Raw genomic sequence first — 57,392 nt, forward strand, 5'->3', positions numbered from 1 at the left:
ATCCGGGGGGTGCCCCCGCAGGACTGCGCACGACAAGAGGCCACCGGAAACGCAGCGAGGTCGATGTGCGCAGTCCGAGGAGGTACCCCCCGGAGCGCACCCGACCACCCCACCGACAGAAGGCGCCCACCCGCACCCGCACCACCCGCACCCCGAAAAACCGGAGCCCCGATGACCGATCAGAGCGAACGGACCCAGGCCGCCCCGCCAAAAGCAGACCCCCGCCCCCCCGGCGGAGCCCCCCGCGCCTGGCCCAAAACATTCGCCGACCGGCTCACCGACCCCCGCCCCAACCTCCGCACCCTCCTCCACGCCCTCCGCGAATGCATCATCCGCCCCCCCGCCCACACCCTCCGCCAAATCCCCCTCCTCCCCGTCCACCCCGGCCCCCTCCCCGCCCCCCGCCCCGGCACCATCGCCCTCACCTGGGCCGGCCACGCCAGCTGGATCCTCCGCCTCGGCGGCCTGACCGTCCTCACCGACCCCGTCTGGTCCCGCCGCATCCCCGCCACCCCGGCCCGCATCACCCCCGTCGGCGTCCCCTGGCAGGACCTGCCCCCCATCGACGCCGTCGTCATCAGCCACAACCACTACGACCACCTCGACGCCCCGACCCTGCGCCGCCTCCCCCGCGACACCACCCTCCTCGTCCCCGCCGGCCTCGCCCCCTGGTGCCGCCGCCGCGGCTTCACCCGCGTGACGGAACTGGACTGGTGGGAGGCCACCGAAATCAGCGGCGTCCGCTTCGACTTCGTGCCCGCCCACCACTGGAGCCGGCGCTCCCTCACCGACACCTGCCGCTCCCTGTGGGGCGGCTGGGTCCTCACCGAACCCGGCGGCCTGAAGCTCTACTTCGCCGGCGACACCGGCTACGGCGAGTGCTTCACGCAGATCGGCCGCGCCCACCCGGGCATCGACCTCGCCCTCCTGCCGATCGGGGCGTACGCGCCCCGCCGCCTGCTGCGCTCCGTGCACATCGACCCGGAGGAGGCGGTGCGGGCCTTCCTCGACCTCGGCGCCGCCGCGATGGCGCCCATGCACTGGGCGACGTTCCTGCTCTCGGGCGAGCCCCCGCTGGAGCCCCTGACCCGGCTGCGCGCCGCCTGGGCCGCCGCGGGCCTGCCCCGCGAAGCGCTCTGGACGCTCCCGATCGGCGCCTCCCGCCGCCTGAGCCCGAGCACGCCCTGAGCCCGAGCACGCCCTGAGCCGGCGCACCGCCCGAGCCCGCGCACCGCCCGAGCCCGAGCACCGCCCGGTTTACGGCTTGCGCAGCCGCCGCGCCAGCGCCGGCACCCCGGCGATCGCGAAGGTCAGCCCCACGGCCAGCACCACGCCCTGCCACGGCTCGGGGAAGATCGCCCCGCCCAGTATCCCGATGAGCTGATACGTCGCCGCCCACGCCAGGCACGCCGGCACGTCACCGCGTACGAACCGCCGCAGCGGCATCTCCGCGAGCAGGCACGCGACCATCACCGGGATACGCCCGGCCGGGATGAGCCGGGAGAGCACCAGCACCGCGGCCCCGTGCTCGTCGAGCCGCCGCTGCGCGGTGGCCAGCGTGCGCTCGTCGGCCCGCTCCTGGAGCCGGTGCAGCCAGCGCGAGCCGCCGCGCGACCGTACGCCGCGCAGCCCCAGCACGTACAGGCCCACGTCGCCGAGCAGCGCCGCGAACGCGGCCACGCAGAAGACGCCGAGCAGCGCGAAGGGGTCGGTCTGGTGGAGGGCGACGACCGCGGCGCTGGAGACGATCGCACCGGTCGGCACGACCGGCACCAGCGAGCCCAGCGCCACGAGCAGGAACAGCGACGGGTAGCCCACCGCCTGCTGCGTGCTCTCCGACGGCGGCGGGTTGGCCGCCGCCGAGGTGAGGAAGGCGATCACCGCGCGCCCTCCTGGCGGGCGGCGGCGTCCGGCAGCCGTACGGACTCCCCGTGCGCGAGCCGGTGCACCGCGACGCCCGGCGCGGTGCGCGCGGCCAGCCGTACGAAGTCCTCGCCGGGGGAGTGGAACTCGTGCGGGCGCACCGCGTCCATGCCGACCGGCCAGAACGTGCCGTAGTGCACGGGCACGGCCGCCCGCGGCGCGAGCCGGGCCAGCGCCTGCGCGGCCCGCCCGGCGTCCAGGTGGCCGTGGCCGAGGAACGGCCCCCACCCGCCGACCGGCAGCAGCGCCACGTCGCACGCCCCGACCTCCTCGGCCATGGCGTCGAACAGCCCGGTGTCCCCGGCGAAGTACGTACGTGCCGCGCCCTCGACGACGTAGCCGAGCGCCGGCGCCCGCTGCGGCCCGAACGGCACCCGCCGCCCGTCGTGCGCGGCCGGCACCGCCCGTACGGTCAGCGGCCCGACGTCCACGGTGTCGCCGGCGGCGACCTCGGTCAGCCGCAGCCGGTCGCGCACCCGGCGAAGGGCCGGCACCGCGGCCCGGGCGCCGCGCGGCAGCAGCACGAGCGTGCCGGGGGCGAGCCGGGCCAGCGAGCCGACGTGCAGGTGGTCGGCGTGCAGATGCGAGACCAGCACCACGTCGGCCGCGGCGGCCTGCGGCGGCGGTACGGCACCGCGGCGGCGCCGCAGATGCGCGAGCCGCCCGGCGAACACCGGATCGGTCAGCACCCGCACCCCGGAGTCCCGCACGGTCACCGTCGCGTGCCCCCACCACGTGATCTCCACCCCACGCGCCCTTCCGCTCACCCGCGCGACCCGCGGCACCCACCGCCCGCACGGCCCGCCCGCACCGCCCACCAGCGCGGCAACCCGTCGCCGTACCCGAGGGTATGCCCTCCGCCGCAGGTCCGGGGGGCCGGGTGTGGCAGGGTGGAGGCGTGCCTCAGCCGGGAGCCAGACGGAGACGGGCCGCGGGGCACCCGGCCCTGCTGGCCGTCGGGCGCGTGCTCGCGGTGTGGGCGGTGGCCACCGCGACGCTCGCCGTCCTGGCCGCGCTGCTGCCCGACTTCCGCATCGAGGCCCCCAACGGCGACAGCCCCACCCAGATCGCGGTGACCGCGGCGATCGGCGCCGGCGCCTTCGGCGTGCTGAGCGCGCTGGTGTGGCCGCTGCTGGTCAGGGCGCTGCTGCTGGTGCCCGCGCTGGTGCTGGGCGCGCTGGTGTTCTTCCTCAACGGCTCCCTGCTGCTGGTCGCGCTGCGCTTCACCCCGGACGGCCGCGGCGAGGTCACGCCCGCGACCGCCGTCGTGATCGCCGCGGTGATGTCCGCGGCGTCCTCGGCGACCAGCACCGCGCTCGCCGTCCGCGACGACGCCGCCTACGGGCGGCGGCTGGCCCGGCTGGCCGGCCGGCGCCGCCGCAGAGCCGGCGACCCGCCGCCGCCCACCACGGCCGGCACCGTCTTCCTGCAACTCGACGGTGTCGGCCACGACGTGCTGCGCTCGGCCCTGGCCGGCCGGCCGCCCGCGATGCCCACGCTCGCCCGCTGGCTCGGCGACGGCACCCACCGGCTGGTGGCCTGGCGCACCGACTGGAGCAGCCAGACCGGCGCGAGCCAGCTGGCGATCCTGCACGGCAGCAATCACGACGTCCCCGCCTTCCGCTGGTACGAGAAGGAGACCGGGCACGTCGTCGTGTGCAACCGCCCCTCCAGCGCCGCCGAGCTGGAGCGCCGGGCCGTCGCCCGCACCGGCTGCCCGGGGCTGCTGGCCGGCGGCGGCGCCAGCCGCGGCAATCTGTTCACCGGCGGCGCCGACCAGTCCGCGCTGGTGATGTCGGTCGCCGCGCAGCGCGGCAAGTTCAGCCGGTCCCGCTCCGGCTACTTCGCCTACTTCTCCGACCCGGCCAACGCGGTACGCACCGCGTGGTCGTTCGTCGCCGAGGTCGGCCGGGAGATCGGCCAGTCCACCGCCTCCCGGCTGCGCCGCGACCGGCCCCGTATCAAGCGCGGCGGCCTCTACCCGGTGCTGCGGGCCTTCGCCACCGTCGTGGAGCGGGACGTCGCGGTCGCCGCGGTCGTCGGGGACATGCTCGCCGGGCGCAGCGCCGTCTACGCGGACCTGGTCGCGTACGACGAGGTCGCCCACCACTCGGGCCCGCACAGCGGTGACGCCTACCAGGTCCTGACCCGGCTGGACCGCTCGGTCCGGCTCATCGCCGACGCCGCCCGCTACGCGCCCCGCCCGTACCGCATCGTGCTGCTGTCCGACCACGGGCAGAGCGGCGGCGCGACGTTCGAGGACGCGTACGGCAGCTCCCTGCGCGCGCTCGTACGCGAGGGCTGCGGGCTGCCGCCGGGCGGCCGGGAGCGGCGGCGGCGCACCGGAGCCGAGGCGCGGGCCGCCGCCCGCAGTGCGCTGCGCCGCCCCGAACGCGGGCGGCGCGCGGCGGAGGAGGAGGCGTGCGAGGGGCCCGCCTCCGACCCGGTCGTGCTGGCCTCGGGCAATCTGGGGCTCGTCTCCTTCCCCGGCATCGAAGGGCGGGCGACGCTGGAGGAGATACGCCGCCGCACCCCGCGGCTGCTGCCGGCCCTCAGCGCGCACCCGGGCATCGGCTTCGTGCTGGTCCGCAGCGCCGAGCGCGGCCCGCTGGTGCTCGGCAGGGACGGCGGCGAGCACGAGCTGTCCACCGGCCGCGTCACCGCCCCCGACCCGCTGGCCCCCTTCGGCCCCGGCGCCGCCGCCGCGGTGCTGCGCACGGACGGCTTCCCGCACACCGCCGACCTGATGGTCAACTCCGCGGTGGACCCGGCGACCGGCGCCGTCCACGCCTTCGAGGAGCAGGCCGGCTCGCACGGCGGCCTGGGCGGCCCGCAGTCCCACCCCTTCCTGCTCGCCCCCGCCGAGCTGCCGCTTCCGCCCGCCCCGCTGGTCGGCGCGGAGGCGATCCACGCGGTCTTCCACACCTGGCTCGCACCCGAGCCCGGCATGCCGCCCGCGGCGGAGGACCGGCGGCGCCCGCACCTGCCGTCCCCGCGCACCCCGGACGCCACCGCCCGCTCCTGAGCCCGCCTGCGTACCGCCGGTGGATCCGCATGCCCCGTGATCGTCAACTCGGGGTTGACGATGTCCGATCGTCAACCTATCGTTGACGCATGGACAAGCACCCGGTACGACTCGACGACCTCATCGACTTCGTCAAGGAGCAGCACCCCGGCAGCGACCCGCTCCAGCACCTCGAACACGCCGTCTCCGTCGCCGCGCACCTGGACGACGTCGCCGACCACCTCATCGGGCACTTCGTCGACCAGGCCCGCCGGGCCGGCGCGTCGTGGACGGAGATCGGGCGGCACATGGGGGTCACCAAGCAGGCCGCGCAGAAGCGCTTCGTGCCCAAGGGCCCGGAGGACTTCGACCTCGTGGAGGCGAGCTTCGAGCGCTTCACCCCGCGCGCCCGCACCGCCGTCTCCGCCGCGCAGGAGGAGGCCAGGGCCGGCCGGCACGGCACGATCGAGCCCGAGCACCTGGCGCTCGGACTGCTCGCCCAGCCCGACACCCTGGCCATGCACGCCCTGGCCGCGCTGGGCACGACACCCGCGGCGGTACGGCAGGCCGTCACGACGCCCGGCGCCGAGCCGGAACCGCTCGCCGGGAACCTCCCGGTCAGCGCCGCCGCGAAGAAGACCCTGCAACTCGTGCTGCGCGAGGCCCTGCGGCTGGGCCACAACTACATCGGCACCGAGCACATCCTGCTCGGCGTCCTCAGCGACGACCAGGACCCGGCAGCCCGCGCCCTCACCGGCCTCGGCGTCACCCACCGGGGAGTGGAGGAATGGGTCCTGGAGACGCTCTCCCGGATCTCATGGAAGGCGGAGCCGGCGAAGCCCGACCCGGCCGGCCCGGCGGACGGCGGCGACCCCGCCAAGGGAGCCGAGCCGCCCGCGGCCGGCTGAACGGCCGTACGCTCAGCCGGTCTTGCGCAGCGCCAGCAGCCGGTAGACCGGGTCGCCGCGCGGGACGTCGCCATCGGGCAGCTCCGCCAGCCGGCCGGCCAGCACCGCCCGCTGGTCCTCGTCCAGCTCCAGCGCCGAGGCGAAGTAGCCGCGCGTCACGTCCCCGGCGGTGACCGCCGGCGACTTGCCCTGGCCGTGGCCGGTGAAACGCGCCTCGCCGGCCCGGCTCAGCCCGTGCTCGCTGGCCACCGCCAGCACCCGCGTCGCCGCGTCGTACGCCCGGTGCCGCACCCGGTACGGGGCGAGCAACTGGTCGACGTCGCTGCCCACGTCATGCCCCGCGTCCTTGTCGACGGTGGTCACGAAGACCCCGCCGGGCCGCAGCACCCGCGCGCACTCCGCGACCACCGTCGGCGCGTCCGGCAGCAGATGCAGCAGCCATACCGCGGCCACCGCGTCCAGCGACTCGTCGGCGAACGGCAGCCGGTGGCAGTTGCCCAGCACCACCGTGCCGGCGCCGACCCGCTCGGCCGCCTTCCGGGCCATCCCGGCCGACGCGTCCACCCCGAACACCCGCAAGCCCGGGCGGTCCAGCCGCTCGGTCACCAGGCCCGTACCGCACCCCACGTCCAGCAGGGTGCGGGCCCGCCCGGGCACGAGCGCGAGCACGGCCCGCGCCGCCGCACACGCCCGCGGCACCCCGCCGCGCGTCGCGTCGTAGCGCGCCGCCTCCACGTCGTAGTCCAGCATGCGGTCGATGCTAGACGGCATCGGTGAACGGCAGCCTGCCCGGGGCCTTGCCGCCTTGTTACGTACGGGGTGCGTGCGACTCAGCCGAAGGTGTCCGGGTCCGGGCCCAGCCGCGTGCCGTCGTCCAGCGCGGCGAGCTCCGCCAGGTCCTGCGCGGCCAGCTCAAAACCGAGGACGTCGGCGTTCTCCCGGATCCGGGACGGCGTCACGGACTTGGGGATGACGACGTTGCCGAGCTGGAGGTGCCAGCGCAGCACCACCTGCGCCGGGGTCCTGCCGTGCCGGGCGGCGATCTTCCCGATCACGGGCTCGTCCAGCAGGCCCTTGCCCTGGCCGAGCGGTGACCACGCCTCGGTGGCGATGCCCAACTCGGCGTGCACCGCGCGCAGTCCGGCCTGCGCCAGCCACGGGTGCAGCTCCACCTGGTTGACCGCCGGCACCACCTCGGAGCCGGCCACCAGGCGCCGCAGGTGCGCCGGCTGGAAGTTGGACACCCCGATCGCCCGGGCCCGGCCCTCGGCCGCGATCCGCTCCAGGGCGCGCCAGGTCTCCGTATACGCGTCCCGCCGCGGCTGCGGCCAGTGGATCAGGTAGAGGTCGACGAAGTCCAGGCCCAGCTTGGACAGCGACAGGTCGAAGGCGCGCAGCGCCGCGTCGTACCCCTGGTCGGTGTTCCACAGCTTGGTGGTGACGAACAGCTCCTCGCGCGGCAGCCCGGAGGCGGCCAGGGCCCGGCCCGTGCCCTCCTCGTTCGCGTAGACCGCGGCGGTGTCGATGCTGCGGTAGCCGGCTTCCAGGGCGGTGGCGACGGCGGCGGTCGCCTCGTCGTCCGGCACCTGCCAGACGCCGAAGCCGAGCTGCGGCATCAGGACGCCGTTGTTGAGGGTGATGGCGGGGACCTTGCTCACGAGCGGTCGGGCCTTCCTTGTGACGGAGGGTTGTGCGGGACCTGCACTTGGACGTGCGCGTTCCGCTTGCGCGGCGCACGGCGAGTGACAACCCGGCCCCCGATCGGCGCATTCCCGCGCCCGGCGGGAACCCCAGCCGATAGCCTCACCCGCAACGGGGGGCGGGCGCGGGCCCGGGCAGTGAGGGGAGCGGGAGCGATGGCGGGCCACGACGCGCCGACCACGCCGGGCGGCGGCGGCACACCGGTCAGCGGCACACCGGTCAGCGGCGGCACGGGACGACGGCGCGACCGGCGGCCCAGGGACCTGCAAGCCCAGCCCTTCCCCGCCGTGCCGCCCGGAGCGGCCTCCGACCCGGCGGCGCAGCGCGAGACGCTGGCCCTGCTGCGGCAGTGGGCCGAGCGCGACGCCGAGGCCGCCATCGACTGGTACCTGCACGACAAGCGCCTCAAGCGCATCGGCTCCCGGCTGCTCCAGGGCCTCGCGATCGCCTTCGCCGTCGCCGGCACCGCCGTCCCGCTCGGCACCGCCGCCTCCGGCGGCTCGGGGCAGGGCTGGGGGTACGTGCTGCTCGCCGTCGCCGCCGGCTGCAAGGGCTTTGACCACTTCTTCGGCCTGTCCGCCGCCTGGATGCGGGACATCTCCGTCGCCCACGCCCTGCGCACCGAGCTCAACGCGGTACGCCTGGAGTGGGCCGCCGACGTGCTGCGCGCAGGACCCGGCTCGGACGACCCGCGGCTGCCGCTGGACCGGCAGGAGCTGGAGCGGCAACTCGCCCTGATCGCCCGCCTCGCCGGGGCGGTACGCGGCCACATCGAGGGCGAGACCGCCGACTGGCAGGCCGACTTCACCTCCACCCTCAGCCAGCTGCACGGCCAGGGCGCCCTGCCCGGGGTGGAACGCTGAACGTGCGGGGCGGACGGACGGCCCGACCGGGGGCCGGCAGCGGCGGGAAGGGGGCGGCGGCCCGATGAGCAGGATCCTCACCGTGGTGACCGCGCGCGGCGCCGAGCACGACGTCGAGCTGACCGCACCGGAGTCCCTGACGATGTGGGACCTGGCCGTCGCGTGCGACCGCGAGTGGCACGGCCTGTGGCGCGAGCCGCCGTTCGCCGCGTACGACCAGCACGACGGCATCCACGCCCCCCGGCTCAGCGCCGGCGGCGACTGGCTCCCGCCCGACCTGACGCTCGCCGAGTCGCCGTTACGGGACGGGGTACGCCTCGGCCTGGCCGTCACGGTGCCCCCGCCGGAGGAGCCGAGCCCGCTGACGTACCCGAAGAGCGACGGCACCCGGCACGTCGAGGTGTGCGTCGTCGCCGGCGAGGCGGCCGGCAGCAAGGCGGTGCTGCGCTGGGAGCCGGGCCGCTTCGTCGAGCTGTTCACCGAACGGCTCGCCCCCGGCGACGCGGTGCGCGTCGAGATGGCGGACTCCGGCGACCTGAAAGTCCGCAGGATCACCGGGACGCCCTCGGTGCCCGGCGTGCGCAACGGGACCCGGGCGTTCCTGTGGGGCGAGGGAGCACTGCTCACGGTGGGCCGCAGCGTGCTGCGGTGGACCGTCCACGAGGTCCCCGAGCCCGAGGTGCTGCCGCCGGGCGAGCACGGCACGCTGCTGCTCGACCCGCGGACCCGCCCGCAGTCCCGGCCGCTCGCCGAGGGCGTCCCGGCCGACTTCCCGTCCTCGGCAAGCACGCGTGACCGCTGGTGGCACGGCGAGATCACCCGCCGCGTCCACCGGATGGAGCGCACCGAGCAGCAACAGGCGCGGCTCGCGCTGCGGGCGCTGGAGAATGTGCCGCTGCTGTGGCCGCAGCCGGAGGGCGGCATCCGGCCGCTGGCCGGCCTCGCGGCCACCGCCGTGGACCAGGCGGCCGACACCTACCCCGGGCCCGGCACCGCCGCCCGGCTGGCCGCCTGGCAGCGCGGCCGGCTGTGGCAGCGCCGCCCCGCCGACGCGGACTTCCTCGCCCTGCGCTGCGGCCTGCGCACCGCGATGCCCCCGGGCAGCGAGCGGCCCGGCTTCCCGCAGAACGAGGGGGCCGTCGCACTGGGCGACTTCGCCGCCCCGGCGGTCGCCGTGCTGCCGCGGACCGGCGTGACCGGCGTCGTCGGCACCGGCGACCTGCCGCGCCGCCTCGCCGGCTGGTTCGCGCTCCAGGCCGCGCTCCACCACAGCCCCGAGCACGTCACCCTGCGCGTCGTCACCGACCCGGAAGGCGCCGGGCAGTGGCGGTGGGTGCGGTGGCTGCCGCACTCCTCCGCCGCGCTCGACGAGGGCAAGGCCGCCCGCGTGCACGCCGACCCGACGTCCATCGCCCGGCAGATCGACCGGCTGCTCCAATTGGTGGGCGACCGGCAGAGCGCGGCCGAGGCGGCGTCGCGCCGCATCCGGGAGGCGGAAGCCGGGCAGGCGCTGCAGCCCTCCCCGCCCCTGTTCGACTTCGACGGCCGCAGATACCGGCAGGCGCTGCTGGACAGCACGGAGAGGGCCGGCGCCGTCCCGTCCGAGAACCTCGCCGCCGCCCCCGACGCGGTGACCCTCGATCCGAGGCGGGAGGCGCTGACGTTCCTCGACCTCATCGAATCGGAGCCCACCACCGCCCACCGCCACCACGGCCCCGCCGTCCTGCTGGTCCTGGACGGGATTCGGCGGCTGCGGGTGCTGCCCGGTATCGGCCGGCTGCTCAAGGAAGGCCCCGCAGCCGGCGTCCACGTCCTCTGCCTGGCCGCGGAGACGCGGCAACTCCCCCCGGAATGCCGCCACATCATCGACCTCGGCGACGGCAGCGCCCCCACGATCACCGCGGGCGACGCGGCACCGTACCCGTTCGTACCCGACCTGCCGCCGGCCGGCTGGTGCGAGGGGCCGGCCCGGGCGCTGGCCCCGCTGCGGGACGCCGACGCCGTACGGCACGCCCGGGACCTCGCGGCGCTGCCGCTGCCCGAACTGCTCGGCCTGGAGGAGCCCGGCGACCCGGCGCCGATCGTCGCGCGCTGGTCGGCGGTGCCGCGCTCGACGGCCGCGGTGGTGGGGCAGGCCGCCGCGTCGCCGTTCGAGCTGGACCTGCGGCTGCACGGCCCGCACGCCCTGGTCGCGGGCGGCCGGGACTCGGGTCTTGCCGACTTCCTGCGGACGTGGACGGTCTCGCTCGGGGTGGCCAACCGGCCCGACGAGCTGAGCTTCGTGCTCTTCGACTACCAGGGCGGCGCCGCCTTCGGGCCCGCCGCCGACCTGCCGCACGTCACCCGGCTGGTCACCGACCTGGACGCCCGCGAGGCCGACCGGGTGCTGGACCGGCTCTCGGCGGCGCTGCGGGTCCGCGAGGCACAGCTCACCGCGAGCGGGACCAAGGACATCGACGACTACCAGGAGCTGCGCGCCCGCCGCAGCCTGCCGCCGCTGCCCCGGCTCGTGCTGGTCGTCGCGGAGCTGGCGACCCTCGCCCGCGACCTGCCGCAGTTCGTGCCGGGGCTGGTCCGCATCGCCCGGCGCGGGCGCTCGCTCGGCGTGCACCTGCTGCTGGCGACCCAGCGGCCCTCCGGCGTCCTCGCCCCCGAGATCCGGGCCGACACCCACCTGCGTATCGCCCTGCGGCTCGGCTCCGCCGCCGAGAGCGCCGACGTCATCGACGCCCCCGACGCCGCCGCGATCGCCCGCACCACCCCCGGCCGGGCCTTCGTCCGCACTGGCGCGCAGGAGCTGACGGAGTTCCAGGCCGCCGCCCCGTACGCGTACGACGACCCGCGGGCCGCCGGCCGGCCGGTCACGATCCGCGAACTCGACGGCGACCGCGACCCGGGGCCCGCGGACGCCGGCCCGATGCGCAGCCACCTCGGCCCGCTGGTCCAGGCGGTCGCCGCAGCCGCCGAAACCCTCGGCGTGCACGCCGTCCCCGGGCCGCTGCCGGAACCGCTCCCGAGCGTCCTCACCCTCTCCGAGGCATCCGCCCTGCCCGCCCCCGCCGCGCCGCCGCACGACCTCGCACCGGTCGCGTACGGCGTGGAGGAGCTGGCCGACGAGATCGGCCGGCAGCCCGCGCTGTTCGACCTCGCGGGCGAAGGGGCGCTCGCCGCGACCGGCGGGCCGCGCAGCGGCAAGTCGCAGTTCCTGCGCACCCTGGCGGCGGCGCTCGCCGTCCGGCACGGCACCGCGGACGTCCACCTGTTCGGCATCGACTGCGGCAACGGCGCCCTCCAGGCGCTCGGCGGGCTGCCGCACTGCGGCACCGTCGTCACCCGCGGCCGGGCCGACCACCTGGCCCGGCTGGTCAGCCGGCTCACCGCCGCCCTCTACACCCGCCAGCAGCTGCTCGCCGAGGGCGGCTTCAGCGACGTCGCCGCCCAGCGGCAGGCCGCGCCCGCCGCCCGCCGGCTGCCGTACCTGGTGCTGCTGCTGGACCGCTGGGAGGCGCTGCGCGAGCTCGCCGAGCACGGCGGCGGCGAGCGGCTGCCCGACGACCTGCGGCGGCTGATGCGCGACGGCGGCCCGGCCGGCATCCGGGTGGTGCTCACCGCCGACGCGGCCGGCGGCCTGGACCCCGACACGGCCGCCCTGGCCACCGAGCACCTGGTGCTGGACCGCCGGGACCCCGCCGACTACCGCGCCCTCGGCGTCGATCCGCCGCAGGGCCACCTCGCACCGGGCCGGGCGCTGCGCGCGTTCAGCTCCGTCGAGCTGCAGATCGCCCTGGTCGACGGCGACCTCACCTCGCGCGGGCAGAGCGACGCGCTGGACCGGCTCGCCGCCGGGCTGCGCGAGCGCGACGCGCACGTACCGGATGCGCGCAGGCCGTTCACCATCGACGACGCGCCGCGCGCCGCCGAGCAGTTCCACGTCGGGCCCGGCAAGGGCCGCCCGGTCGGCCGCGAGGACGTCCTGGCATGGCTGCGCGACCGGCAGTCCACCGGCGCCTGCGCCGCGCTGCTCGGACCGCGCCGGGCCGGCAAGACCTGGGTGCTGGAGGAGCTGTCGCGGCGGCTGGCCGCCGACGGCGGCCGGCATGACGTCCACCGGCTGACGGTGCCGCCGCCCAGCGCCCCGGTCGACAGCCCCGACGCCCTCGCCGGCCTCCTCGACCGCGGTGTGCGCGACACCGCCGGGCCCGCCGAGGCGCTGCTGGACAAGGCGGCCGGCGCCCACGCGGGGCGGCTGGTCTTCCTGCTGGACGAGGTGGGGCGGCTCGCCGGGTACGACCCGGTCGCCGTGTCCTGGCTGCGCGACCTCGGGCAGGCCGGCGCGTGGCTGCTCTACACCGGCACCGAGAAGGACTGGCGCACCGTCGTGCGGCGCGCCCTGACCGCGCCGGGCTCCAGCTTCGGCAACGACGTCAACGCCCGGCTGCTCGGGCCGCTGGACGAGGAGGCCGCGCTGGACTTCCTGTCCGGCACCGCCGCCAACCTGGGCGTCGCCCTGGACCGCGGCACCGTGGCCGCCGCGATCGTGCGCCACGTCGGCAGCTGGCCCTTCTACCTCCAGGTGGCCGGCGACGCCGTCGTACGGGCCGTGCAGGGCAACGACCTTGGCCCGCTGACCGGTACGGACGCGCTGCACGCGCTCATCGAGCGGCGGCTGCTCGACGAGTGGTCGCAGCACTTCGCGTCCCGCTGGGCCGAGATCGGCCCGGCCGGGCGGGCCGCGCTGCTGGCCGAGCCCGGGCAGATGCCGGGCGCCGCGACCCCGGCGCAGCGCCAGGACCTGCGGGACGTCGGGCTGCTGCGGCCCGGCGAGGTGTGGCTGGACGACCGGCCGCTGCTGGCGTGGATCGCCAGGAACGAGATCTCTTTGCGTGACGGGGAGTTACCTGCATGAGCGTCTTCCGGCCGAGCCAGTCCTACCGCGCCGACCTCGACGTCAGACTCGGCGGCGGGCGGCTGCCCAGCTGGATCCGGCCCGCCGCCGAGGGCGCCGCGCCCAACAGCGCGGCCTGGCTGGTCGTCATGCCGCGCCGGGCCGGCAAGACCTGGCTCGCGCACGGCATCGCCGGCGCCCGCCCCGCCGGCCGTACCGTCCAGGTCGACCTGCGCTCGTCGGCGTCGGTGCGCAAGACCAAGCTCGGCTGCCTGACCGGCGGCAAGACCGCCCCGCCGGTCGCGGCCGGCCAGCTCGTCATCGTCGACGAGCCCGCGCTCGCCCGGCCCGGCGGCCCCGGCGTCGACCCGGCCGTGCTCGCCGCCGGCCTGCACCGCGTCGAGGACACCGGCGCCACCGCCCTGGTGCTCGCCACCCCCGCCGAGAGCAAGCTGCTCGTCCCGCACCTCGGCCCCGACGTACGCAAGGACGTCCTGCGCCCGCCCGTCCTGGACGCCGCCGAGTGCGCGCGGATGGCGGCCCGGGCCCCGCAGTGGGCGCCGGAGCTGGTACGGCGGATCGCCGCGGCCGAGCCGGGCTGGCTGCACACCCCCTTCCTGCTGGAACTCGCCCTGCACGCCGCCGAGGAGCACCCCGACCTGCGGGCCGACCTCGACGCGGTGCTGAGCGCGGCGGCGGAGGAGGCCGAGGACCGGCACGAATACATCGCCCAGTGGTTCGGCAACGGCCTCGCCGAGCAGCACCGCGCCGCCCTGCGCGCCGCCCGCTGGCACACCGCGGGCCTGCCCGTCGCCCTCGACCCGGCCGACGCCGCGCTGTACGTGTACGGGGCCGCGCCGGCCGCCGCACAAGCCCCCGCCGCCCAGGCCCCCGTTCCAGCCCCCGCCGCCGCCCGCGCCTCGCTCGCCGACGACCCCGTGCTCGGCCGCCACCTGCCCGAGGTGCTGCGGGTCCACCACATCTCCGACCTGCACCACGGCGGGCGGCTGTCGGCCACCGTCGATACCAAGGACCGCACCGCCGCCGGGCACACCATCGCCGCGCTCGCCGGCGCCGGCACCGCGCTGGACAGCTACCTCGACCACGTACGCCAGCTCGCCGCGCAGGGCCGCGCCCCGCACCTGGTCGTCGTCACCGGCGACCTCGTCGACCGCCCCTCGGCCGCGCACGGCGAGCAGGCCCGTACATGGCTCGCGGCGCTGGCCGGCCTGCTCGCCCCGCACCGCGACCTGCGTACCGGCGACCCGCGCGTGCTGCTGGTCGGCGGCAACCACGACGTGTCCTGGGACCTCGCCCTCGACCCGTCCCCGCAGGCCCGGCACCAGTGGTTCGCCGACACCTTCGCCGGCCTGCCGCACCCCGACCTGCACCTCGCCGACCCGCGCGAGCGCCGGCTGCACATCACGTACCCCGGCGTGGGCCTGCGCTTCGCGCTGCTCGGCAGCGCCGAGTCCGGCGGCGAGGCCGCCCACGACGCCGACCGCGAGCGGCTGGCCGCCTTCCTGGCGCGGTACGTGGCCGCGGGCGAGCAGGAGAGCGCCGACGTGGGCGCGGTCGTCCGGGACTTCGAGCGGCACGACCCGGGCGTCATCGCCCGCGGCGTCCTCGACCGGCTCGCGCCCGAACCCGGCTACGTCACCGTCGCCGCGCTGCACCACCCGCTCTCGCCGGTCCCGGCGGTCGAGGTCGCGCCCTACTCCGGCGTCGTCAACGCCGGGCAGGCCAAACGCGCGCTGACCACGGCCCGTGCGTCCCTGGTCCTGCACGGCCACACCCATCTGGCCTTCGCCGCCGCCGAGCGGCTGCTGGACGCCGGCCCGCCGTGGACGCTGCGCATCGCCGGCGCCCCGGCGCTCGCCAGCCGCGACACCGAGGAGCGCAACGGCTACAACGAACTCCTCGTCGCCCGCGAGGGCGGCGCCCACACCCTGGCCTTCCGCACCGTCCGCCTCGACGGCGGGCAGTGGGCCCCCGGTCCCGTCCACGCCTTCCGGCCCGGCGCCCCGCAGGAGCACCCGCTCGCCGAGCTGTGCGCGGACGTGCCGGGTCAGGCCCGGTAGAGCGCCTCGATCTCCCGTGCGTACGCCGCCTCGATCGCCCGCCGCTTCAGCTTCAGCGACGGCGTCAGCAGCCCGCGCTCCTCGGTGAACTGCGCGGCCAGTATCCGGAAGGTGCGGATCGACTCCGCCTGCGAGACCAGCGTGTTCGCGGCGACCACCGCCCGCCGTATCTCCGTCTCCAGGTCCGGGTCGTGCACCAGCTCCGTCGTGGGCAGCCGCGGCTTGCCGCGCATCGCCAGCCAGTGGACGACGGCCTCCTGGTCCAGCGTCACCAGCGCCGCCACGAACGGCCGGTCGTTGCCGACGACCACGCACTGCCCCACCAGCGGATGCGCCCGCACCCGGTCCTCCAGCGCGACCGGCGACACGCTCTTGCCGCCGCTGGTCACCAGGATCTCCTTCTTGCGGCCGGTGATGGTCAGATAGCCGTCCTCGTCCAGCGCCCCGATGTCACCGGTGGCCAGCCAGCCGTCGCGCAGTGCCTCCTCCGTCGCCTTGGCGTTGTTGAGGTAGCCCGTGAAGACCTGCCCGCCGCGCAGCCAGATCTCGCCGTCCTCGGCGATCGTCACCGACGTGCCCGGCACCGGCAGCCCCACCGTGCCGAACCGTGTCTGCTCCGGCGGGTTCGCGGTCGCCGCCGCGGTGGTCTCCGTCAGGCCGTAGCCCTCGTAGATCGTCACGCCCGCGCCGGAGAAGAACAGCCCGAGCCGCCGCTCCATCGCCGAGCCGCCCGATATCGCGTGCCGGACCCGGCCGCCCAGCGCCCCGCGCACCTTGCTGTAGACGAGCTTCTCGTACAGCTGGTGCTGCATCCGCAAGGACGCGCTCGGCCCGGGCCCGGTCCCGAAGGCCCGCGCCTCGGTCGCCTCGGCGTGCCGCACCGCGACCTCGACGGCCTTGTCGAACGGCGCGAGCCGGCCGCCCGCCTCCGCCGTGCGCCGGGCGGCCTGGAAGACCTTCTCGAAGACGTACGGCACCGCCAGCACGAACGTCGGCCGGAAACCGGCGAGCGAGGGGATCAGGTCGGCGGCGGTCATGCTGGGCTGGTGGCCGAGCCGGATCCGGTGCCGTACGCACGCCACCTCCACCATCCGGCCGAAGACGTGCGCGAGCGGCAGGAACAGCAGCGTGGAGGGCTCCTCGCCCGGCTTGCTGGAGAACACCGGCTCCCAGCGGGCGACGACGTTGTCGGTCTCGGCCATGAAGTTGGCGTGGGTCAGCACGCAGCCCTTGGGGCGGCCGGTGGTGCCGGAGGTGTAGATGACGGTCGCGACCGCGCCGGGCGTCACCGCCAGCCGGTGCCGCTCCACGACGTCGTCGCCGAGGTGCGCGCCGGCCTGCGCGAGCTCGTCCACGCATCCCGCGTCGAGCTGCCACAGCCGGTGCAGCCGCGGCAGTTCGTCGACGGCCGCGCCGATCGTCATCGCGTGGTCCTCGTGCTCCACGACCGCGGCGACCGCCTCCGAGTCGTGCAGCATCCACCGCACCTGCTCCGACGACGAGGTGGGATACACCGGCACCGGCTGGGCGCCCACCGCCCACAGGGCGAAGTCGAAGACCGTCCACTCGTAGCGGGTGCGGGACATGATCGCGACCCGGTCGCCGAACCGGATGCCCTGCGCCAGCAGGCCCTTGGCGACCGCGAGCACCTGGTCGCGGAACTCCTCGGTGGTCACGTCGTGCCACTCGCCCCGCGCGTCGGCCCGCGAGAGCACCACCTCGCCGGGGTGCTCCGCCGCGTTGCGGAAGACCGCGTCCGCCAGACCGCCGGCCTGAGGCGCTGTGGCCAGTGGGGGGACGGTGAACTGACGCAACGGGTGCTCTCCTAGTGCCGCTCGGTGCGGCCGTAAGTTACCTGATCCACAGGTTCCGCGGGAGAGGCTGAAAAGGTGCGGTGAATCGGACGTCTGTGCTGGTCGAACGGCGGTTTCCGGCCGTGACAAGGCCATCGGCGCGAATTCCGTTCCGGCGGGGCGGGCGGGGCGGGCGCGGATCTCCACCAAATCTGCCCGCGCCGGTCACGGCCGCTCCACCCCCGACGGGCTCTGACCAGGCACCGAGGGGCCGCCAGGCAGGTCACGGGCCGGTCGGCTCATGGCACGGTCGGCGGCTCAGGGGCCGGTCAGGGCGAGTGGGCGGTGGAGCAGGCCGCCGCCGGCGAGGATCGCCTCGGCCAGCGCGTCCGCCGCCGCCTCCTCCACCGGGCCGCCCGGCCGGCCCTGCCGCAGCACGAAGTCCACGCTGCCCAGGTCCGGCAGCCCGTACGCGCGCGCCAGCACACGTACCAGACCGGCCGGAATCAGCCCCTGCGGATGCGCCATCACCCCCAGGCCCGCCCGGGCCGCCGCCACCAGGCCGCCCAGCGACGCGCTGGTGCCCGCCGGCCGCCACGCCCTGCCGTGCCGCTCCAGCACCTCCGCCGCCCGGGCCCGGCCCGCCCCCGGCGCCGGGTGGCCGATCAGCGGCACCGGGCGCCGCGGGTCCAGGCGCAGCCGGTCGGCGCCGACCCACACCAGCTTGTCCCGCCACACCAGCCGCCCCGGCCCGTCCGCGCCGGACCGCTCGGCCAGGCACAGGTCGAGCCCGCCCGCGTCCAGCCGCTGGTGCAGCGCCCCGGACAGCTCCACCGCCAGCTCCAGGTCCACCTCGGGGTGGTCGTGGCGGAAGGCCGCCAGGATCTCCGGCAGCCGGGTCGGCACGACCTCCTCGGCGACCCCGACCCGCAGCCGCCCGCGCAGCCGGGTGCCGGCGAAATACGCCGCCGCCCGCTCGTTGGCCTCCAGGATCGGCCGGGCCAGCCGCAGCATCGCCTCGCCGTCCTCGGTCAGCTCCACCGCGTGGGTGTCCCGCAGGAACAGCCGGCAGCCCGCGGCCTCCTCCAGCCGCCGTACGTGCTGGCTGACCGTGGACTGCCGCAGGCCCAGCCGGTGCGCGGCCCGCGTGAAGCTCAGCGTCTGGGCCACGGCGAGGAAGGTCCGCAACTGGGCCGGCTCGAACATGGCCCGCACGTTATCGCGGTACGTGATGGCGGTCCCGGCGGTAACCGGCCAACCTGATCGATGTCACGTTCCGGGCGGCGCCGTCCGTCGCACCGTCATGACAGACGACAACCGCTCCCCGCGGCCCCGCCCCGCGACCGGTACGACCGTGCTGCTCGCCGGCGCCACCGGCGTCTTCGGCCGGCACGCCGCCCGCGCCCTCACCGCCGCAGGACACCGGGTGCTCGCCCTCGGCCGCGGCGCCGGCAACGACGTACGCGCCGACCTCGACGACCGCGACGCGCTGCTGCGGGCCGTCGACGGCCGGCACGCCGACGTCGTCGTGCACGCCGCCACCGCGCTGCGCAAGCCGCCCGCCCGGCACGCCGACATGGCCGCCACCAACACCCTGCGCACCCGCGGCACCCGCCACCTGCTCGACGCCGCCCGCGAGGTCGGCGCCCGCCGCTTCATCGCCGAGTCGATGGTCTTCGGATACGGCTACGGCGACTTCGGCGACCGCCCCCGCACCGAGGCCGGCACCCCCTTCGGCCCGCCCGGCACCAGCGCCGCCCTGGAACGCACCCTGGCCGGCCTGCGCACCAAGGAGGAGCTGACGCTGACCGCCGACGGCATCGAGGGCATCGCCCTGCGCTTCGGCCTCTTCTACGGCCCCGGCGGCACCGAGGCGCTGCTGGAACTGCTGCGCCGGCGCGCCCTGCCCGTCACCCCCGACCGCGGCCTGGTGCTGCCGTGGGTGGAACTCGGCGACGCCGCCGCGGCCCTCGCGCTGGCCGTCGACCACGGCGTGCCGGGGCAGGCGTACAACATCGCCGACCAGGACCCGCTCGGCTTCGGCGCGCACGTCCGGCTGACCGCCGAGGTGTTCGGGCTGCCGCGGCCCCTGACGCTGCCGCGCTGGGCGATGCGCCCGCTCGGCTACGTCCACGCCGTGCTGGGCACGAACCTGCGGGTCGACACCGCGCTCGCCGCCGAGGAACTGGGCTGGCGCCCCGCCTTCCGCTCCGCCCGGGAGGGGCTTGCCGCGATGGCCCGGCAGGCCGCCCCAGGTCAGAGCCGCAGCGCGGCCACCACCAGCACGGCCGCCGCCCAGGAGGAGAACAGGCAGTAGGCGAACAGCTCCCGGCCCCGGTCGCCGTGCCGGAGCTGGCGCAGCAGCACCCAGCAGAAGAAGACCGTCTCGGCGGCCCCGCCCACGACACCGTAGGCGGGCCGCCCTGTCCCGGCGATCACCGCGGCGGTCGCGGCGCCGTGCATCACCCCGACCGCCGGCACCACCCACTGGTTGCGGCCCTCCCGCAGCCCCAGCCGGGTCAGGCCGTCCAGCCGCTCCACCCCCGGCCCGAAGCGGGTCAGCGCGGCGAGCGCCGACGGCACCACCTCCAGGAGCAGCAGGACGGTCAGGGTGACGGCGAGCACGAACACCGCGGGGCTCCTCGGGCAGGTCGGGGGAGTGGCCGCGCTCAGTCTGCCGGGACGGACGCCAGTGCGATACGGTCCTCGCCCGCGTAGACGTTCATGGAGTCGCCGCGCAGGAAACCGACGAGCGTCAGCCCGCTCTCCCTGGCCAGGTCCACCGCGAGCGACGACGGCGCCGACACCGCGGCCAGCACCGGGATACCGGCCATCACCGCCTTCTGCGCCAGCTCGAACGACGCCCGGCCCGACACCATCAGGACCTGGTCCGCCAGCGGCAGCCGGCCCTCCCGCAGCGCCCGCCCCACCAGCTTGTCCACGGCGTTGTGCCGCCCCACGTCCTCGCGTACGTCCAGCAGCGTGCCGTCCGCGTCGAACAGCGCCGCCGCGTGCAGCCCGCCGGTGCGGTCGAAGACCGCCTGCCGCTCCCGCAGCCGCTCCGGCAGCGCCGCGAGCGCCCCGGGCGTCAGCCGCGGCCCGCCCGCCGGGTCCACCGGCAGCCGGGTCGCCGTCCGCACCGCGTCCAGGCTCGCCTTGCCGCACAGCCCGCACGACGAGGTCGTGTAGACATTGCGCTCCAGCGTGATGTCGGGCACCGGCACGCCGGGCGCGAGCGTCACGTCCACCACGTTGTAGGTGTTCGAGCCGTCCGCGGTGGCGCCCGCGCAGTAGACGACGTTGGCCACCTCGCCGGCCGCCGCGAGCACGCCCTCGCTCACCAGGAAGCCGGTGGCCAGCGCGAAGTCGTCACCCGGTGTGCGCATGGTGATCGCCAGCGGGCGGCCGTTGAGCCGGATCTCCAGCGGCTCCTCGGCGACGAGCGTGTCGGCCCGGTGCGCGACCGCCGCCCCGCGGATCCGCAGCACCCGCCGCCGCTCGGTGACCCGTCCCATCCCCGACCTCTCTCCCTCCGCGTCCCGCACCAGGTGAGCGTGCCATAGGGTGATCCCCGGACCGCGCAGCCGTGCACCACGGACCTACCAGGATGGCAGACCTGAGATGAGCGACCAGCCGACCGCCGAGCACCACCTGGGCGACGACGAGCGGGCCCTGGCACGGCTGCGGGAGCTGCGCGGCAGCATCGACAACCTCGACGCGGCCCTGGTCCACCTGCTCGCCGAGCGCTTCAAGTGCACCCAGCAGGTCGGCGAGCTCAAGGCCGCCCACGACCTCCCCCCGGCCGACCCGGCCCGCGAGGCCGCCCAGATCGCCCGCCTGCGCCGCCTGGCCGAGGACGCCCGGCTCGACCCCGCCTTCGCGGAGAAGTTCCTCAACTTCATCATCGACGAGGTCGTCCGCCACCACCGCGCCATCGCCGCCCGCCCCCAGCAGGGCACCCCGAATCGCAGGTGAGAACCACTCCCGATCCTTGGTATCGTTGACCCCGTCACCCCGACCCGACCGGTCGCGGCGACACACCCCGTCCGGGTGGCGGAATGGCAGACGCGCTAGCTTGAGGTGCTAGTGCCCTTTATCGGGCGTGGGGGTTCAAGTCCCCCCTCGGACACCACCGGAAAACCCCTGCCCAGCAGGGGTTTTTCTGCGCTCCGGCAACCCGGGTCGGGCGGGGGCCGGGGGGGATCAGCGCAGGTCGGTGATTTCGGGGGCGTAGACCGTGCCGAGCGGTTCGGGGCCGACGTACTGCTGGCAGTTGCACTGCTGCGTCTCGTACTGGAGCGGCTTGCGGTCGGCGTCCCACAGCGACGGCGTCTCGACCACCGCGTGGCACTTGCCGTCGTCCTTGCCGTGCATCGCCAGGTGGTGGGTGCAGCCGCAGATCGGCTCGGGCGGGCGGTTGGCCGCGGTCAGCGCGCTCTGCTTGCGCTCCTCGGCCTTGATGAGCTCCAGCTTGTGCTTGTGGCGCCGGTTGGTGAAGTCCTTGACCCGCTCACCGACCACGCCGCTGCCGAACAGCACGACCGGAATGAGCCACCACAGACCATCCATACGCCAGACCCCCGTCCCTTTCGTGCCGTCGAGCCAGCATAGCCTCGCCGCCGCCCCGCCCATCAGCCCCGTTCCGGCGCCGTCCGGCCCGGCTGCGGACAAACGATTTGGCGTGAGCGAGCCGAACCCGTAAAGTGAAGTTCACCGACGCGGGGTGGAGCAGCTCGGTAGCTCGCTGGGCTCATAACCCAGAGGTCGCAGGTTCAAATCCTGTCCCCGCTACAAAGAGGAAGGCCCGGTGCCGGCAGGCGCCGGGCCTTCCTGCTGTTCGCCGGGTGTTCTACGCGCCGGGTCCGCGGTGGTGCCGGGCGCCGGTGCGGTGCGGGCCCGCGGGGGCGCCCTCGCGGGGGAGCGGGCGGTAGGGCGGGATCGTACAGCCCGATGGACGGCAGGCGCCGAGGCCCGCTCAGGCCTGCTCAGGCTGGGCGCTACGGGTCCTCGTGGAGCACCCGGTCGAGCACCGCCGCCCACTGCCGTACGATTCCCGACCGCCGCGCCGAGTCGTCGCTCAGCAGATTCGCCAGCCCCAGCCCCCGCGCCATGTCCAGCGTCGCCTGGACCGTCTCCCGCACCCCCGGCCGGGACTCGTCCGCGCCCAGGAACTCCACCGCCAGCCGGTGCGCCTCCCGCCCGATACGGGTCTCCAGCGCGGCCACCCCCGGCCGCAGCCCCTCCTCCGCGGTCGTCGCCGTCCACAGGTGCAGGGCCGCCCGGAAGAGCGGCCCGGTGTGCACGGCGACCAGCAGGTCCACGACGGCGTACGTACGGTCGGGGCCCTCGCGCGGCAGGGACCGGGCCCGTTCGCGCACCGCGGTGAGCCACTGCTCGGCCACATGCGCGACGGCCGCGGTGAAAAGCTCCTCGCGGGTCGGGAAGTGGTGCTGGGCGGCGCCCCGGGACACCCCGGCACGGGCGCAGACCACCGTGACCGTGCTGCCGGACCAGCCGTGCTCGGCCAGGCACGCCACCGCCGCCTCCAGCACCCGCATCCGCGTCGCCCGGCTCCGGTCCTGCTTGGGCTCCCGCTCGGGCCGCGCCGCCTCGCCCGGGGGCCGGGCCGAGCCGCCGGTCAGCACGCCCACGGCGGGTCCCTGCGCTCCAGGGCGGCCCGGACGCCCTCGGCGGCCTCCGCGGACCCGAACAGCTCCCTGCTCCGCCGGGCCAGCCGGTCGCCGTCGGCCGCCAGCGCCTGGAGGAGCGGCAGCGCGGTGAGCTCCTTGGTCGCCGCGAGGCCCTGCGGTGAGGCTGCGCGCAGCCCGGCGAGGATGCCTTCCAGGGCCTCTTCCCCCGCCGTGACCAGGCCGATCCGTACCGCCTCCGCGGTATCGAAGCGCTCGCCGGTGAGCAGGTAGCGGGCCGCGGCCCGCCGGTCCGCCCGGGCCAGCACCGGGATCGACGCGACCGACGCGGCGAGCCCGAGCCGTACCTCGGTGAAGGCGAAGCTCGCCGCCGGGCCCGCCACCGCGATGTCGCAGGCCGCGAGCAGGCCGAGGCCGCCCGCCCGTACGTGCCCGTCCACCCGCGCGAGCACCGGCTTGGGCAGCCCGGCGACCTGCCGCATCAGCTCCACCAGCAGCTGCGGCCCGCCGCCCGGGCCGTCCGCCTTCAGGTCGGCGCCCGAGCAGAACGTGCCGCCGGTGTGGGTGAGCAGCACCGCCCGCACCGCCGGGTCCGCGCCGGCCGCCGCGAGGCCCGCGGACAGCTCCGCGATGAGCGCGGCGGACAGCGCGTTGCGGTTGTGCGGCGAGTCCAGGGTGAGCACGGCCACGGCACGGTCGGTGCGCCGGCGCACCAGCGGCGTATCGGTCGGCGGACGGGGCGACGGATCGGTCGGCGTATCGGTCACGGCGGGTCTTCCTCCCCAACGAGCCCAACGAGCGGCAAGCGGCACGGGCCTGCGTACGGCGGCGGGCCCCGGCACGACAGCGGGCCTCAGTACGACTTCGGCAGCCCCAGCGTGTGGTGCGAGACGAAGTTGAGGATCATCTCCCGGCTCACCGGCGCGATCCGCCCCACCCGCGACGCCGTCAGCAGCGACGCCAGGCCGTACTCCGCCGTCAGCCCGTTGCCGCCCAGCGTGTGCACCGCCTGGTCCACGGCCCCCGCGCACGCCTCCGCCGCAGCGTACTTGGCCATGTTCGCCGCCTCGCCCGCGCCCATGTCGTCCCCGGCGTCGTAGAGATACGCGGCCTTCTGCATCATCAGCCGGGCCAGCTCCAGCTCGATGTGCGCCCGGGCCAGCGGGTGGGCGACGGCCTGGTGGCCGCCGATCGGGGTGGACCACACCTGCCGGGTACGGGCGTAGTCGACGGCCCGGCCGAGGGCGTAGCGGCCCATGCCGACCGCGAAGGCCGCGGTCATCACCCGCTCCGGGTTGAGCCCGGCGAACAGCTGGAGCAGCCCCGCGTCCTCGTCGCCGACGAGCGCGTCCGCGGGCAGCGCCACATCGTCCAGGACCAGCTCGAACTGCTTCTCCGGCGCGGCCAGTTCCATCTCGATGCGGTGGTAGGCAAAGCCCGGTGTGCCGCGCTCGACGACGAACAGGCACGGCTTGAGCCGGCCGGTGCGGGCGTCCTCGGTCCGGCCCACGACCAGCGTCGCGTCGGCGACGTCCACACCGGAGATGAACACCTTGCGGCCGGTGAGCCGCCAGCCGCCGGTCGCCGGGTCGCGGCGGGCGGTCGTGGTGATGCGGTGCGAGTTGGAGCCGGCGTCCGGCTCGGTGATGCCGAAGGCGATCCGCAGCGAGCCGTCCGCGAGACCGGGCAGCCAGCGGCGCCGCTGCGCGTCCGTGCCGAACCGGGCGATCACCGTGCCGCAGATGGCGGGGGAGACCACGAGCAGCAGCAGCGGGCAGCCCGCCGCGCCCAGCTCCTCCAGCACGATCGCGAGCTCCGCGAGCCCCGCGCCCCCGCCGCCGTACTCCTCGGGGAGGTTGACGCCGAGGTAGCCGAGCCGGCCCGCCTCCTGCCACAGCTCGTCGGTCTGCGTGCCGTTCCGCGCGGCGGCGGCGAAATACTCCCGGCCGTAGCGGCGGCCCAGCGCCGCGACCGCCTTGCGCAGGGCGCGCCGCTCCTCGCCCTCCAGGAGCGCGCTGTCGAAGCTGCTCACGGCTCTTTCCCCTCCCGCTCGTCCCCGGTGTGCTCTTCTCCGGCGCGTTCTTCCCCGGCCCCGTCCGACGCGGCAACGTCCTCCTTGACGACCGCGAGTACGGCCCCCCGCTCGACCTGCCGCCCCACCTCCGCGGTGAGTTCGAGCAGCGTCCCCGCCACGGGAGCGGCGATGACGTGCTCCATCTTCATCGCCTCCAGCCACAGCAGCGGCCGGCCCGCCGTTACCCGGTCGCCCGGCGCGAGCCCGGCGGTGCGGACCACCGTGCCGGGCATCGGCGCCCGCAGCGAACCGGGCGCGGCCTCCCGCTCCGGCGCGGGGAAACGCGGCAGGACGGTGAAGGCGGCCGACCCGCCCGGCCAGTCCACGAACGTCCGGTCCGGATAGTCGGCGACCTCGTACGCCCGCCGCACACCGGCCACCTCCAGCACGACCCGGTCCGCGCCCGCCTCGACCAGCCGCACGCCCGCGAAGCCCTCGGCGGCCAGTGCCCCGTCCCGCTCCAGGCGGTAGCGCACCTCGTACGTCTCCCCGTCCGGCTCGGCCCGGTAGCGCTTGACCTGCGGCTGCGAGGGCACATTGCGCCATCCGCCGAGCGTGGCGGGCACCGGCGCTCCGGGCGCGGTCGTGCGCCGGGCGGCGTCCGCGAGGGCCGCGGCGAGCGCGGCGACCCGGCCCGGGCCGGCGGAGGAGGCCGCGTCCACAGGGGAGGAGGCCGCGTCCGCGGGGGAAGGGGAGCCCGGCACCGCGGGGGCCAGGCCCAGGTCGGCGGCGTACCGGTCGAGGAAGCCGGTGTCCAGCCGCGCGGCGGCGAAGGCGGGGTGCCGCAGCGCCCGTACCAGCAGGTCCCGGTTGGTGACCGGGCCGTGCAGCCGGGCCCGCTCCAGCGCGTACGCCAGCCGGCGCACCGCCTCCGCGCGGGTCGGCGCCCACGCGACGACCTTCGCGAGCATCGGGTCGTAGTGGACGGAGATCCGCTCGCCGCCCGTGACGCCCGAGTCCAGCCGCAGGCCCGCCTCGCGGCCCGGCGGGACAGTGAACTCCGCGTCCACCCCGGGGATGTCGAGCAGGTGCAGCGCCCCGGGCTGCGGCTGCCAGCCGCGCGCCGGGTCCTCCGCGCACAGCCGGGCCTCCACCGCGTGGCCGCGCGGGGCGGGCGGGTCCGGCGGCAGGGCGGCGCCCTCGGCGATCCGGATCTGCCAGGCCACCAGGTCAAGTCCGGTCACGCACTCGGTCACCGGGTGCTCGACCTGGAGCCGGGTGTTCATCTCCAGGAAGTACGGCCGGCCGTCCGCCGCGACCAGGAACTCCGCGGTGCCCGCGCCCCGGTAGCCGATCGAGGCGGCGGCCCGGGCCGCCGCCTCGTGCAGCGCGGTGCGCACCTCGGGCGGCAGGCCCGGCGCCGGGGTCTCCTCGATGACCTTCTGGTGGCGGCGCTGGAGCGAGCAGTCCCGCTCGCCGAGCACCCACACCGTGCCGTGGGCGTCCGCGAGCAGCTGTACCTCGACATGCCGGGCGCCTTCCGCGTACGGCTCGACGAAGACCTCGCCGTCCCCGAAGGCCGCCGTCGCCTCGGCCCGGGCGGCGGCCAGCTCCGCGGGCAGCGCGGCGAGGTCCCGTACCACCCGCATGCCGCGCCCGCCGCCGCCGGCCGCGGCCTTCACCAGCAGCGGCAGGTCCGCGGCCGTCACCGCCGCCGGGTCCGGCGCGGCGAGGACGGGCACGCCCGCCGCCGCCATCAGCTCCTTCGCCCGGGTCTTGGAGCCCATCGCCGCGACGGCCCGCGGCGGCGGGCCGATCCACGTCAGGCCCGCCACCTCCACCGCCCGGGCGAAGTCCGCGCTCTCGGACAGGAAGCCGTAGCCGGGGTGCACGGCGTCCGCCCCCGCCGCCCGGGCCGCCGCGACCAGCAGGTCGGCCCGCAGATAGGTGTCCGCCGCCGCCTCCCCGGGCAGCCGTACGGCCGCGTCCGCCTCCCGTACGTGCGCGGCGCCCGCGTCGGCGTCGGAGTGGACGGCGACCGCCGCGACCCCGAGCGCCCGGCAGCTGCGGACGACCCGGCGGGCGATCTCCCCCCGGTTCGCCACCAGCACCGTCCCGATCGGCACCTCCACCGGCCCCGCCTCCTTCCCGTCCCGGACGCCGCCCACGAATGACACCCCTTCACATCCGGAAGACCCCGAAACCGCCGCGCGCCCCCTCCACCGGCGCCCCGTGCACCGCCGACAGGCACAGGCCCAGCACCGTCCGGGTGTCGCGCGGGTCGATGACGCCGTCGTCGTAGAGCCGGCCCGACAGGAACAGCGGCAGCGACTCCGCCTCGATCTGCTGCTCCACCGCCGCGCGCAGGCCCGCGTCGGCGTCCTCGTCGTACGGCAGGCCCCGGGCCACCGCGGACTGCCGGGCCACGATCGACAGCACCCCGGCCAGCTGGCTCGGGCCCATCACCGCCGACTTCGCGCTCGGCCAGGAGAACAGGAAGCGCGGCTCGAAGGCCCGCCCGCACATCCCGTAGTGCCCGGCGCCGTAGCTCGCGCCCATCAGCACCGACAGGTGCGGGACCCGCGAGTTGGCGACCGCGTTGATCATCATCGCGCCGTGCTTGATGATCCCGCCCTGCTCGTAGGCCCGCCCGACCATGTAGCCGGTGGTGTTGTGCAGGAAGAGCAGCGGGATGTCCCGCTGGTCGGCCAGCTGGATGAACTGCGCGGCCTTCTGCGACTCGGCGCTGAAGAGCACCCCTTGCGCGTTGGCGAGAACGCCCACCGGGTAGCCGTGGATCTCCGCCCAGCCGGTCACCAGGCTCGGCCCGTACAGCGGCTTGAACTCGTCGAAGGCGGAGCCGTCCACGATCCGCACGACCACCTCGCGCGGGTCGAACGGCGTGCGCAGGTCCTCCGGCACGACGCCCAGCAGCTCCTCCGGGTCGAAGAGCGGCGGCGCCGGGTCGGGGCGCGGGTCGGGGCCGTGCCTGCGCCAGTTGAGGCGGGCGACGATCCGGCGGGCGGTGCGCAGCGCGTCCGGCTCGTCCAGGGCGTAGTGGTCGGCCAGGCCCGAGACCCGGGCGTGCATGTCGGCGCCGCCCAGCGACTCGTCGTCGCTGTCCTCCCCGGTGGCGACCTTGACCAGCGGCGGCCCGCCGAGGAAGACCTTCGCGCGGTCCTTGACCATGACGACGTGGTCCGACATCCCGGGGATGTACGCGCCGCCGGCCGTGGAGTTGCCGAAGACCACCGCGATCGTCGGGATGCCGGCGGCCGACAGCCGCGTCAGGTCGCGGAAGAGCGCGCCGCCGGGGATGAAGATGTCCTTCTGGCTCGGCAGGTCCGCGCCGCCGGACTCCACCAGGCTCACCAGGGGCAGCCGGTTGGCGAGGGCGATCTCGTCGGCCCGCAGCGCCTTGCGCAGCGTCCAGGGGTTGCTCGCCCCGCCGCGCACGGTCGGGTCGTTGGCGGTCACCAGGACCTGCGTGCCCTCGACGACACCGATGCCGGTCACCAGCGAGGCGCCGGTGGGGTGGTCGCTGCCCCAGCCGGCGAGCGTCGAGAGCTCCAGGAACGGCGTGTCCGGGTCCAGCAGCAGCTCGATGCGCTCCCGCGCCAGGAGCTTGCCGCGCGCCCGGTGCCGCTCGCGGTACTTCGGGCCGCCGCCCGCCAGCGCCTCGGCGTGCGCGGCGGCGACCTCCTCCAGCCGGGCCGCCATCGCGGCGGCCCGTACGGCGAACTGCGGCCCACCCGGGCCGGAGACGGGCCCCATCGGCGCCACCCCCCTTCCGCGTGGGCCGAGCGTCCCACCGCCGCCCGGACCGATCAAGCCCGCCTGCTTGTTTTTCTCCGGCCCGCTTTCCGCGGCCACCGGCCTTTTCCGGCCACCTTCTGACCCCTCTAGGATGAGCCTCCTCATGAGTGGCACCCTCATCGCGAAAGAACTCGCCGCCGGCCACGGCGACCGCGCCCTCTTCTCGGGCCTGGACCTGGTCGTCGCGCCCGGCGACGTCGTCGGCCTCGTCGGCGTCAACGGCGCCGGCAAGTCCACGCTGCTGCGGCTGCTGGCCGGCCTCGACACCGCCGAGCACGGCACCGTACGGCTCACCCCGGCGACCGCGACGGTCGGCTACCTGCCGCAGGAGCCGGACCGCAGGGACGAGTCCGTCAAGGACTTCCTGGCCCGCAGGACCGGGGTCGCCGCCGCCCAGCAGGCCCTCGACGACGCCACGCAGGCCCTGGTCGACGGCGCGCCCGGCGCGGACGACGCCTACGCGGTGGGCCTGGAGCGCTGGCTCGCGCTCGGCGGCGCGGACCTCGACGAGCGCGCCGAGGAGGCCGCGGCGGCACTCGGCCTCGGCGTCGGGCTGGACCAGCGGATGCCGGCCCTCTCCGGCGGGCAGGCCGCCCGCGCGGGCCTGGCGTCGCTGCTGCTGAGCCGCTACGACGTCTTCCTGCTCGACGAGCCGACCAACGACCTGGACCTCGACGGCCTGGAGCGGCTGGAGAAGTTCGTCGGCTCGCTGCGCTCGGGCACCGTCCTGGTCAGCCACGACCGCGAGTTCCTGGCCCGTACCGTCACCCGGGTGGTGGAGCTGGACCTCGCCCAGCAGCAGGTCGCGGTCTACGGCGGCGGCTACGAGGCGTACCTGGAGGAGCGGGCCACCGCGCGCCGGCACGCCCGCGAGGAGTACGAGGAGTACGCCGACACCAAGGCCGGCCTGGAGGCGCGGGCGCGCACCCAGCGCGGCTGGATGGACAAGGGCACCCGCAACGCGCTGCGCAAGGCCCCCGACAACGACAAGATCGCCCGCAGGGCGCGGGCCGAGAGCAGCGAGAAGCAGGCGGCCAAGGCCCGGCAGACCGAGCGGATGATCGAGCGGCTGGAGACCGTCGAGGAGCCCCGCAAGGAGTGGGAGCTGCGGATGTCCATCGCCTCCGCGCCCCGCTCGGGCGCGGTGGTCGCGACGCTGAGCGGCGCCGCCGTGGCCCGCGGCGACTTCCGCTTCGGACCGGTGGACCTGCAGATCGACTGGGCCGACCGGGTCGCCATCACCGGCCCGAACGGCTCGGGCAAGTCGACGCTGCTGGCCGCGCTGCTCGGCCGGCTGCCGCTGGACGAGGGCCGCGCCGCGCTCGGCCCCGGCGTGCTGGTCGGCGAGGTCGACCAGGCCCGCGCCCACTTCCGCGGCGGCGAGTCGCTGCTGGACGCCTTCCGCGCGCCCGCGCCCGACCTGGACCCGGCGGCGATCCGCACCCTGCTGGCGAAGTTCGGCCTGAAGGCGGGCCATGTCACCCGCCCGGCCGCGACCCTCTCGCCCGGCGAGCGCACCCGGGCGGCGCTGGCGCTGCTCCAGGCCCGCGGCGTCAACCTGCTGGTCCTCGACGAGCCCACCAACCACCTGGACCTGCCGGCGATCGAGCAGCTGGAGGCGGCGCTCGCCGAATACCGCGGCACCCTGCTGCTGGTCACCCACGACCGCCGGATGCTGGACGCGGTGCACACCACCCGCCGTATCGCGGTCGCCGGCGGCCGGATCACCGAGAGCTGAGCCGCCGCGGACCGATGGACGTACGCCCGGGCCGGCCCCCCCGAGGGGACCGGCCCGGGCGCTTGCCGCCGGTTCACCGGCTCAGCAGGCGATCAGCTCAGCAGCTCATCGGCCCAGTAGCTCAGCTGGCGTTGACGGCGGTGTCGTCGATCAGGAACGACGTCGCGAGGGTGACATCCTCCGCGCCGGTGAACTTCAGGGTGACGGTCTTGCCGATGAAGGAGTTGAGGCTCAGCGACTTCTGCACGTAGCCGCTCGTCGCGTTGAGGTTGGAGTAGGTGGCCAGCGTGGTGCTGCCGACGGCGACGGTGAGCTTGTCGTACGCGCTGGAGGACGTGGTCTCCTGCGTGGAGATGTAGACGTAGAAGGTGAGGTTGGCGCTGGTGCAGCTCGCCGGGATCGTCACCGACTGGGACAGGGTGTCGGTGTGGGTGGTGCCGTAGCCGTCCAGCCACGCCTTGTAGGAGCCGGAGTGGGCCGGGGCGCCGCTGCTGCTGTCGATGACGCCGGAGGACGCGGTCCAGCCGGTGTTGCCGCTCTCGAAGCCGGGGTTGGTCAGCAGCTGGCCGGCGGTGCAGCCGCCGCCCCCGCCGCTGGTGGTGATGGTCCAGGTGAAGGACGCCGAGCCGGAGGCGCCGGTGGAGTCGGAGGCGGAGACGGTCACGTTGTACGTGCCCGTCGTGCTCGGGGTGCCGGAGATCAGGCCGGAGGAGCTGATGCTCAGGCCCGCGGGCAGGCCCGAGGCGGAGTAGGTGAGGGTCTGTCCCGAGGCGGAGTCGGTCGCGTGGACCTGGAGGCTCACCGCGGTGCCGACGACCGTGGACTGGTTGCCGGGGCTGGTGACCGTCACGGTGTTGCCGCCGGTGGAGCCGCCGTTGGTGAAGGCGGCGGTGCCGTTCGGGGTGCCGAGGCCGGTCGGGCCGTCGTAGCCGGGCTTGGCGGTGCACAGGTAGCTGCCGCTGCACGAGCCGTTGCTGCCGCTGGTGACGTCGTTGAGCGCGCTGGTGTGCGCGTACGGGTAGGACGCCGGGGTGGTGCCGGAGGCCGGGGTGCCGGCCAGCGCGTACACCGAGGCGATGATCGGCGACGAGGCGCTGGTGCCGCCGTAGACCTGCCAGCCGCTGGCCTGGTAGCTGTCGTAGACCGCAAGCCCTGTGGCCGGGTCGGCGACCGCGGAGACGTCGGCGATGGTGCGCTTGGAGCAGCCGGTGTCGGTCTGCCAGGTGGGCTTGGCGTCGTAGGCCGAGCAGCCCGAGCCGGTGCCCTCGCTGCTGGAGGTGTTCCACACCGACTCGGTCCAGCCGCGGCTGGTGCCGCTCGCGCGGTTCAGCGCGGTGCCGCCGACGGCGGTGACGTACTTCGAGGCGGCCGGGTACTCCGCGCCGTAGCCCTCGTCACCGGAGCTGACGGTGATGGCGACGCCCGGGTGGTTGAAGTACGAGGAGTCGTAGCTGGTGTCGGAGGAGGACTCGCCGCCGCCGTAGCTGTTGGAGACGTACTTGGCGCCGAGCGAGACCGCGGTGTTCACGGCCGTGCCCAGGTTGGCCATGCTCGCGCTGGTGGCCTCGACGAGCAGGATGTGGCACTGCGGGCAGACCGCGCTGACCATGTCCAGGTCGAGCGAGATCTCGCCGGCCCAGCCGGAGTCGGCGGTCGGGTAGCTGGTGCCGCCGGTCTGGTTGACCTTCTTGAAGCAGCCGTTGGCCGTGGTGCAGGCGGGCAGGCCGTACTGGCTGCGGTACGTCCCGAGGTCCTTCTCGGCGTTCGGGTCGTCCTGGGCGTCGACGATGGCGACGGTCTGGCCGGCGCCGGCCGAGGACGGCAGGGCGTACGCGCTCTGCAGGTCGCTCGGGCCGTAGCCGGACGGGGTGGCGTCGGGGGTGATGCCGAGGTGGTGGACCACGTCGGTGCGCGCCAGCGACAGGCAGGACATCGCGTCGGCGGTGGTGGGCGCGGCGCACAGGTGCGCGGTGTGCGCGCCGGCGGACGGGCCGGTGGCTCCGGTGGCGGCGGTGCCGGTGGTGGGTATCGCCGCCGCCGCCGAGGGGGATGCGGCGGCGACCAGGCCGCCGGTGACCAGGGCGCCCGTGGCGACGACCGCCACCGCGGCACGGCGGACGGCCCGTCTGATCAGGCCGGGACTTGTCAACTGCAATGAACTGCCCTCCATGGGGGGTCGGCTCCCGAGGGCGTCCGCGAGGATGGCCGGATTTGTCAGGGTCATGACAACCGATCACGAAGCGGTATCGCCTGGGACTGCTGGTGTGGCGCACGTTCACTGGTGATCACGCTGGCAAGAGCTGTCAATGTCCGTTCAGTGCCACCACGTTCAGTGGTGGCCAGGATGAACGTAGTGACTGCCACCCCAAGGGACTACCGGCTAATGGCAAAGCCTTTCCCTCGAATGCCCGCTCACCGGGCACCCCGCCGCTGCCCGGAACGATCAGGGACGTATACGTTGTGGCGCCATGGACACCGAGGAAGGACCCGTCAACGACCTTGTCGCGCTGGGCCTCGCGCGCTACGAGGCGCGGGTCTACCTCGCCCTGGTGCGCCGCGAGTCGTACACCGCCGCCGAGGTGGCCCGCGCCGCCGACGTCCCCCGGCAGCGGGTCTACGACGTGCTGGACGCGCTGGTGCGGCGCAGGCTCGCCGTCGCGCACCCCGGCCGGGTAGCGACGTTCTCGGCCATCGCGCCGGAGCTGGCCGTCGCCCGGCTGATGGCCCTCCAGCGCGAGCAGCTCGAACGCCTCGACCGGGTCTCCAGCGCGCTGACCGCCGCCCTCGTGCCGGTCTGGACCGACGGGCGCGACCAGACCGTGCCGCTGGACTACGTCGAGATCCTGCGCGACCCCAAGTCCATCGCCGAGGCCTTCACCGACATCCAGGCGCACGCCCAGCACGAACTGCTCAGCTTCTGCAAGCCGCCCTTCGTCGCCCCCGCCGCCAACACCCCCGGCATCAAGGTCACCCGCCGGCTGCACCGCTCCGGCGGCACCGTGCGGGCCATCTACACCCATGACGCCCTCGACGACGCCGACGTGCTGGAGAACGTCCGCCGCTTCGGCGCGGCCGGCGAGGAGTGCCGCTTCACCGCGGAACTGCCGCTCAAGCTCGTCGTCGCCGACGCCCGCCTGGTGCTGTGCGACATGCCCGACCCGGTCGCCGGCACCGGCGCGACCACCGCCCTCTACATCGAGCACCCGGCGCTCGCGGCCTGCCTGCGGCTGGCGTTCCTGACCGTCTGGGACGGCGCCCAGACCGTGCCGGCCGCAGCCGCCCCCTGACCTGCGGGGACGACAGCACCCGACATCGGTGGGCATCGGCGGATGCCGGTGCGGTGACGGGCGGCTTGACACGGTGCCAACGGCACCGCGGGCTACAGTGAGCGGGTGGCCGTGTTCCTGCTCGGGGTGGGCGCCGCGTGCTGCCTCGGCTTCGGGTTCGTGCTGCAGCAGCGCGCGGCCTCCCGTGCCCCGCTCGCGGACTTCCTCTCCTTCCGGCTGCTGCTCGACCTGATCCACATGCCGGACTGGCTGCTCGGCGTCGCCCTGATGGTCGCGGGCCAGGTCCTCGGCGCGATCGCCCTCGGCTACGGCGAGATCTCGCTGGTCGAACCGCTCACCGCCACCAACCTGCTCTTCGCGATGCTGCTCTCCCGGCGGCTGACCGGCCAGCCGCTGGGCTGGAACGGCTGGGGCGGTGTCGCGCTGCTCGCCGCCGGCGTCACCGGCTTCATCGTCGCCGGCCGCCCCCGGGGCGGTGGCGCCGAAGCCGGGGCGCTGCGGCACTGGCTGGTCTTCGGCATCGTCGCCGGGCTCGCCCTGCTGCTCACGCTCAAGGCCCGCCGGCTGCCCAGATCCGGCGAGGCGGCCCTGCTGGGCCTGGCCGCCGGGCTGCTCTACGGGCTGCAGGACTCGCTCACCCGGGTGTGCGGCCAGATCGTCCAGGACCACGGCATCGCCCAGCTCCTCGCCTCCTGGCAGCCCTACGGCGTCGGCGCGCTGGGCCTGACCGGCATGCTGCTGGTGCAGAGCGCCTTCGAGATGGCCCCGCTGCGCATGTCGCTGCCCTCGCTGACCGCCGCCCAGCCGATCGCCGGCATCGTCTGCGGCGTCGGCTTCCTCGGTGACCGGCTGCGCTTCACCCCCGGCGCGCTCGCCTGGGAGGCGACCGGGCTGCTGGCCATCGTGGTCGGCGTCGTCCTGCTCGGCCGCCACCCCGCGATGCCGGCCGGCACCGCCGGGCGCGAGCCCGTCGGGGCGACCCGGGTCCGCTGACCGCGCCCCCGCATCCGCGGGCGGCGATGACAGCGAGCCGCACCCGACCGGTCGGAACCGGTCGTCCCCGTGACATCGGCGATCGAAAGCGGTCGCGAAACGCCGAAGAAGGCGGACCTTCACGTTTTCCGGCGTCCCGGCGGGCGCCGTTCACGACACTCGTGGCATGAGGCGGAATCCGCCGGGACGTCGGCGGGCCCGCACGGACACGCAACAGAAGGCGATGGTGGGCACGGTCATGGAGGTCCGCGGGAGGATCGCGCAGGATCAGGCGCCGGCGCCCGGGCCGTACGAGGGGGTGTGGCGCTTCACGGCCGCCGCCGTGGACGCCTCGGTGCCGCAGGTACGGCGCGGGGTGCGCACCCTGGTCGCCGACCTGCGGGTGCCGATCGACGAGGACATCCTCCACGGGCTGCTGCTCATCGTCTCCGAGCTGGTCACCAACGCCGTCAAGCACGCCGCCGTGCTCTCGCCCGAGCTCGGCGTGGAGGTCGCGGTCGGCGCGGACTGGATCCGGGTCGCGGTCGAGGACCAGCACCCCTACCGGCCCAAGGCGCTGGAGACCGACCACGGCAGGACCGGCGGGCGCGGCCTGCTGCTGGTCAAGACGATCACCACGGAGGCCGGCGGCAGCTGCGACGTCGCGCAGACCGCCACCGGCGGCAAGGTGATCTGGGCGGCGCTGCCGCTCCGGCCGCCGGCCCGCTGAGACCGCGCAGCCCCCCCGCGGCCGGCGCCCTACCAGCCCGCGGTGTCCCCGGTCACCTCGCGCACCGCCGGCAGCGCCGCGTCCAGCACCGTCCCGAACCACGCCGAGAACACGCCCTCCGCGCGCCGCTCGGCCAGCTCCTTGGCCGTGACGAAGGCGACGTCGTCGATCTCCTCCGGGTCCGGCCGCAGCTCACCGCGTACCACCCCCACGAACAGGTGGTTGAACTCCTGCTCCACCAGCCCCGAGGCCGGGTCGGGGTGGTTGTAGCGGACCGTGCCCGCCTCCCGCATCAGCGCCGGCGCCGCCCCCAGCTCCTCGGCGGTGCGCCGGGCCGCGGCCACGAACGGCGGCTCACCGGGGTAGGGGTGGCCGCAGCAGGTGTTGGACCACACACCGGGGGAGTGGTACTTGCCGAGCGCCCGGCGCTGCAGCAGCAGCCGGCCCTCGTCGTCGAAGAGGAACACCGAGAAGGCCCGGTGCAGCCGGCCGGGCGCCTGGTGCGCCCACAGCTTCTCGGCCGTGCCGATCGTCACACCGCCCTCATCGACCAGTTCCAGCATGATCGGCTCCGCGGCCCCGTCCGGGGACGGCGTGGCGGGGGAGCCGGTGGCGGGGCTGGTAGGCATAACCATCCTTCGTTGCTCGACGACGGGTCCTCAGTCTGCCTCACCCGCGACCCGCGCACCGCGGACCCGCGTCAACGCCGGGCAATACCGGCCCGGTACGGATATGCCGCCGTCAGTGGCACAGCTTGGCCTCGTGCTCGGCGTGCCCGACCGGCTCCAGCTGGAAGGTGCAGTGCTCGACGTCGAAGTGCGCGCCCAGGCACCCCTGGAGGTCGTGCAGCATCTTCTCGTAGCCGACCTCCTCCAGCACCTCCTGGCTGACCACCACATGCGCCGACAGCACCGGCAGCCCCGAGGTGATCGTCCAGGCGTGCAGGTCGTGCAGGCTCTCCACGCCCTTGAGGCCCTCGATGTGGCGCCGCACCGCGACCATGTCCACGTCCCGGGGCGCGGCCTCCAGCAGCACGTCCAGTGCCTCGCGCAGCAGCCGCCAGGTGCGCGGCACGATCAGCACGCCGATCAGCAGCGAGGCGACCGCGTCCGCCTGCCGCCAGCCGGTGGCCAGGAAGACCACCGCGGCCACCACGACCGCCGCCGAGCCCAGCGCGTCCGCCATGACCTCCAGGAAGGCGCCGCGCACGTTCAGGCTCTCCCGCTGGCCGCCCATCAGCACCAGCAGCGACACCGTGTTCGCGGCCATGCCGATGAGGCCGAAAACGATCGTCGCGCCGCCCGCGAAGTGCTGCGGCGAGACCAGCCGGCTGATCCCCTCGACGAAGATGAACGCCCCCACGCCGAACAGCAGCACCGCGTTGAGCACCGCCGCCAGGATCTCGGCGCGCGCCAGGCCGAAGGTGCGGCGCTCGCTCGGCGGCCGGGCGGCGATCTGCACGGCCAGCAGCGCCATCGCGATCCCGGCCGCGTCGGTGGCCATGTGCCCGGCGTCGGCGAGCAGCGCGAGCGAACCGGTCAGCGCGCTGCCGACGACCTCGGTGGCCAGCACCAGCAAGGTGATGCCCAGCGCGGTCAGCAGCCGGCCGCGGTGCGCGGCCGTCGCCGTGCCGCCGCCGAGGCCATGGCTGTGCCCGTGGCCTTGCCCATGACCTTGCCCGTGACCGTGCGCATGGCCGTGGCCGTGCCCGTGGGCGTGTCCTGCCCCCATCGGCGCGTCCCCTTCCCTTTTGCGCTGCCGTATGCCGTTCTGTAGCGGGGTGCCGGGGAGGTCCCGCCGTGCGGGGTCTCCGGTCGCGGCGGCCCAGTCAACACCGGTCACCCACGGTGGGCAAGCCGGTACTGGAGACCGTTGTCATGTGCGGTGACCTGCGGTGATGAGCCACGCGGGGCAGGTGCGGGAAACGCCTGCGAGGTCACCCGTACGGCGTAGAGGGGCGGGCAGTTGTCCGGGCGGCGGCGATCGCGCATGATGATCACGCCATGCGCGCCAAGTTTGGGCCAATACTCGGTGAACGACCGCTGTCGTGCATCCGATAGCCTCGGCCGTCGTGCCGGGCGGTCAGCTGCGCCGCCGCAAACCGCCCGCGGGCATGGCCTCCGCACACGTTCAGGGAGTGGGTTCCTCTGCCGACCGCTATTCTCACCGGCCCGCCCGCCGCAGGCTCGCCGTCGCCGCTGACCGGCGACCTGCAGGCGCTGGGGTTCCAGGTCGTCGAGATCGCCCAGGACGCCGCGCCGGACGCGCTCGCCGCCCGGCTCGCCGGGATCCCGGCGGACCAGCGGGTGGCCGTCGTGGACCGCCGCTTCCGCGGCCACCGGCACGCGCTGCGGCTGGCCCTGACCGACCCGCGCTTCGACGCCGCCGCCGTCACCGGCGCCCTGACCGTACGGCCGGCCGCCCGCCCGGCGCTCCAGCGGGCCCTCGCGGCGCTGGCGGGCGGCACCCCGCCCGCGACCCCGGCGCCCACCGCTCCCGCCCCCGGCGCGGCGGCCGGCACGTCCGCCGCCTCTCCGCAGCCGGGCGCCGGCGGGCCCGACGCCCGTACCGCCGCGGCTGCTGGTACCGGCCCCGCCGCCCGTACCGCCGCGGCCTCCGCGCTTGCCACCGACGCCGCCGCCCCGGACGGAGCCGGCGCCGGAACCGCGGCCGGGCGGGTCACCCTCCCCGCACAGCGCCGCGGCGAGGCCGCCGACGTCCTGCCCGACGCGCTCGCCGCCCGGCTGGACGCGCTCGGCGCGCCGCCCCACCGCCCCGAGCTCGGCGTCCTGGTCGCCCGGGTGCCCGCCGACAGCGCCGCCGCCGAGGCCGCGGCCGGCGCCGTCGCCGCCATCGACGAGGAGTCGGTCCGGCTGCGCAGCGCCGTCAAGTCCCGCGACGGCTTCTTCACCACCCACTTCATCAGCCCGTACTCGCGCTACCTCGCCCGCTGGTGCGCCCGCCGCGGCCTGACCCCGAACCAGGTCACCACCGCCTCGCTGCTGGTCGCGCTGATCGCCGCCGGCTGCGCGGCCACCGGCGAGCGCGCCGGCTTCGTCGCCGCCGGCATCCTGCTCATCGCCTCGTTCGTGCTGGACTGCACCGACGGCCAGCTCGCCCGCTACTCGCTGCAGTATTCGACGCTCGGCGCCTGGCTCGACGCCACCTTCGACCGCGCCAAGGAGTACGCCTACTACGCCGGCCTCGCGCTCGGCGCCGCCCGGGGCCACGACGACGTGTGGGCGCTCGCGCTGGGCGCCATGGTGCTCCAGACCTGCCGCCACGTCGTCGACTTCGCCTTCAACGAGGCCAACCACGACGCCACCGCCAACACCAGCCCCACCGCCGCGCTGTCCGACCGGCTCGACAGCGTCGGCTGGACGGTGTGGGCCCGCCGGATGATAGTGCTGCCGATCGGCGAGCGGTGGGCGCTGATAGCGGTCCTCACCGCCGTCACCACCCCGCGGATCACCTTCGTCGTGCTGCTCGTCGGCTGCGCGCTCGCCGCCTGCTACACCACCGCCGGCCGTGTGCTGCGCTCGCTGACCAGGCGGGCCCGCCGTACCGACCGCGCCGCGCAGGCGCTCGCCGACCTCGCCGACTCCGGCCCGCTCGCCGAGGCGGTCGCCCGCGTGCTGCGCCCGGCCGCCCGCCGGCTGCCGCCGTTCACCGCGCCCGCCGCCGCGCTGGCCGGCGCCGCCGCCGTGGCCGCGACCGCCGCGCTCGCGCCGTACGGCAGCTGGTACCCGGCGCTGGTCGCTGTGCTGTATGTCCTGACCTCGGGCCTTGCCGTCGCGCTGCCGCTCAAGGGCGCGCTGGACTGGCTGGTGCCGCCGCTGCTGCGGGCCGGCGAGTACGGAACCGTACTGGCACTCGCGGCCGTCAGTGGGGTGAACGGAGCGTTGCCGGCCGCTTTCTGCCTGGTGGCGGCCGTCGCCTACCATCACTACGACACGGTGTACCGCATACGCGGGGGCGCCGGAGCGCCGCCGCGGGCCCTGGTGCGGGCCGCCGGCGGACACGAGGGCCGCACGCTGGTCGTGGCCCTGGCGGCGGCCGTCGCCGCACACCGCTCGGGCTTCACGGCCACGCTGGCGGTCCTCGCCACAGCAATAGCGCTGTTGGTCCTCACCGAGAGCATCCGCTTCTGGGTCTCGGCCGGGGCCACCGCAGCCGTACACGACGAATCAGGAGAACCCGCATGATCGGCCTTGTGCTGGCAGCCGGCGCAGGCAGGCGCCTGCGTCCCTACACGGACACCCTGCCCAAGGCCCTCGTGCCGGTCGGCCCGCAGGACGCGCCGGAGAGCCTGACCGTACTGGACCTCACGCTGGGCAACTTCGCCGAGATCGGCCTCACGGAGGCCGCCGTCGTCGTGGGCTACCGCAAGGAGGCGGTCTACGCGCGGCAGGCTGCGCTGGAGGCCCGCTACGGTCTCAAGCTCACCCTGATCGACAACGACAAGGCCGAGGAGTGGAACAACGCCTACTCCCTGTGGTGCGCACGCGACGTCATCGCGCAGGGGGTGATTCTGGCCAACGGCGACACCGTCCACCCGGTCTCGGTGGAGCGCTCGCTGCTGGCCGCCCGGGGTGAGGGCAAGCGCATCATCCTGGCGCTGGACACCGTCAAGAAGCTCGCCGACGAGGAGATGAAGGTCGTCGCCGAGCCCGGCCGGGGCGTGCGGCGGATCACCAAGCTCATGGACCCCGCGCAGGCCACCGGCGAGTACATCGGCGTGACCCTCATCGAGCCCGAGGCCGCCGCCGACCTCGCCGACGCCCTGCGGACCACCTTCGAGCGCGACCCCGACCTCTACTACGAGGACGGCTACCAGGAGCTGGTCGACCGCGGCTGCACCGTGGACGTCGCCCCCATCGGCGAGGTCTCCTGGGTCGAGATCGACAACCACGACGACCTCGCCAAGGGGCGGGCGATCGCGTGCCAGTACTGACCCGGCTGATCCCTTCGCCGGTCGTCGTCGACATCAGGGCCGGCGCGCTCGGTGACCTGTCCCGGCTGCTGGCCGACCAGCGCATCTCCACCTCGGGCAAGCTCGCCGTGGCCGTCAGCGGCGGCTCCGGCGCGAAGCTGCGCGAGGCGCTCGCGCCCGAGCTGCCCGGCGCGGACTGGTTCCCGGTCGGGGGCGGCACGATCGACGCGGCCGTCACGCTCGCCGACGCCATGCGCGGCAAGCGCTACGACGCGGTGGTGGGCCTGGGCGGCGGCAAGATCATCGACGTGACGAAATACGCCGCCGCGCGCGTCGGGCTGCCGATGGTCGCGGTCGCCACCAACCTCTCGCACGACGGCATCTGCTCCCCGGTGTCCACCCTGGACAACGACAACGGCCGCGGGTCGTACGGCGTCCCCACCCCGATCGCCGTGGTCGTCGACCTCGGGGTGATACGGGACGCCCCGGCCCGCTATGTGCGGGCCGGCATCGGTGACGCGGTCTCCAACCTGTCGGCGATCGCCGACTGGGAGCTGTCGCACCGGGAGACCGGCGAACCGGTGGACGGACTGGCCGCGGCCATGGCCCGCAGCGCGGGCGAGGCGGTGCTGCGGCACCCCGGCGGCATCGGCGACGACGACTTCCTCGGCACCCTCGCCGAGGCCCTGGTGCTGTCCGGTATCGCCATGTCGATCAGCGGCGACACCCGGCCCTCCTCCGGCGCCTGCCACGAGATCAGCCACGCCTTCGACCTGCTCTTCCCGGGCCGCGCCGCCGCGCACGGCGAGCAGGTCGGGCTCGGCGCCGCCTTCGCGATGCACCTGCGCGGCGAACCGGAGACCTCGGGCCTGATCGCCGACGCCCTGCGGCGCCACGGCCTGCCGGTGCTCCCCGCGGAGATGGGCTTCACCGAGGCGGAGTTCGCCCAGGCGGTGGGGTACGCCCCGCAGACCCGCCCGGGCCGCTTCACGATCCTGGAACACCTCGACCTGTCCGCCACCGACATCAGGGACGCGTACGCCGACTATGCCAAAACCATCCGTAGCTGAACTGCGTCCCGTCGTCCACCCGCCGGGCGTCAAGGACCGGCGCAGCGGCGAGCACTGGGCCGGGCGGCTCTACATGCGCGAGCTGTCGCTGCGCATAGACCGGCATCTGGTGCCCACGTCCGTCACGCCCAACCAGCTGACGTACCTGATGACCCTCTTCGGCGTGCTCGCCGCCCCGGCGCTGCTGGTGCCCGGCATCCCCGGCGCCGTCCTCGGGGTGCTGGCGGTGCAGCTCTACCTGCTGCTGGACTGCGTCGACGGCGAGATCGCCCGCTGGAAGAAGCAGTTCTCGCTCAGCGGGGTCTACCTCGACCGGGTCGGCGCCTACCTCACCGACGCCGCCGTCCTGGTCGGCTTCGGCATGCGGGCCGCCGACCTGTTCGGCGACGGCCGGATCGACTGGCTGTGGGCGTTCCTCGGCACGCTCGCCGCGCTGGGCGCGGTCCTGATCAAGGCCGAGACCGACCTCGTCGGCGTCGCGCGGCACCAGGGCGGGCTGCCGCCGGTCAAGGAGGCGGCCTCCGAGCCGCGCTCCTCGGGTGTGGCGCTGGCCCGCCGGGCCGCCTCCGCCCTGAAGTTCCACCGCCTGGTCCTCGGCGTCGAGGCGTCGCTGCTGATCCTGGTGCTGGCGGTGATCGACCAGCTGCGCGGCGACCTGTTCTTCACCCGGCTCGGCGTCGCGGTTCTGGCCGGAATCGCACTGGTGCAGACCCTGCTGCATCTCGTATCGGTCCTCGCCTCCAGCAGGCTGAAGTGAGGTGGATATGGCGGGCATGAGCGAGCCGCTGACGGTCGGCGCGGTCGTCATCACCATGGGCAACCGCCCGGTCGAGCTGCAGCTGCTGCTGGACTCGGTGGCCAAGCAGCAGGGCCCGGCGGTGCAGGTCGCGGTGGTCGGCAACGGCGCCCCGCTGCCGCCGCTGCCGCCCGGGGTGCGCACCGCGGAGCTGCCGGAGAACCTGGGCATCCCCGGCGGGCGCAACGCCGGCATCGAGCTGTTCGGCCCGGACGGCCGGGAGGTCGACGTGCTGCTCTTCCTCGACGACGACGGCCTGCTGCCCCACGACGACACCGCCGAGCTGGTACGGGCCGCGTTCGCCGCCGACCCGCGGCTGGGCATCCTCAGCTTCCGGATCGCCGACCCCGACACCGGCGTCACCCAGCGCCGGCACGTGCCGAGGCTGCGGGCCTCCGACCCGATGCGCAGCTCCCGGGTGACCACCTTCCTCGGCGGTGCGAGCGCGGTGCGCACCCGGGTCTTCCAGGAGGTCGGCCCGCTGCCCGCGGAGTTCTTCTACGCGCACGAGGAGACGGACCTGGCCTGGCGCGCGCTCGACGCCGGCTGGATGATCGACTACCGTTCCGACCTCGTACTGCACCACCCGACGACCTCACCTGCCCGGCACGCGGTCTACCACCGCATGGTGGCCCGCAACCGGGTGTGGCTGGCCCGGCGCAACCTGCCATGGCTGCTGGCGCCGGTCTACCTCGGCGTGTGGTTCGCCCTGACCCTGCTGCGGCGGCCGTCGGGACCGGCCCTGCGCGCCTGGCTCGGCGGCTTCCGCGAAGGCTGGGCGACGCCCTGCGGCACGCGGCGGCCGATGAAGTGGCGGACGGTCTGGCGGTTGACCCGGCTGGGCCGACCGCCGATCATCTGACAAGCTCGGACCTGAGAGCATCAGGCGCGGCCCGGGAATCCCTGCCCCCGGCGCGCGCACATTGAGGACGAAAGTGTCAACTGTGAGCGAGACAACGCACAATGGTGCGGTCGCCGTCGGAGCGCCACCGGCGTCCACGGCCGATGACGGCCTCAGCCCCTCCCAGCTCGCCGCCAAGTACGGGCTGAGCGTCAGCGGTGCCCGCCCGGGACTGGCGGAGTACACCCGGCAGCTGTGGGGCCGCCGACATTTCATCAACGAGTTCGCCAAGGCACGTACGGCCGCGCAGTACACCCAGGCCCGCCTCGGCCAGCTCTGGCAGGTCATGACCCCGCTGCTGAACGCCGCGGTCTACTACCTGATCTTCGGTGTGCTGATCGGCACCCGCAAGGGCGTCGACAACTTCATCGCCTTCCTGGTCACCGGCATCTTCATCTGGACCTTCACCCAGTCCTCGATCATGGCCGGCGTCAAGGCGGTGTCCGGCAACCTCGGGCTGATCCGGGCCCTGCACTTCCCCCGCGCCTCGATGCCGATCGCGTTCACGCTGATGCAGCTGCAGCAGCTGATCATGTCGCTGTTCGTGCTGGTCGCGATCGTGCTGATGACCGGTGAGACCCCGGACGCGTCCTGGCTGCTGCTGATCCCCGCGCTGCTCACCCAGTGGATCTTCAACACCGGCGTGGCCATGGTCATGGCCAGGCTCGGCAGTAAGATGACCGACCTGGCACAGCTGATGCCGTTCATCCTGCGCACCTGGATGTACACCTCGGGCGTCATGTACAGCATCGACAACCTCACACAGCACTCCCCGACGGTCATCAAGGTCCTGCTGGACATCAACCCGGTCACCGTCTACATCGACCTCGCGCGGTTCGCCCTGATCGACAGCTTCACCTCCGCGCAGCTCCCGCCGCACGTGTGGCTGATCGCACTGGGCTGGGCCGCGGTGGCGGGGGTCGGCGGTTACGTCTACTTCTGGAAGGCGGAGGAGCAGTATGGCCGTGGCTGAGCAGCAGCCCCTCGCGGAAGGCACGCGTACGGCCCAGGCCCGCGTACCGACCGTGATCGTGGACGACGTGCACATCGTCTACAAGGTCTACGGCGCCGGCACCGGCAAGGGCAACGCCGCGACGGCGCTCGCGCGGCTGGTGCTGCGGCGCGGCGGCAACCCCAACGTGCGCAGGGTGCACGCGGTGCGCGGGGTCACCTTCACCGCCTACCGCGGCGAGGCCATCGGCATCATCGGCTCCAACGGCTCGGGCAAGTCCACCCTGCTGCGCTCCATCGCCGGCCTGCTCCCGGTGGAGAGCGGCCGGATCTACACCGACGGCCAGCCGTCCCTGCTGGGCGTCAACGCCGCGCTGATGAACGACCTGACCGGCGCCACCAACGTCCTGCTGGGCGGGCTGGCCATGGGCATGTCGCAGGAGGAGATCCAGCAGCGCTACCAGGGCATCGTCGACTTCTCCGGCATCAACGACAAGGGCGACTTCATCTCGCTGCCGATGCGCACCTACTCCTCCGGCATGGCGGCCCGGCTGCGCTTCTCCATCGCCGCGGCCAAGAACCACGACGTGCTGCTCATCGACGAGGCGCTGGCCACCGGCGACCGGCAGTTCCAGAAGCGCTCCGAGGCCCGCATCCGCGAGCTGCGCAAGGAGGCCGGCACCGTCTTCCTGGTCAGCCACAGCAACTCCGCCATCCGCGACACCTGCGACCGGGTGGTGTGGCTGGAGAAGGGCGAGCTGCTGATGGACGGCCCGACCGAAGAGGTGCTCACCGCCTACGAGGCGCACACCGGGAAGTAGGCGCGAAGCAGCCCGCGGGCGGCCGGGGCGCACCCCGGGCCGCGGCGCCGCGACGGCGTACGCCCCCGCCGGAAGAACCGGCGGGGGCTTCGTGTTGTCACCGCTGCCGCCCGTGACGCCCCCGGCGTACGCCAGAGGGTGGCCCGACGTAAGCTGTACCGGTGCTGGGGAGCCCTTTCATGATCGATACCGGGTGCGGGACGCCCGGCGCGGCGGCGTGTCCGAAATGGGAAGATTCGTCCGGGCGGTGTAAAACGGGGGATGTGGCGGCCATGACGAACGGGACCATCCTGCTCCGGGGCACGTATCCCGCCTGTCTGCCGGGCAGCCCGCGGTGACCGGGGACGTCACGTCCCGGGCCGTGCTGGACAAGGCCGCGCGCGAGAACTTCCCCGTGGCGCCGGTCTTCCTGCCGCGCGCCTGGCGCCAGGACCTGATGGCCGTCTACGGATTCGCCCGTCTGGTGGACGACATCGGCGACGGCGACCTCGCCGACGGCGGCCGGCCCGACGCCGTACTGCTCGGCCTGGAACCGGAGGCCGCCGCCGACCGGATCGCGATGCTGGACGCCTTCGAGGCCGACCTGCGCCGGGTCTTCGACGGCGGAACGGCCGGCCCGTCGCACCCGCTGCTGCGCGCCCTGCGGCCCACCGTGCGCAAGCACGCCCTGACCCCCGAGCCCTTCCTCGGCCTGATCGCCGCCAACCGCCAGGACCAGCAGATCAGCCGCTACGCCAGCTACGGCGACCTGCTGGCGTACTGCGAGCTGTCGGCCAACCCGGTGGGGCGGCTCGTGCTGTCCATCACCGGCACCTCCACCCCGGAGCGGGTGCGGCGCTCCGACGCGGTGTGCACCGCGCTGCAAATCGTCGAGCATATCCAGGACGTCGCCGAGGACCTGGCGCGGGACCGGGTGTATCTGCCGGCGGAGGACATGAAACGCTACGCGGTGGACGAGGCCGACCTGGCGGAACCGCAGGCCGGCCCGCAGGTGAAGGCACTGGTCGCGTTCGAGGCCGAACGTGCCCGCGAGCTGTTGTATGAAGGTACCCCCCTGGTGGGTAGCGTCCGTGGCAGGCTTCGGCTGCTGCTCGCGGGATTCGTCGGCGGCGGTCGCGCGGCGCTGAAATCGGTCGAGCGCGCCGGATACGACGTCCTCGCGGGTTCGCCCAAAGCCACCAAGAGCGGCCTGCTGCGCGAAGTGGGGTCGACATTGCGAAGAGAGGGGTGAGCAGGACCGTGAACGGTTCCGCCCACACGTCCGGACCGGTACTTGCCGCATACAGGTACTGCGAGACCGTGACCGGCCACGAGGCCCGCAACTTCGCGTACGGCATCCGTCTGCTGCCGACCGCCAAACGGCAGGCCATGTCCGCCCTCTACGCGTTCTCCCGGCGGGTCGACGACATCGGCGACGGCGATCTCGGGCCCGCCGAGAAAATCGACCGGCTGGAGGCCACCCGGCAGCTGCTCACCCGGGTGCGCGGCGGCGAGGTCCGCGAGGACGACACCGACCCGGTCGCCGTGGCGCTCGCCGACGCCGCCCGGGTATTCCCCATTCCGCTCGAAGGTCTGGACGAACTCATCGACGGCGTCCTGATGGATGTCCGGGGCGAGTCCTATGAGACCTGGGACGACCTCGCGCTTTACTGCCGCTGTGTGGCGGGGGCCATCGGACGCCTGTCGCTGGGCGTGTTCGGCACCGTAAATGGGCACGATCATGTACGTGCCGCCGAATACGCCGACACGCTCGGCCTTGCTCTGCAACTCACCAACATCCTGCGCGACGTCCGGGAGGACGCCGCCAACGGACGCACGTATCTGCCCGCCCAGGATCTGGCCAAATTCGGATGCGCGGCCGGTTTCCACAGCGACACCGCGCCGCCCGGATCCGATTTCGCCGGCCTGGTGGAATTCGAGGTGCGGCGCGCCCGCAGCCTCTTCGCCACCGGATACCGGCTGCTGCCGATGCTCGACCGGCGCAGCGGCGCCTGCGTGTCGGCCATGGCCGGCATCTACCGCCGGCTGCTGGACCGGATCGCCGCCGACCCCGACGCCGTGCTGCGCGGCCGGGTCTCGCTGTCCGGCCGGGAGAAGGCGTACGTCGCCGTCCGCGGCCTGGCCGGCGTGGACGCCCGCCGCACCGCCGCCCGTACCTCCCGGGGGGACAGGTGAGATCGGCCCGCGACGCCGCGGGCCCAGGCCACCCGCCGCGGCGGACACGGCGTCAGCACCCCGCGGTGCGCGCGGCCCAGGCAACCTGGCAGCCGCCCACCGCGTCACTTCCCGCGACAGCGCGCCGCGAGCTCAGGGCGCCCGGCCGGAGGGGAGGCTGAATGACCAGGTCACATGAGGTGCCCGGGCACCCGCCCGGCCGCACCGCGGTGGTCGTCGGCGGCGGCCTGGCCGGCGTCAGCGCGGCGCTGCGGCTGGCCGACGCCGGTGTCGCCGTCACGCTCGCCGAGGCCCGGCCGCGGCTGGGCGGACTCGCGTTCTCCTTCAAGCGCGGCGATCTGACGGTCGACAACGGGCAGCATGTCTTCCTGCGCTGCTGCACCGCCTACCAGTGGTTCCTCGACCGGATCGACGCCCGTGACCTGGTGACCCTTCAGGACCGCCTGGAGGTCCCGGTCTACGACGCGCAGACCGGCCGGACGGGCCGGCTGACCAGGGCCAACCTGCCGGTGCCGCTGCATCTGGCGGCGAGCCTGGCGCGCTATCCGCACCTGTCGCTGCGCGAGCGCGCCTCGGTCGGCCGGGCGGCGCTGGCGCTGCGCGGACTGGACCTGGCCGACCCGGCGCTGGACGAGGTGGACTTCGGCAGCTGGCTGGCCGCGCGCGGCCAGTCCGCCCGGACGATCGAGGCGCTGTGGGACCTGGTCGGCGTCGCCACGCTCAACGCCACCGCCGCGCACTCCTCGCTGGCGCTGGCCGCGATGGTGTTCAAGACCGGGCTGCTGACCGACCCGGGCGCCGCCGACATCGGCTGGGCCAGTGCGCCGCTCGGTGATCTGCACGACGGCCGCGGCCGGATCGCGCTGGACAAGGCCGGCGTGGTCACCATGACCCGCACCCGCGCCTCCCGGCTCACCCCGGACGTGACCGGCGGCTGGCAGGTGGCGCTGGAGACCGGGCCCGGTCGCGGCACCGAACTGACCGCCGACATCGTGGTGTTGGCCGTCCCGCAGCGTGAGGCGCACGCCCTGCTGCCGGAGGGCGCTGTCCAGCATCCGGAAAAGCTGTTGCAGATCGGTACCGCGCCCATCCTGAATGTTCATGTGATCTACGACAGACAGGTGCTCCCGCAGCCCTTCGTCGCGGCTGTGGGCAGCCCCGTCCAGTGGGTCTTCGACCGTACGCAGAGCTCCGGGCTGACCGGCGGCGGCCAGTACGTGGCCGTCTCGCAGTCCGCCGTCGAGGACGAGATCGACCTGCCGGTCGCCACCCTGCGCGACCGCTACCTGCCCGAACTCGAACGAGTCCTGCCCGCCGCCCGCGGTGCCGGCGTCCGCGAGGTGTTCGTCACCCGCGAGCGCACCGCGACCTTCGCGCCCACCCCCGGGGTGGGCGCGCTGCGGCCCGGGCCCGTGACCCGCGCCCCCGGCCTGTACCTGGCCGGCGCGTGGACCGCGACCGGCTGGCCCGCGACGATGGAGAGCGCGGTGCGCAGCGGTCTGCACGCCTCCGCAGAAGCTTTGTCCGCCCTCGGGCTGCCGGTTGACGACGGCGTCCTGGAGGCGGCATGAGTGCTATTGGTGCAACCCGAGGAGAGATCGTGACCGCTGCCGGCGTCATCGCGCTACTGGAGAACGGCCGCAACCTGACCACACCAGTGCTCCGCGCGGCCGTCGCACGCCTCGCGCCCCCGATGGACACCGTCGCGTCCTACCACTTCGGCTGGATCGACCAGACCGGGCGGCCCGCGGAAGGCGACGGCGGCAAGGCCGTACGCCCCGCGCTCGCGCTGCTGTCCGCCGAGGCCGCCGGCGCGCCGGCCGAGACGGGGGTGCCCGGCGCGGTCGCGATGGAGCTGGTGCACAACTTCTCCCTGCTGCACGACGACCTGATGGACGGTGACGAGCAGCGGCGGCACCGGGACACGGTGTGGAAGGTGCACGGCCCCGCGCAGGCCATCCTGGTCGGCGACGCGCTGTTCGCGCTGGCCAACGAGATCCTGCTGGAGCTCGGCACCCCGGAGGCCGGCCGCGCCACCCGCCGGCTGACCACCGCCACCCGGCGGCTGATCGACGGTCAGGCCCAGGACATCTCCTTCGAGCACCGCGAGCGGGTCACCGTCCAGGAGTGCCTGGACATGGAGGGCAAGAAGACCGGCGCGCTGCTGGCCTGCGCCTCCTCCATCGGCGCGGTGCTCGGCGGGGCCTCGGAGGCCGACGCCGACACCCTGGAGGAGTACGGCTACCACCTCGGTCTCGCCTTCCAGGCGATCGACGACCTGCTGGGCATCTGGGGCGACCCGGCGAGCACCGGCAAGCAGACCTGGAGCGACCTCCGGCAGCGCAAGAAGTCGCTTCCGGTGGTCGCCGCGCTGGCCGCCGGCGGCCCGGCGTCGGAGAAACTCGGCGAACTTCTCGCGGCGGATGCGAAGAATCCTGAAAACGGTGCCTTCAGTGAGGAAGAGTTCGCCCTGCGTGCGGCGTTGATCGAAGAAGCCGGTGGGCGGGAATGGACCTCCGAGGAGGCCAGGAGGCAGTATGCGACTGCCATCGCCGCACTGGACAAAATGGACATGCCGGAAGAAATTAAACGTAAGCTCGTGGGTCTTGCGGATTTTGTGGTGGTCCGCGAGAAGTAGAGAACACCAACGTGGAGCGCTGACGTCGCCGGTCCCTCGCATGTGACGGCCGACGGCCGCCCCAACACCGCAGAAGTCTCAACTGCAAAGGGGAAGCCATGACAGCGACGACCGATGGCAGTCCAGGTTCGCCAACCCACCGGACACCTTCGGCCAGCACCTCGGAACCGGAGCTCCCGGCCGGTGACACCGAGGCGGCGGCGCAGCGTGCCGTGCAGCGCGCCGCAGACCACCTTCTGGCACGGCAGCACCCTGACGGATGGTGGAAGGGCGACCTCGAAACCAATGTGACCATGGACGCCGAGGATCTGCTGCTGCGGCAGTTCCTCGGCATCCAGGACGCCGAGACCACCGCGGCCTCCGCCCGGTGGATCCGCTCCCAGCAGCGCGAGGACGGCTCCTGGCCCACCTTCCACGGCGGGCCCGGCGACCTGTCGGCGACCATCGAGGCGTATGTCGCGCTGCGGCTGGCCGGCGACTCGCCGGACGAGGCGCACATGTCGCTGGCCGCCAAGTGGTCGCGCGCCGAGGGCGGGGTGGCCGCCACCCGGGTCTTCACCCGGATCTGGCTGGCGCTGTTCGGCTGGTGGGACTGGAAGGACCTGCCGGAGATGCCGCCGGAGGTCATCTACCTGCCCAAGTGGATGCCGCTGAACATCTACTCCTTCGGCTGCTGGGCCCGGCAGACCATCGTGCCGCTCACCATCGTCGGCGCGCTGCGCCCGGTGCGCCCGGCGCCCTTCGGCATCGACGAGCTGCACCTGGACCCCCGGCGGCCCAGCACCAAGCAGCGCCGCGCCCCGCTCACCAGCTGGGACGGCGTCTTCCAGCGGCTGGACCAGGTACTGCACGTCTACCGCCGCTTCAGCCCGCGCATGGTGCGGCGCAGCGCCATGAACGCCTGCGCCCGCTGGATCATCGAGCGCCAGGAGGCCGACGGCTGCTGGGGCGGCATCCAGCCGCCCGCGGTCTACTCCGTCATCGCCCTGCACCTGCTCGGCTACGAACTCGACCACCCGGTGCTCAAGGCCGGACTGGAGTCGCTGGATCGTTTCGCCGTCTGGCCGCAGGACGGTGTCCGGATGATCGAGGCCTGCCAGTCCCCGGTGTGGGACACCTGCCTGGCCACCATCGCGCTCGCCGACGCCGGTGTCCCCGCCGACCACCCGGCGATGATCAAGGCCGCGGACTGGCTGCTGGACGAGCAGATCACCCGGCCCGGTGACTGGTCGGTGCAGCGCCCGGAGCTTCCCCCGGGCGGCTGGGCCTTCGAGTTCCACAACGACAACTACCCCGACATCGACGACACCGCCGAGGTCGTGCTGGCACTGCGCCGGGTCGCCCACCCCGACCAGGCCCGGGTGGACACCGCCGTGGACCGGGCGGTGCGCTGGACGGTCGGCATGCAGTCCAAGAACGGCGCGTGGGGCGCCTTCGACGCCGACAACACCAGCCCCTTCCCCAACCGGCTGCCCTTCTGCGACTTCGGCGAGGTCATCGACCCGCCGTCCGCCGACGTCACCGCCCATGTGGTGGAGATGATGGCCGCGCTCGGCATCGAGCAGGACCGGCACGCCCGCAGCGGCATCGAATGGCTGCTGGCCGAGCAGGAGGAGAACGGCTCCTGGTTCGGCCGCTGGGGCGTCAACTACATCTACGGCACCGGTTCGGCCGTCCCCGCGCTCGCCGCGGCGGGCCTGGGCCCCGACCACCCGGCGATCCGCCGGGCCGTCGGCTGGCTGGAGTCGGTGCAGAACGCCGACGGCGGCTGGGGCGAGGACCTGCGCTCGTACTCCGACCTGGAATGGGCCGGCCGCGGGCACTCCACCGCCTCGCAGACCGCCTGGGCGCTCATGGCGCTGCTCGCGGCCGGCCGCCGGGACACCGACGCCGTCGCGCGCGGGGTGCGCTGGCTGGCCGAGACGCAACTGCCGGACGGCTCGTGGGACGAGCCGTACTTCACCGGCACCGGCTTCCCCCGGGACTTCTCGATCAACTACCACCTCTACCGGATGGTCTTCCCGCTCACCGCGCTGGGGCGCTACGCCCGCAGCGAGCCCTTCGGGGCCGCGGGCCACACCGCCCTCACCGCGGTCGCGGGAAAGGGGGCCTAGTTCGTGGGGCATCCCCTCCCACCGCTGCTGGTGGTGTGCGCCCTGCGCATCGAGCGTTTCGCGCTGCGCAGGGGAACGGCCAGGAGCGCCGCCGCACACCCGGTCACCGTGCTGCGCACCGGCATGGGACCGACAGCCGCGGACACGGCGGTACGTGCCGCGCTCGCCGACTCCGGCCTGCGGGACGCCGCCGTCCTCACCACCGGCTTCTGCGCGGGCCTGGCCCCGGGCATGCGGCCGGGCGACGTCGTGGTCTCCGACGAGGGGCACGAGAGCGCGGTGCTCGCCGCCGCGCTCAAAGCCGCCGGCCACACCGTGCACACCGGCCTGCTGGCCGAGTCCGACCATGTCGTGCGGGGCGCCGAGCGCACCGCGCTGGCGGCGACCGGTGCCATCGCCGTCGACATGGAATCCGCCGCCATGCGGCGTGCCGCGCTCGCCCAAGGGGCGCGGCACGTCGCCGCGGCACGCGTCGTCGTCGACACGCCCGAATACGAACTCGTGCGTGTCGGCACACTGCGCACCGGGATCATCGCATTCCGGGTGCTCAGAGATCTTGTACCTGCCTTTCTCGATTGGCACCGCACTACCGCTGCTCCCCCGGAGGTGAGCTAGATGGCTATGCCGCTTCGTCAGACCATCCGTGTCGCGTCGTACCTCTTCGAACAGAAAATGGTCCGGCGGCGCGAAAAGTTCCCGCTCATCGTGGAGCTGGAACCGCTCTTCGCGTGCAACCTCAAATGCGAGGGCTGCGGCAAGATCCAGCACCCGGCGGGAGTGCTCAAGCAGCGCATGCCGGTCGCCCAGGCCGTGGGCGCCGTGCTGGAGTCGGGCGCGCCCATGGTGTCCATCGCCGGCGGCGAGCCGCTGATGCACCCGCAGATCGACGAGATCGTGCGCCAGCTGGTGGCGAAGAAGAAGTTCGTCTTCCTCTGCACCAACGCACTGCTGCTGCGGAAGAAGATCGACAAATTCACCCCTTCGCCGTACTTCGCGTTCACCGTGCATATCGACGGTATGCGTGAGCGGCACGACGAGTCGGTGGCCAAGGAAGGCACCTTCGACGAGGCCGTCGCCGCGATCAAGGAGGCCCAGCGGCGCGGATTCCGCGTCACCACCAACTCCACCTTCTTCAACACCGACACGCCCCAGACCATCATCGAGGTGATGAACTTCCTCAACGACGACCTCAAGGTCGACGAGATGATGCTGTCGCCCGCCTACGCCTACGAGAAGGCCCCCGACCAGGAGCACTTCCTGGGCGTGTCGCAGACCCGCGAGCTGTTCAAGAAGGCCTTCGACCACGGCAACCGGCGCAAGTGGCGGCTCAACCACAGCCCGCTCTTCCTGGACTTCCTGGAGGGCAAGGCCGACTTCCCCTGCACCGCGTGGGCGATCCCGAACTACTCGCTCTTCGGCTGGCAGCGCCCCTGCTACCTGATGGCGGACGGCTACGTGCCGACGTACAAGGACCTGATCGAGAAGACCGACTGGGACAAGTACGGCCGCGGCAAGGACGCCCGCTGCGACAACTGCATGGCCCACTGCGGCTACGAGCCCACCGCCGTCCTGGCGACGATGGGCTCGCTCAAGGAGTCCATCCGCGCCGCGCGGGAGACCGTCGCGTCCAACCGCGCGAAGTGACCTCCGGTTGACAGGGTACGAGCCACCGGCCGGGGAAAGCGGCCGGTGGTTCGTCCCCGCACTGCCACCGGCCGACAGCGTCCGGTGAACCAGAGCAATCCCGGCAGGAACGAGGTCCATACATGTCGTTGCTGGAGACAATCACCGGCCCGCACGACCTGAAGGCTCTGCCCGACGGCCGGCTCGACGAACTGGCCGCTGACATCCGGCAGTTCCTGGTCCAGGCAGTGGCCAGGACCGGTGGCCACCTCGGCCCCAACCTGGGCGTGGTGGAGCTCACCATCGCCCTGCACCGCGTCTTCGACTCCCCGCGCGACCGCGTCCTGTGGGACACCGGCCACCAGTCCTACGTCCACAAGCTGCTCACCGGGCGCCAGGACTTCTCCAAGCTCCGCAGCAAGGGCGGCCTGTCCGGCTACCCCTCGCGGGCCGAGTCCGAGCACGACGTCATCGAGAACAGCCACGCCTCCACCGTCCTCGGCTGGGCCGACGGACTGGCCAAGGCCAACGAGCTCAAGGGCCGCGACGACCACGTCGTCGCCGTCATCGGCGACGGCGCCCTGACCGGCGGCATGGCCTGGGAGGCGCTCAACAACATCGCCGCCGCCCGCGACCGCCCGCTCATCATCGTCGTCAACGACAACGAGCGCTCCTACGCGCCCACCATCGGCGGCCTCGCCAACCACCTGGCGACGCTGCGCACCACCGACGGCTACGAGCGCTTCCTGTCCTGGGGCAAGCAGGTCCTCCAGCAGACCCCGGTCATCGGCCAGCCGCTCTACGAGTCCCTGCACGGCGCCAAGAAGGGCTTCAAGGACGCCTTCGCGCCGCAGGGCATGTTCGAGGACCTGGGCCTGAAGTACGTCGGCCCGATCGACGGCCACGACATCGCCGCCGTGGAGTCCGCGCTGCGCCGCGCCCGCCGCTTCCACGGGCCCGTCCTGGTGCACGTCCTGACCGAGAAGGGCCGCGGCTACGCCGCCGCCGAGCAGGACGAGGCCGACCACTTCCACACCGTGGGCGCCATGGACCCGGCCACCTGCCTGCCGCTCGCGCCCTCCGGCGGCCCGTCGTGGACGTCCGTCTTCGGCGAGGAGATGCTCGCCCTCGGGCACGAGCGGCCCGACGTCGTCGCCATCACCGCCGCGATGCTCCAGCCGGTCGGCCTCGACGGCTTCGCGCAGGCCTTCCCGAACCGGGTCTTCGACGTCGGCATCGCCGAGCAGCACGCCGCGACCTCCGCGGCGGGCCTGGCCACCGGCGGGCTGCACCCGGTCGTCGCGGTCTACGCGACCTTCCTCAACCGGGCCTTCGACCAGGTGCTGATGGACGTCGCGCTGCACAAGTGCGGGGTCACCTTCGTGCTGGACCGGGCCGGCGTCACCGGCGTGGACGGCGCCTCGCACAACGGCATGTGGGACATGTCGATCCTCCAGGTCGTGCCGGGCCTGCGGATCGCCGCGCCGCGCGACGCCGACCAGCTGCGCGCCCAGCTGCGCGAGGCCGTCGCCGTCGACGACGCGCCCACCGTCATCCGCTTCCCCAAGGAGACCGCCGGCAGCGCGCTGCCCGCGATCGGCCGGGTCGGCGGCATGGACGTCCTGCACCGCCCTGCCGACGGCCTGGCCGACGACGTGCTGCTGGTCGCGGTCGGCGCGCTCGGCGGCTGCGGCGTGTCGGCCGCCGAACTGCTCGCCGGCCGGCGGATCGGCGCCACCGTCGTCGACCCGCGCTGGGTCAAGCCCGTGGACGCCGCCCTGCCCGAACTGGCCGCGCGGCACCGCATGGTGGCCGTCATCGAGGACAACGGCCGGGCCGGCGGCGTCGGTTCCGCCGTGGCGCAGGCGCTGCGCGACGCCGGAGTGGACGTGCCCGTACGGGACTTCGGCATCCCGCAGCAGTTCCTCCCGCACGCCAAGCGCGGCGAACTGCTCGCCGACATCGGCCTGACCCCCGCCGAGATCGCCGGCGGCATCGGCGCGGCCCTGCTGCGCATCACGGCCAAGGCCCCCGGGGACGGCCCCGCGATCCCCGCCCCGCATACTGCCGGGAACGGCACCGCCGAGCAGCGGCGCGGCAGCGCGGAGCAGCAGCAGAGCACGCAAGGAGCAGGTGAGCGATGACATCGTCCGAGCCGACGGGCACGGAGCCGGCACAGCCGAAGGCCGAGCAGGCGGGCGCCGGGGCGCCCGGCACGCCGCACAAGGGCTTCGACCTCGCCACGCTGCTCGCGCAGCGCGGTGCCGAGCGCTACGAGCTGCACACCAAGTACCTCAACCACCAGCTCCCGCGCATGCTCCACACCATCGGCTTCGACCGGGTCTACGAGCGCGCCGAGGGCGCCCACTTCTGGGACGCCGAGGGCAACGACCACCTCGACATGCTCGCCGGCTTCGGCGTGATGGGCGTCGGCCGGCACCACCCGGTCGTCCGCAAGGCCCTGCACGACGTGCTGGACGCCGGGCTCGCCGACCTCACCCGCTTCGACTGCCAGCCGCTGCCCGGCCTGCTCGCCGAGAAGCTGCTGGCCCGCACCCCGCACCTGGACCGGGTCTTCTTCGGCAACAGCGGCACCGAAGCGGTCGAGACGGCACTGAAGTTCGCCCGCTACGCCACCGGCAAGCCGCGGGTGCTGTACTGCACGCACTCCTTCCACGGCCTGACCACCGGCTCGCTGTCGGTCAACGGCGAGGCCGGCTTCCAGGACGGCTTCGCCCCGCTGCTGCCGGACACCGCGATCGAGATGGGCGATCTCGACGCGCTGGCCCGGGAGTTGAAGCGCGGCGACGTCGCCGCGCTGATCGTCGAGCCGATCCAGGGCCACGGCGTCTACATCCCGCCGCCGGGCTATCTGCGGGCCGCCCAGGAACTGCTGCGCAAGCACAAGGCGCTGCTGATCTGCGACGAGGTGCAGACCGGTGTCGGCCGCACGGGGAAGTTCTGGGCGTACGAGCACGAGGAGGGCGTCGAGCCGGACCTGGTGACGGTCGCCAAGACCCTGTCGGGCGGTTACGTGCCGGTGGGCGCCACGCTCGGCCGGGACTGGATCTTCAAGAAGGTCTACTCCTCGATGGACCGGGTGCTCGTGCACTCCGCGAGCTTCGGCTCCAACGCGCAGGCGATGACCGCGGGCCTGGCCACGCTCTCGGTCGTCGAGGACGAGCAACTGGTCGAGAACTCCCGGGTGATGGGCGACCTGCTGCGCACCCGGCTCGCGGCGCTCACCGACCGCTACGAGCTGCTGAAGGAGGTACGCGGCCGGGGGCTGATGGTCGCGATCGAGTTCGGCCGGCCCAAGTCGCTGGGCCTGCGCAGCCGTTGGGCGATGCTGCAGACGGCCCGCAAGGGGCTGTTCGCGCAGATGGTGGTGGTGCCGCTGCTCCAGCGCCACCACATCCTCACGCAGGTCTCCGGCGACCACGTCGAGATCATCAAGCTCATCCCGCCGCTGGTCGTCGACGAGCGGGACGTGGACCGGTTCGTCGCCGCCTTCACCGAGGTGATGGACGACGCGCACGGCGGCGGCGGGCTGATGTGGGACTTCGGCAAGACGCTGGTCAAGCAGGCGGTCGCCAACCGCTAGCTGTTCTGTCCGGGGACCTGTTCTGTCCGGGGACCCCGTGCACGGCGGCGGCGCGCACACGGCGGCCCGGGGCGCCCACCACGGTGGGTGCCCCGGGCCGCCGTTCCGCCGTCAGCCGGTGAGCAGGCGCTCGCGCAGCCGGGCCCGGCGCTCCGGGGTCAGGCCCAGGCCCTCGGCGAGATAGCGGTCCACCGAGCCCCACTCCTCCTCGATGGTCGCGAACGCCGCCCGCAGGTACTCCACCCGGGCGGAGAACAGCGGGTCCAGCAGCTCCCTGATCTCCGGGTCGATCGCGGTGCCGGTGCTGCCGTCGCCGCGGACGACCTTGTAGCGGCGGTGCTTGGCGTTGCTCTCCAGGTAGTCCGCCTCGATCGCCGACCGCTCGACGCCCAGCGCCAGCAGG

At 74.3% G+C, this 57,392-nt stretch carries 46 protein-coding genes and 2 tRNA genes (1 of these 48 running past the window's edge); 30 read left to right on the top strand and 18 right to left on the bottom strand.

The annotated features are described in order from the left end of the window. Positions 1–171 precede the first annotated feature (171 nt). The gene (locus tag HCN08_RS12690; RefSeq protein ID WP_240970044.1) at positions 172–1,188 is read left to right on the top strand and encodes an MBL fold metallo-hydrolase; all 1,017 of its coding nucleotides are present in this window, start codon (positions 172–174) and stop codon (positions 1,186–1,188) included. 69 nt (positions 1,189–1,257) lie between these two features. On the opposite strand, the gene HCN08_RS12695 is transcribed toward HCN08_RS12690, so the two are convergent. Then, on the bottom strand, positions 1,258–1,881 hold the full coding sequence (locus HCN08_RS12695) for a DedA family protein (RefSeq protein ID WP_407648751.1): 624 nt from the start codon (positions 1,879–1,881) through the stop codon (positions 1,258–1,260). After that, positions 1,878–2,669 carry an MBL fold metallo-hydrolase gene (locus HCN08_RS12700; RefSeq protein WP_167983127.1) on the bottom strand — a complete coding sequence of 264 codons (792 nt, stop codon included), beginning with the start codon at positions 2,667–2,669 and terminating at the stop codon, positions 1,878–1,880. The genes HCN08_RS12695 and HCN08_RS12700 overlap by 4 nt, the downstream gene beginning before the upstream one ends. A 104-nt stretch (positions 2,670–2,773) precedes the next feature. Here HCN08_RS12700 and HCN08_RS12705 point away from each other — a divergent pair, with 104 nt between their 5' ends. Together HCN08_RS12705 and HCN08_RS12710 are read left to right on the top strand one after the other, a co-directional pair. Next, positions 2,774–4,948 (top strand): phage holin family protein, encoded by a 2,175-nt coding sequence (locus HCN08_RS12705; RefSeq protein WP_167983128.1) that lies wholly within the window; start codon positions 2,774–2,776, stop codon positions 4,946–4,948. 89 nt (positions 4,949–5,037) lie between these two features. Then, a complete protein-coding gene (locus HCN08_RS12710) occupies positions 5,038–5,835 on the top strand; it encodes an ATP-dependent Clp protease ATP-binding subunit (protein ID WP_167983129.1) in 798 nt (265 codons plus the stop codon). Between the two features lie 12 nt (positions 5,836–5,847). Here HCN08_RS12710 and HCN08_RS12715 read toward each other — a convergent pair whose 3' ends face one another. Both HCN08_RS12715 and HCN08_RS12720 read right to left on the bottom strand, forming a co-directional pair. Further along, entirely contained in the window at positions 5,848–6,585 is a 738-nt protein-coding gene (locus HCN08_RS12715) for a class I SAM-dependent methyltransferase (RefSeq protein ID WP_167983130.1), read from the bottom strand. An 80-nt stretch (positions 6,586–6,665) separates the two neighbouring features. After that, a complete protein-coding gene (locus tag HCN08_RS12720; protein ID WP_167983131.1) occupies positions 6,666–7,493 on the bottom strand; it encodes an aldo/keto reductase in 828 nt (275 codons plus the stop codon). A gap of 198 nt (positions 7,494–7,691) precedes the next feature. Here HCN08_RS12720 and HCN08_RS12725 point away from each other — a divergent pair, with 198 nt between their 5' ends. From HCN08_RS12725 to HCN08_RS12735, 3 genes are all read left to right on the top strand, one after another. Next, positions 7,692–8,399: an SLATT domain-containing protein gene (locus tag HCN08_RS12725; protein ID WP_167983132.1), complete on the top strand. Its 708-nt coding sequence runs from the start codon at positions 7,692–7,694 to the stop codon at positions 8,397–8,399. A 64-nt stretch (positions 8,400–8,463) separates the two neighbouring features. Next, positions 8,464–13,305: an FtsK/SpoIIIE domain-containing protein gene (locus tag HCN08_RS12730; protein ID WP_167983133.1), complete on the top strand. Its 4,842-nt coding sequence runs from the start codon at positions 8,464–8,466 to the stop codon at positions 13,303–13,305. Continuing rightward, positions 13,302–15,365, top strand: coding sequence for a metallophosphoesterase (locus HCN08_RS12735; protein ID WP_167983134.1), 2,064 nt, complete (start codon positions 13,302–13,304; stop codon positions 15,363–15,365). Before HCN08_RS12730 ends, HCN08_RS12735 begins: the two co-directional genes overlap by 4 nt. On the opposite strand, the gene HCN08_RS12740 is transcribed toward HCN08_RS12735, so the two are convergent. Both HCN08_RS12740 and HCN08_RS12745 read right to left on the bottom strand, forming a co-directional pair. Then, a complete protein-coding gene (locus HCN08_RS12740) occupies positions 15,353–17,179 on the bottom strand; it encodes an AMP-dependent synthetase/ligase (protein ID WP_167983135.1) in 1,827 nt (608 codons plus the stop codon). The genes HCN08_RS12735 and HCN08_RS12740 overlap by 13 nt on opposite strands. Positions 17,180–17,476: 297 nt before the next feature. Continuing rightward, a complete protein-coding gene (locus tag HCN08_RS12745; RefSeq protein ID WP_167983136.1) occupies positions 17,477–18,364 on the bottom strand; it encodes a LysR family transcriptional regulator in 888 nt (295 codons plus the stop codon). Positions 18,365–18,461: 97 nt separating this feature from the next. Between HCN08_RS12745 and HCN08_RS12750 the strand changes: the two genes are divergently transcribed. Next, a complete protein-coding gene (locus HCN08_RS12750) occupies positions 18,462–19,475 on the top strand; it encodes an NAD-dependent epimerase/dehydratase family protein (protein WP_167983137.1) in 1,014 nt (337 codons plus the stop codon). Here HCN08_RS12750 and HCN08_RS12755 read toward each other — a convergent pair. Together HCN08_RS12755 and fdhD are read right to left on the bottom strand one after the other, a co-directional pair. Then, positions 19,415–19,789 carry a hypothetical protein gene (locus HCN08_RS12755; RefSeq protein ID WP_167983138.1) on the bottom strand — a complete coding sequence of 125 codons (375 nt, stop codon included), beginning with the start codon at positions 19,787–19,789 and terminating at the stop codon, positions 19,415–19,417. The genes HCN08_RS12750 and HCN08_RS12755 overlap by 61 nt on opposite strands. A 38-nt stretch (positions 19,790–19,827) precedes the next feature. Continuing rightward, positions 19,828–20,673 (bottom strand): formate dehydrogenase accessory sulfurtransferase FdhD, encoded by an 846-nt coding sequence (gene fdhD / locus HCN08_RS12760; RefSeq protein ID WP_167983139.1) that lies wholly within the window; start codon positions 20,671–20,673, stop codon positions 19,828–19,830. A gap of 106 nt (positions 20,674–20,779) precedes the next feature. On the opposite strand from fdhD, the gene HCN08_RS12765 reads away from it, so the two are divergent. Together HCN08_RS12765 and HCN08_RS12770 are read left to right on the top strand one after the other, a co-directional pair. Next, positions 20,780–21,133, top strand: a complete 354-nt coding sequence (locus tag HCN08_RS12765) for a chorismate mutase (RefSeq protein WP_167983140.1) — start codon at positions 20,780–20,782, stop codon at positions 21,131–21,133. 69 nt (positions 21,134–21,202) lie between these two features. After that, a tRNA-Leu gene (locus tag HCN08_RS12770) sits at positions 21,203–21,290 on the top strand. 71 nt (positions 21,291–21,361) lie between these two features. Here HCN08_RS12770 and HCN08_RS12775 read toward each other — a convergent pair. Next, positions 21,362–21,727: a hypothetical protein gene (locus HCN08_RS12775; RefSeq protein ID WP_167983141.1), complete on the bottom strand. Its 366-nt coding sequence runs from the start codon at positions 21,725–21,727 to the stop codon at positions 21,362–21,364. Positions 21,728–21,875: 148 nt separating this feature from the next. Here HCN08_RS12775 and HCN08_RS12780 point away from each other — a divergent pair. Continuing rightward, positions 21,876–21,949, top strand: a tRNA-Met gene (locus HCN08_RS12780). A 206-nt stretch (positions 21,950–22,155) separates the two neighbouring features. On the opposite strand, the gene HCN08_RS12785 is transcribed toward HCN08_RS12780, so the two are convergent. The 5 genes from HCN08_RS12785 to HCN08_RS12805 form a co-directional block, all read right to left on the bottom strand. Beyond that, positions 22,156–22,716, bottom strand: a complete 561-nt coding sequence (locus HCN08_RS12785) for a TetR/AcrR family transcriptional regulator (RefSeq protein WP_167983279.1) — start codon at positions 22,714–22,716, stop codon at positions 22,156–22,158. A gap of 80 nt (positions 22,717–22,796) precedes the next feature. Beyond that, positions 22,797–23,573 carry an enoyl-CoA hydratase family protein gene (locus tag HCN08_RS12790; RefSeq protein WP_167983142.1) on the bottom strand — a complete coding sequence of 259 codons (777 nt, stop codon included), beginning with the start codon at positions 23,571–23,573 and terminating at the stop codon, positions 22,797–22,799. A gap of 86 nt (positions 23,574–23,659) precedes the next feature. Further along, positions 23,660–24,838, bottom strand: a complete 1,179-nt coding sequence (locus tag HCN08_RS12795) for an acyl-CoA dehydrogenase family protein (RefSeq protein WP_167983143.1) — start codon at positions 24,836–24,838, stop codon at positions 23,660–23,662. Further along, complete coding sequence (locus tag HCN08_RS12800) at positions 24,835–26,946, bottom strand: ATP-binding protein (protein WP_322974427.1); 2,112 nt, start codon at positions 26,944–26,946, stop codon at positions 24,835–24,837. Before HCN08_RS12800 ends, HCN08_RS12795 begins: the two co-directional genes overlap by 4 nt. A gap of 55 nt (positions 26,947–27,001) precedes the next feature. Beyond that, positions 27,002–28,594, bottom strand: a complete 1,593-nt coding sequence (locus HCN08_RS12805; RefSeq protein WP_167983145.1) for an acyl-CoA carboxylase subunit beta — start codon at positions 28,592–28,594, stop codon at positions 27,002–27,004. 145 nt (positions 28,595–28,739) lie between these two features. Between HCN08_RS12805 and HCN08_RS12810 the strand changes: the two genes are divergently transcribed. Beyond that, on the top strand, positions 28,740–30,374 hold the full coding sequence (locus HCN08_RS12810) for an ABC-F family ATP-binding cassette domain-containing protein (protein WP_167983146.1): 1,635 nt from the start codon (positions 28,740–28,742) through the stop codon (positions 30,372–30,374). 121 nt (positions 30,375–30,495) lie between these two features. On the opposite strand, the gene HCN08_RS12815 is transcribed toward HCN08_RS12810, so the two are convergent. Beyond that, positions 30,496–32,544 carry a S53 family peptidase gene (locus HCN08_RS12815; RefSeq protein ID WP_167983147.1) on the bottom strand — a complete coding sequence of 683 codons (2,049 nt, stop codon included), beginning with the start codon at positions 32,542–32,544 and terminating at the stop codon, positions 30,496–30,498. A gap of 298 nt (positions 32,545–32,842) precedes the next feature. On the opposite strand from HCN08_RS12815, the gene HCN08_RS12820 reads away from it, so the two are divergent. The 3 genes from HCN08_RS12820 to HCN08_RS12830 all read left to right on the top strand — a co-directional run bounded on the left by HCN08_RS12820 (position 32,843) and on the right by HCN08_RS12830 (position 35,363). Beyond that, the gene (locus HCN08_RS12820; RefSeq protein WP_167983148.1) at positions 32,843–33,661 is read left to right on the top strand and encodes a TrmB family transcriptional regulator; all 819 of its coding nucleotides are present in this window, start codon (positions 32,843–32,845) and stop codon (positions 33,659–33,661) included. 105 nt (positions 33,662–33,766) lie between these two features. Then, entirely contained in the window at positions 33,767–34,654 is an 888-nt protein-coding gene (locus HCN08_RS12825; protein WP_167983149.1) for a DMT family transporter, read from the top strand. 238 nt (positions 34,655–34,892) lie between these two features. Beyond that, on the top strand, positions 34,893–35,363 hold the full coding sequence (locus HCN08_RS12830) for an ATP-binding protein (protein WP_240970051.1): 471 nt from the start codon (positions 34,893–34,895) through the stop codon (positions 35,361–35,363). A 29-nt stretch (positions 35,364–35,392) separates the two neighbouring features. On the opposite strand, the gene idi is transcribed toward HCN08_RS12830, so the two are convergent. Further along, a complete protein-coding gene (gene idi, locus HCN08_RS12835) occupies positions 35,393–35,992 on the bottom strand; it encodes an isopentenyl-diphosphate Delta-isomerase (RefSeq protein WP_167983150.1) in 600 nt (199 codons plus the stop codon). Positions 35,993–36,104: 112 nt separating this feature from the next. Further along, positions 36,105–37,094 (bottom strand): cation diffusion facilitator family transporter, encoded by a 990-nt coding sequence (locus tag HCN08_RS12840; protein ID WP_167983151.1) that lies wholly within the window; start codon positions 37,092–37,094, stop codon positions 36,105–36,107. Positions 37,095–37,669: 575 nt separating this feature from the next. Here HCN08_RS12840 and HCN08_RS12845 point away from each other — a divergent pair. The 16 genes from HCN08_RS12845 (at position 37,670) to HCN08_RS12920 (ending at position 56,989) form a co-directional block, all read left to right on the top strand. Beyond that, on the top strand, positions 37,670–39,568 hold the full coding sequence (locus tag HCN08_RS12845; protein WP_322974411.1) for a DUF5941 domain-containing protein: 1,899 nt from the start codon (positions 37,670–37,672) through the stop codon (positions 39,566–39,568). Continuing rightward, complete coding sequence (locus HCN08_RS12850; protein ID WP_167983152.1) at positions 39,565–40,317, top strand: phosphocholine cytidylyltransferase family protein; 753 nt, start codon at positions 39,565–39,567, stop codon at positions 40,315–40,317. Before HCN08_RS12845 ends, HCN08_RS12850 begins: the two co-directional genes overlap by 4 nt. Then, positions 40,305–41,366, top strand: coding sequence for an iron-containing alcohol dehydrogenase family protein (locus HCN08_RS12855; RefSeq protein ID WP_167983153.1), 1,062 nt, complete (start codon positions 40,305–40,307; stop codon positions 41,364–41,366). The genes HCN08_RS12850 and HCN08_RS12855 overlap by 13 nt, the downstream gene beginning before the upstream one ends. Next, positions 41,344–42,123: a CDP-alcohol phosphatidyltransferase family protein gene (locus tag HCN08_RS12860; RefSeq protein WP_167983154.1), complete on the top strand. Its 780-nt coding sequence runs from the start codon at positions 41,344–41,346 to the stop codon at positions 42,121–42,123. Before HCN08_RS12855 ends, HCN08_RS12860 begins: the two co-directional genes overlap by 23 nt. Before the next feature lie 16 nt (positions 42,124–42,139). Continuing rightward, positions 42,140–43,024: a glycosyltransferase family 2 protein gene (locus HCN08_RS12865; protein WP_167983155.1), complete on the top strand. Its 885-nt coding sequence runs from the start codon at positions 42,140–42,142 to the stop codon at positions 43,022–43,024. Between the two features lie 82 nt (positions 43,025–43,106). Beyond that, complete coding sequence (locus HCN08_RS12870; RefSeq protein WP_167983156.1) at positions 43,107–44,036, top strand: ABC transporter permease; 930 nt, start codon at positions 43,107–43,109, stop codon at positions 44,034–44,036. Continuing rightward, on the top strand, positions 44,023–44,835 hold the full coding sequence (locus HCN08_RS12875) for an ABC transporter ATP-binding protein (RefSeq protein ID WP_167983157.1): 813 nt from the start codon (positions 44,023–44,025) through the stop codon (positions 44,833–44,835). The genes HCN08_RS12870 and HCN08_RS12875 overlap by 14 nt, the downstream gene beginning before the upstream one ends. A 361-nt stretch (positions 44,836–45,196) precedes the next feature. Then, the gene (gene hpnC / locus HCN08_RS12880) at positions 45,197–46,066 is read left to right on the top strand and encodes a squalene synthase HpnC (protein ID WP_167983282.1); all 870 of its coding nucleotides are present in this window, start codon (positions 45,197–45,199) and stop codon (positions 46,064–46,066) included. Beyond that, entirely contained in the window at positions 46,063–47,010 is a 948-nt protein-coding gene (hpnD, locus tag HCN08_RS12885) for a presqualene diphosphate synthase HpnD (RefSeq protein WP_167983158.1), read from the top strand. Before hpnC ends, hpnD begins: the two co-directional genes overlap by 4 nt. Positions 47,011–47,171: 161 nt before the next feature. Next, positions 47,172–48,581 carry a hydroxysqualene dehydroxylase HpnE gene (gene hpnE, locus HCN08_RS12890; protein WP_167983159.1) on the top strand — a complete coding sequence of 470 codons (1,410 nt, stop codon included), beginning with the start codon at positions 47,172–47,174 and terminating at the stop codon, positions 48,579–48,581. After that, positions 48,578–49,648 (top strand): polyprenyl synthetase family protein, encoded by a 1,071-nt coding sequence (locus HCN08_RS12895; protein ID WP_167983160.1) that lies wholly within the window; start codon positions 48,578–48,580, stop codon positions 49,646–49,648. The genes hpnE and HCN08_RS12895 overlap by 4 nt, the downstream gene beginning before the upstream one ends. Before the next feature lie 98 nt (positions 49,649–49,746). Next, positions 49,747–51,762 carry a squalene--hopene cyclase gene (gene shc / locus HCN08_RS12900; protein WP_167983161.1) on the top strand — a complete coding sequence of 672 codons (2,016 nt, stop codon included), beginning with the start codon at positions 49,747–49,749 and terminating at the stop codon, positions 51,760–51,762. Positions 51,763–51,765: 3 nt separating this feature from the next. Then, positions 51,766–52,377, top strand: a complete 612-nt coding sequence (locus tag HCN08_RS12905; RefSeq protein WP_167983162.1) for a phosphorylase family protein — start codon at positions 51,766–51,768, stop codon at positions 52,375–52,377. Next, a complete protein-coding gene (gene hpnH / locus HCN08_RS12910; protein WP_167983163.1) occupies positions 52,378–53,406 on the top strand; it encodes an adenosyl-hopene transferase HpnH in 1,029 nt (342 codons plus the stop codon). 122 nt (positions 53,407–53,528) lie between these two features. Beyond that, positions 53,529–55,529 carry a 1-deoxy-D-xylulose-5-phosphate synthase gene (dxs, locus tag HCN08_RS12915; RefSeq protein ID WP_167983164.1) on the top strand — a complete coding sequence of 667 codons (2,001 nt, stop codon included), beginning with the start codon at positions 53,529–53,531 and terminating at the stop codon, positions 55,527–55,529. Further along, on the top strand, positions 55,526–56,989 hold the full coding sequence (locus HCN08_RS12920) for an aspartate aminotransferase family protein (RefSeq protein ID WP_167983165.1): 1,464 nt from the start codon (positions 55,526–55,528) through the stop codon (positions 56,987–56,989). The genes dxs and HCN08_RS12920 overlap by 4 nt, the downstream gene beginning before the upstream one ends. Before the next feature lie 111 nt (positions 56,990–57,100). On the opposite strand, the gene HCN08_RS12925 is transcribed toward HCN08_RS12920, so the two are convergent. Next, a protein-coding gene (locus HCN08_RS12925) for a tyrosine-protein phosphatase (protein WP_322974428.1) crosses the window boundary here: on the bottom strand, positions 57,101–57,392 show its 3' end. It continues 569 nt past the right edge of the window; only the last 292 of its 861 coding nucleotides appear in the window; the start codon falls outside the window, past its right edge; the stop codon is at positions 57,101–57,103.

Origin of the sequence: Actinacidiphila epipremni, assembly GCF_012034175.1 — a bacterium.
GTDB classification, from domain to species: domain Bacteria; phylum Actinomycetota; class Actinomycetes; order Streptomycetales; family Streptomycetaceae; genus Actinacidiphila; species Actinacidiphila epipremni.

Excerpts from the sequence above, each read along its gene's own strand:
- HCN08_RS12745 (WP_167983136.1), bottom strand. The coding sequence starts at position 18,364 with ATGTTCGAGCCGGCCCAGTTGCGGACCTTCCTCGCCGTGGCCCAGACG.
- HCN08_RS12840 (WP_167983151.1), bottom strand. The coding sequence starts at position 37,094 with ATGGGGGCAGGACACGCCCACGGGCACGGCCACGGCCATGCGCACGGT.
- idi (WP_167983150.1), bottom strand. The coding sequence starts at position 35,992 with ATGCCTACCAGCCCCGCCACCGGCTCCCCCGCCACGCCGTCCCCGGAC.
- HCN08_RS12710 (WP_167983129.1), top strand. The coding sequence starts at position 5,038 with ATGGACAAGCACCCGGTACGACTCGACGACCTCATCGACTTCGTCAAG.
- HCN08_RS12860 (WP_167983154.1), top strand. The coding sequence starts at position 41,344 with ATGCCAAAACCATCCGTAGCTGAACTGCGTCCCGTCGTCCACCCGCCG.
- HCN08_RS12750 (WP_167983137.1), top strand. The coding sequence starts at position 18,462 with ATGACAGACGACAACCGCTCCCCGCGGCCCCGCCCCGCGACCGGTACG.
- hpnH (WP_167983163.1), top strand. The coding sequence starts at position 52,378 with ATGGCTATGCCGCTTCGTCAGACCATCCGTGTCGCGTCGTACCTCTTC.
- HCN08_RS12705 (WP_167983128.1), top strand. The coding sequence starts at position 2,774 with ATGCCCTCCGCCGCAGGTCCGGGGGGCCGGGTGTGGCAGGGTGGAGGC.
- HCN08_RS12785 (WP_167983279.1), bottom strand. The coding sequence starts at position 22,716 with ATGCGGGTGCTGGAGGCGGCGGTGGCGTGCCTGGCCGAGCACGGCTGG.
- HCN08_RS12725 (WP_167983132.1), top strand. The coding sequence starts at position 7,692 with ATGGCGGGCCACGACGCGCCGACCACGCCGGGCGGCGGCGGCACACCG.
- HCN08_RS12775 (WP_167983141.1), bottom strand. The coding sequence starts at position 21,727 with ATGGATGGTCTGTGGTGGCTCATTCCGGTCGTGCTGTTCGGCAGCGGC.
- HCN08_RS12815 (WP_167983147.1), bottom strand. The coding sequence starts at position 32,544 with ATGGAGGGCAGTTCATTGCAGTTGACAAGTCCCGGCCTGATCAGACGG.
- HCN08_RS12850 (WP_167983152.1), top strand. The coding sequence starts at position 39,565 with ATGATCGGCCTTGTGCTGGCAGCCGGCGCAGGCAGGCGCCTGCGTCCC.
- HCN08_RS12875 (WP_167983157.1), top strand. The coding sequence starts at position 44,023 with ATGGCCGTGGCTGAGCAGCAGCCCCTCGCGGAAGGCACGCGTACGGCC.
- fdhD (WP_167983139.1), bottom strand. The coding sequence starts at position 20,673 with ATGGGACGGGTCACCGAGCGGCGGCGGGTGCTGCGGATCCGCGGGGCG.
- HCN08_RS12765 (WP_167983140.1), top strand. The coding sequence starts at position 20,780 with ATGAGCGACCAGCCGACCGCCGAGCACCACCTGGGCGACGACGAGCGG.
- HCN08_RS12895 (WP_167983160.1), top strand. The coding sequence starts at position 48,578 with ATGAGTGCTATTGGTGCAACCCGAGGAGAGATCGTGACCGCTGCCGGC.
- hpnE (WP_167983159.1), top strand. The coding sequence starts at position 47,172 with ATGACCAGGTCACATGAGGTGCCCGGGCACCCGCCCGGCCGCACCGCG.
- HCN08_RS12730 (WP_167983133.1), top strand. The coding sequence starts at position 8,464 with ATGAGCAGGATCCTCACCGTGGTGACCGCGCGCGGCGCCGAGCACGAC.
- HCN08_RS12805 (WP_167983145.1), bottom strand. The coding sequence starts at position 28,594 with ATGGGGCCCGTCTCCGGCCCGGGTGGGCCGCAGTTCGCCGTACGGGCC.
- HCN08_RS12830 (WP_240970051.1), top strand. The coding sequence starts at position 34,893 with ATGGAGGTCCGCGGGAGGATCGCGCAGGATCAGGCGCCGGCGCCCGGG.
- HCN08_RS12810 (WP_167983146.1), top strand. The coding sequence starts at position 28,740 with ATGAGTGGCACCCTCATCGCGAAAGAACTCGCCGCCGGCCACGGCGAC.
- HCN08_RS12920 (WP_167983165.1), top strand. The coding sequence starts at position 55,526 with ATGACATCGTCCGAGCCGACGGGCACGGAGCCGGCACAGCCGAAGGCC.
- dxs (WP_167983164.1), top strand. The coding sequence starts at position 53,529 with ATGTCGTTGCTGGAGACAATCACCGGCCCGCACGACCTGAAGGCTCTG.
- HCN08_RS12690 (WP_240970044.1), top strand. The coding sequence starts at position 172 with ATGACCGATCAGAGCGAACGGACCCAGGCCGCCCCGCCAAAAGCAGAC.
- shc (WP_167983161.1), top strand. The coding sequence starts at position 49,747 with ATGACAGCGACGACCGATGGCAGTCCAGGTTCGCCAACCCACCGGACA.
- HCN08_RS12735 (WP_167983134.1), top strand. The coding sequence starts at position 13,302 with ATGAGCGTCTTCCGGCCGAGCCAGTCCTACCGCGCCGACCTCGACGTC.
- HCN08_RS12865 (WP_167983155.1), top strand. The coding sequence starts at position 42,140 with ATGAGCGAGCCGCTGACGGTCGGCGCGGTCGTCATCACCATGGGCAAC.
- HCN08_RS12715 (WP_167983130.1), bottom strand. The coding sequence starts at position 6,585 with ATGCTGGACTACGACGTGGAGGCGGCGCGCTACGACGCGACGCGCGGC.
- HCN08_RS12820 (WP_167983148.1), top strand. The coding sequence starts at position 32,843 with ATGGACACCGAGGAAGGACCCGTCAACGACCTTGTCGCGCTGGGCCTC.